Origin of the sequence: Bradyrhizobium sp. 139 (assembly GCF_023074175.1) — a bacterium.
Lineage (GTDB): Bacteria > Pseudomonadota > Alphaproteobacteria > Rhizobiales > Xanthobacteraceae > Bradyrhizobium.
Genome location: NZ_JADPKS010000080.1, coordinates 1 through 50,808, shown reverse-complemented (window position 1 = coordinate 50,808; position 50,808 = coordinate 1). Strand labels below are relative to the sequence as shown.

The window sequence follows — 50,808 nt, the reverse complement described above, 5'->3', positions numbered from 1 at the left end:
GCAGAAAGCTCGGCTGATCCCGGCTGACACCGGTCTTGAAGGTACGATTCGTCATGCCGAATCGTACCTTCCTTCGCTATAAGAATCTTGCCCAGTCTCTGCGCTCCATCCGGGCTACGACATCGAAAAATGCCGCGGGAGGAGTTTCATGCCGGACACCAAGCTGACGATCTGGGGCCGTGCCAACTCGGTCAACGTGCAGAAGGTGCTGTGGTGCCTCACCGAGCTCGACCTGCGCTATGAGCGCATCGACGCCGGCATGAGTTTTGGCAAGACCCGCGAGGCCGACTATCTCGCGATGAATCCCAATGCGCGAATCCCGACGCTGGTCGAGGGCGATTTCGTGCTGTGGGAATCCAATTCGATCATGCGCTATCTCAGCCTCGCGCACGGCCGCGGCACGCCGATCTACCCCGAGGCGCCGAAGCTGCGCACGAGCGTCGACCGCTGGCTCGACTGGACGCTGTCGACGGTGCAGCCGGTCGACCGTCCGGTGTTCTGGGGCATCGTGCGCACGCCGCCCGCCGAGCGCGACATGATCCAGGTGCAGCGGGATGCCGATGCCGCCGCCGAGGTCTGGGCGATCGCCAACCGCCTGCTCTCGTCGCGCCGCTTCATGGATGGCGACCAGTTCACGCTGGCCGACATCGCGATCGGCGCCTATGCGCGGCGCTGGCTCGGCGTCGAAGGCATCACCCGCCCGGCCCAGCCGCACCTGACGCGCTGGCTCGCCGAACTCGGCCAGCGGCCCGGATTTGCACAACATGTCGCACCGCCAATGTCGTGAGGCGGTGGCGCAGCTTAAGTTGCGATGAGAGCGCGATGAATCGGCGTTTTGCCGCGCGCGTCAGGCGCCGCGGCCGCACTTGACGGCTACTGTGCATGGGGTTGTTTTCGCAGTTTTTGTTGTGGGGCGGTGCCTAGCCCCAGCCGCGCTCGACCAGCAGCACGCAGACGATCAGCACCAGCGTCACGGCCGCCGTGGCCAGCCGTGCCGTCCAGCTCAGGCCGCGGCCGACCCACCACAGCAGCGCGCAGTACATCACGACGGGAACGATGATGTCGGGCCGCAGCAGATCCGCCGGCATGGGCATCAGCGCCTGACCGTGGTCTCGACGCTGATCGAGCCGCCGATCTTCACGCAGGTGCCGGTGCCCTCGACCATGAAGAAGCGCGGGCCATAGGAGGCACAGGAGCCCGCTCTTGCCGTTCCGCCCGCGCCCTTCAGCGGCAGAGCCTTGCCGGCCTGCGGCCGCTCGGCAGGCGGCAGGCGCAGGGCCTCCGCGGCGGACGCTGACGTGGCTGCCAACGAGATGAGGATGAGAAGCGGCGCACGCATGCCGCCGTTCTAGCCCGGACCGGCGCCAGGCGCCATCCGGTCGCTTCGCCCGGGATCAGACGAACTTGATGCCGGCCGATTTGCCGCGGCGCCAGATCACCTGGCAGCGCCGCCCGGTGCGGGCATCACGAGAGAACGCCATCCGGACCACGCCCGGCAGCTGGCTCGCGTCCTCGTCCAGCGTGATCTTCGCGCCCGTCGTCGAGATGTCCTGGACCAGGCAATGCCGCGCCGCGAACCCGCCGTCGAGCGTAATCCAGGCGTGCTGCGACAGCGATTTGCGGGCTGTGCGCTTCTTGGGCGGTGGCATGGACAAAATTCTCCGGTTCCAGCGCTATCTCAGGGAGCCCTAAGAAACCGTTGAAATCGCCCCCGAATGATCCCGGGGTGGATGCTATCCACCGGTGCCGAAAGACCGTTCCCGAACGGCTTGCCCACGGCCCCAAAGGCCATTATACGTTCGCGCGCTGCAAGCCGCCGGGCACTGTTCGGGCGGCCCGCGGCCGTGCCGCCAAAAGCGGCGGGGCCTTGCGTTTGCTCCCTTCGTCTATCGGTTAGGACGCCACCCTTTCACGGTGGAGAGAGCGGTTCGATTCCGCTAGGGAGCGCCAACATCCGGGCCATCGGGTGACGCGGCGAAATCCGCCGTCCCCGCGCATGAACCTCCCGGCCCCTCGGACATCCTCGGCGACGCCGTCGGCTACATGGTCCTGTTCGGCATCGTCGCCCTGCTCTTCCAGTCGCGCGTTCCGCTCTACCTCAACGCCTTCCTCTTCTTCACCGACGGCGCGCGTATCGAATCCGCGCTCGCAAACATCGGCATCCGGTTCAAGCCCGATACGATCGGCCCCGACATCGTCAAGGGCTTCGCATCGCTGTTCGGATGGTTGGCGCTGCTGGCGTCGTTGCGAACCTCCGTCCGGGCCTGGCTCGCGGCATGGATGCCGTCGGACACATCATGGTCCTCCATTGCCGGCATCGCCGTCGTGTTCGCCATCGTCGAAGCATTCGCAGCGCTCGCGATGCGGCACGCATTGCGCGGTTCGGATTGCAGATCAGGTCGAACAGCCTGACCGCGACGGCGATCAAGCTCCTCATTGCCGTTGGCCTGCTGGCTTTACCGGCTCTGCTCGGCTCGCGCTGAGCGGCGCGCAATGACGATGTTGTGAGATGGCGAGCGCATTTACCGGAAATTTACCCCTGCTCATGAGCGCCGGTATCATTTGCTTAGAATTTGATCGCTACCGTGGAATTACGGGAATAGTCCGCAACACGATTGGCGCTCATGTCCGTCTCAGAGTTCCTCAGGCAGCGCGCGGTGGACGTCACCGTGAACGGCAGCTACTCGCTGCCTCGCTGGTACGATTGCGAGGGCAAGCTGCGCACCTTCGCCTGCCGCACCAAGCGTGTCTCCCCGTTCCGCATGATCGTGGACGTGCCGGTCGTCGGCAAGATCGGCGAGCGCGTGACCTCGTATTTCCAGGATTTTGGCGAATTCCAGTGCACCATCAGCGCGACGCTGAAGGCGGGCTTCCTGATGGAGCTCGACATGACGCGGGCGCGGCGCGCCTGGATGTCGGAAAAGCTGACCTGGCTGGAGAAGAAGCAGAAGGACGCCAGCGTCCAGGAGCTGCGCAACGACGCGCGCTTCGTTCCCCAGGTCTCGCACACCTTCCTGACGCTCGCCGACGGCAGCGCCCATCCCTGCTTCATCATCGACGTCTCCACGGCCGGCGTCGCGATATCCTGCGAATACGACCCGCCGGTCGGGACCCCGCTTGCGGTCGGCGCCTGCGTCGGACGGGTCATTCGCAAATTCGACAACGGCTTTGCGGTCAAGTTCGCCGAGAAGCAGCAGCGGGACGATCTCGTCCGCCTGATCGTCCGAACGCCCTTGCTCCAATCGGCCTGAAGCCGGCCGGGGCGATCTTAACTCTTTTTTAACTAAAGGCTGGAGGCGGAGGCCCCTGCGCGATAGGGTGTGACCCAGTACGTCCGCAATCACTGCGGGCCCTGAGTTATTGGAAGTCCTGGAATGTCCATCGCTGACGCCGAGCTCGCCCCGGCAGAGATCGCCCAGAGCACCACCGCCCCCGCCAAGCCGCAGCTTCCACCCGGTGTCGTTACCGAGGGCCCGCTGGTCCAGGCCAAGCTGCGCGAGAGCTATCTCCTCCTCGGCATTCTCTATGTCGGCGCTGTCGCGGGCATCGTTTGGGCCGTCACGCAAGGCCTCGGGAAGGTCGAGCTGTTTGCGTTTGCCTGGATGTTCGCGCTGACGACGTTCGGCATCGGCGCCGGGATGCACCGCCTGTTCGTTCATCGCAGCTTCCGCTGCGGCCCGATCATGCGCGTATTCTTCTGCGCCATTGCCCAGATGGCGGTGCAAGGCTCGATCGCCAAATGGGTCGCCAACCACCGCCGCCACCACCTCTATGCCGATGATGTCGGCGATCCCCACAGCCCGCAATTCGACGGCTTCGGCAATCGCTATGTCAGCGCGCTCAAGGGCTTCCTGCACGCCCAAGGCAGCTGGGTGTTCGACCAGGCGACCACCGACAACGAGTATTACGCCAAGGACATTCTCGCCGATCCGATCGCGATGTTCTTCGTGCGCACGCGTTGGGTCTGGTACGGCATGTCGGCCGTCTTCATCCCCGGCGTCATCGGTTACGCCTTCGGCGGCGTGCACACCATGATCGGCTGCGTGCTGTTCTCCGGCCTGTTCCGCGCTTATCTGCTGATCCTCGTCAGCCAGCTCACCGGCTCGGTCTGCCACGCCTACGGCTATCGCCGCTTCGAGGTCGAGGACGCCTCGACCAACGAGTTCGTGACCACGATCCTCACCTTCGGCGAGGGTCTGCACAACAACCATCACCGCTTCCCGCGGGACGCCTATATCTCGCATGCCTGGTGGGAGATTGATCTCAACGGCCTGATCATCCTGGGCCTCGAAAAGATCGGCCTCGTCCACGACGTCTTCCACGCCTCACACCGTCAGCTGGAGCGGGCGGCCGAAGCGCAGGCGGCCTCGACGGCGCGCTGACCGGCAGGCGGCGACCGCGCTGCGGCCGTCTTGCCTCCGCACCGCTGCCCTATCGCGGCCCCATTGCGGGATCAGCTTTTGACGGTCTGTGCCTCGCGCCGGACGTCATTTGCAGACTTGCGATCGGGGGACCGAATGGCAGTCGACAAGATCACAGTTGATAAGATCACTTGGGACAGGGTTGGCCGGGTCACCGCGCCCGGACGCTACATGTACACGTTCGGCTGGCTGACGATTACGGCCGGCGATCTCGACATCTGGAAGCAATACCCGCAGGCCGCGTTCACGCTGCTCGCGCAACATCCAGAGCCGGACCAGGCCGTCGGCGAGGAATTCCATCTCGGCGCCTTCGACATCGCGCCCGACGCACCGCCGCCATCCACTACGCATTGAAAACGCGCGGCAAACGCCGGGCCCCAAATCGCCTGGCCGGGGCCGGCGATTCGAGCTAGCGCAGGCAGCGCTTCGCGAAAGGCGCGGCTGCGCACCGCGCAGGCGACGGCGCGAACGCATGGCATGCAGGTTGCTTGATCAAGGTCATGATCCACATCCCTGCCGTCGACCAGGCCTTCCTGCTGCTGCTCATCGTCTTCTGCCTTGGCACGTGCCTCGTGCGCGCCTTCTGGGAGCTGGAACAGGTGCGGGCACGCCGGATCGCTGTACCGCCCCGTCGGCGCAGAACGCAGCGTGACTAGGTCAATCCGCACTGCCGCGCGCTGTCCGGACGGGGCAGTCCCGCCGCTGGACTCGCCGCTTGCATACGTGCATCCTAAACCGAAGAAACCTGCGCATTGCCTTGATCTAACTGACCAATCGCGATCCGACGCCCGGGCGCGAGATCGCTGCCATTGCTGACGAAGTGGCTCTGTCATGCAATTGATTGCGCTCGTCTTCTAGGTTTGGCGGCGGTGATGAACGCCAGCTGTCGCACTTGTTAAGCGACGCGACAGCAAGCGCATGACAGATGGTCGCACCGACGGACGTAGATAAGCGGACCAGGGGAACCTATTTTCGGCGCCGATGTACCTGATTGAAGCGTTACCCACCGTCATCGGAACTGCCGCTATCGCCCCGGCGCTGCTGATGCTGTGGCTTGTCATTGCCGCCGAAGAGCGCCCGGGACCGCCGGCCCAGGTCTGGACTGCGTTCCTGCTCGGCGCGGCCAGCATCTCGCTGCTGGGACTTGCCCGCGCTCCCTTTGCCAAGATGGTTGCAGCCCCCGACGATCCCTGGGCGGCGCTCGCCATGCATTCGGTCTTTGGGGTCGCGCTGCCCGAGGAAGCCGTCAAGGTGATCGCCATTGTGCTGGTGTCCTCGACCAAGCGGCGGACCTTCGCCAATCCGATGGACACCGTGGTCTATGGCGCCGCCGTCGGCCTCGGCTTCGCCGCTTACGAGAACCTCGCCTATCTCGTCCAGCACGCCGAGATGTGGCGCTCGCTGGCTGCCTTGCGCAGCGTGCTGACCGTGCCGTTCCACGGCGCGCTCGGCATCATCGCCGGCGCTTATCTGACGATCGCGCGCGCCGGCACGGCGCTGGGCGCCAACCGCCACCATCGCGACTGGGCCCGCCTGTCCAGCCGCCTGCTGATCTTCGCAGGCCCGCTCGCGCTGCATTCGGCCTTCGACTTTCCGCTGCTGACCTTGCAGCAAATGCCCGGTCTCGATCCGACGCTGCGGATGTGGCTGGGCGCAGCGAGCCTGCTGATCGGCTTCAGCTCGATCGCCTTCGCCATCCGCCTGGTGCGACGGGTCGCGCGCCACCACGCGCCGCGGACCGATATCGCGCGGGAGCGGCTGAGCCAGCTGCGCCGGATGTGGGCGCTGCTGCTCGCCGGGGGCGGCGTCGGCTTTCTCGGCCTCGCCTTCGTGCTGACCTCGATCCATCACTGGCTGATCAATCCCGAACGCAATCTGACGCTGGCCCTGATCCCGATCGGCTTCGTCTCGATCCTGCTCGGACTCGCGCTTCTGATCGTCACGACCGCGATCTACATTCTCGGCCGCAACCGCATCCGCACCAGTGGCGAAGGTTTTTCGTCGGCGCACGGCGGCGGCTGAGCCGCGGGATGACAAGCGCGGTGTGCGCATACTAGATTGAGCACACGCCTTTTCGATCTGGAGCCTGCCTATGACATCGCCCGAGGATTTTTCCCGGCTGCAATCCGCCATGAGCCAGACGGTCAAGGCGCATTGGAAGGCCTTCCTGTTCGAAGGCATCCTGCTCGCCGTTCTCGGCATCGCCGCGCTGATCCTGCCGCCGCTCGCAAGCCTCGCGATCGCGATTGTCCTCGGCTGGATGTTCCTGATCAGCGGCATCGGCGGACTGATCGTGACCTATTGGGCGCGCAGTACGCCGGGCTTCTGGTGGTCGCTGATCTCGGCCGCGCTCGCCGTGCTCGCCGGCATGCTGCTGCTGGCCCGGCCGATGCAGGCCGTGCTGACGCTGACCATCGTGCTCGGCGCTTATTTCCTCGCCGAGGGCGTTGCCACCATCATGTATGCGCTGGAGCACCGCCGCGAGCTGAGCGGCCGCTGGTCCTGGCTCCTGATCTCGGGCCTCGTCGATATCGCGATCTCGTTCATGGTGATCACGGGACTGCCGAGCTCGGCGGAATGGGCGATCGGCATCCTCGTCGGTATCAACCTGCTGTTCGGCGGCGCCACCCTGATCGGAATGGCGATGGCGGCACGCAATAGCAACAGTTGAGGCGCCTCGTGGCCCCTCAGGCCGTTTGGGGGTGACAACCCGCCAATCGCGCGCTATATGACGAGCCATGATCACCCTCGTCACCAGCTATTTTTGGTACTTTAGCTACGACAGCTCGCTGGCGGCAGGAGGATCGCGCTCAATCTGAAACATTGCAGCAAACGTCCGAACAAGCCGCCAGACCTGGCGGCTTTTTTATTGGCCGGCAGGTTCTCACAAAGACAGGAGCCCGCCGTGCTGAGCACGACCGACGATCTTCGTATCCGCGAACTGAAAGAGCTGAACACGCCGGAAGAGGTGATGCGGGAAGTCCCGCGCACGCTCACCGCAACGCGTGTGGTGATGGCGGCGCGCAACGCCATTCATGCCATCCTGGGCGGCCAGGACGACCGGCTTCTGGTCGTGGTCGGCCCCTGCTCGGTGCATGATCCCAAGGCCGCGCTCGACTACGCCGAGCGCCTCGCGGGCTTGCGCGAAGACCTCGCCGACCAACTCGAAATCGTGATGCGGGTCTATTTCGAGAAGCCGCGCACCACGGTTGGCTGGAAGGGGCTCATCAACGATCCCGACCTAGACGGCAGCTTCGACATCAACAAGGGCCTGCGGCTGGCGCGCAACGTGCTGTCGGCGGTGAACAATCTCGGCCTGCCCGCCGGCACCGAATTCCTCGACATGACGACGCCGCAATACATCGCGGATCTCGTGTCCTGGGCCGCGATCGGCGCGCGCACGACCGAGAGCCAGATCCATCGCGAGCTGGCCTCGGGGCTGTCCTGCCCGGTCGGGTTCAAGAACGGCACCGACGGCAACGTGCGGATCGCGGCGGACGCGGTGAAGTCGGCCTCGCATCCGCATCATTTCATGGCGGTGACGAAGCTTGGCCGCTCCGCCATCGCCTCGACCGCGGGCAACGAGGACTGCCACATCATCCTGCGCGGCGGCAGCAAGCCGAACTACGATGCGGCAAGCGTCGCGGCGGCCTGCAACGATTTGGCCAAATCCGGCGTTGCGCCGCTCGTGATGGTGGATGCAAGCCACGCTAATTCGAGCAAGAAGCCGGAAAACCAGCCGCTGGTCACCGCCGACATCGCCGGCCAGATCGCCGGCGGCGAGAACCGCATCATGGGCGTGATGATCGAGAGCAATCTCGTCGCCGGCCGCCAGGACGTGGCGCCGGACAAGCCGCTCACCTACGGCCAGAGCATCACCGACGGCTGCATCGACTGGGCGACCACGGCCACCGTGCTCGAGCAGCTCGCCGACGCAGTCGAGATCCGGCGCAACACCAAGCGCGCGGGGCTGCACGAGCGCACAGCGTAAGCCTGGCAAACGCGGGCGGGCGAGCTGTCGCGCCCTCCCCGCCGCCTAGCAACCGCGGCAGATGCTTTTGATCTTCTTGTCGAGCGCCTGATTTTCCTTGCTGAGGGGATCATTCGGGTCGCTCAGGTTCTTCTCGCTCGGCACATCGGCGAGGCGCGGTTGGCGATGGCCCACCGGGGCCTGCGGCGTAGATCCAGAGGTCGCGCCTCCCGAAGTCGATCCCTTGGTGCCGCCCGTCTGCGCGACCGCCGCGCTGCCGAGCAAGACCACGAGCGACACTGCCACGATGATCTTCTTCATTTCCGTTCCTCCATTTTCAAACCGGCGTTCTCTGCATCACCGCTCATGTCTCGGGCGGATAGAGATGAACGTCGCCGCAATAATCCACGATACGATAGCGCATTTCCGTTTCCGCTTCACGCGCATCAGCTGCGGTATTTTGCACCGCCAACACATAATTCGGCCCGACCGGCGATTTCCCGGCGCCGCCGGGAATGTCGATGACATAATCGGGCTGACACAGTCCTGACACCCGTCCGCGCAACTGCCGCATCAAATCCTGCCCCTGAGCCAGCGTCGTTCGCAGATGCGCCGTGCCCGGCGCGAGATCGCCGTGATGCAGATAGTAGGGCTTGATCCGGCATTCGACGAAAGCTCGCATCAAATCGGACAAAACGGCAATGGTGTCGTTGACGCCGCGCAGAAGCACGGACTGGCTCACAATGGGAATCCCGGCATCAACGAGCCGCGCACAGGCCGTGCGCGCCGGCCCCGTCAGCTCGCGCGCATGGTTGGCATGCACCGCGACCCAGGTGGTCGCGCCCTCGACCTTGAGCGCCGCGACCATCTCGTCGCTGATGCGCGCGGGATCGGCCACGGGCACGCGGGTGTGAAGGCGGATGATCTTGACGTGATCGATCGCGGCGAGGTCGGCCATGATCTCGCTCATCCGCCGCGACGACAGCATCAGGGGATCGCCGCCGGTCAGGATCACCTCCCAGATCTCGCCATGCGAACGGATGTAGTCGATCGCCGCGCGATAGGCGCCGTCGGAGAGCGCGTTCTCCTTGCCGGGCCCGACCATTTCGCGGCGGAAGCAAAAGCGGCAATAGACCGCGCAGACGTGAACGAGCTTGAACAGTACGCGATCGGGATAGCGATGCACGATACCGGGAACCGGCGAGTGTGGATGATCGCCGATCGGATCGGCGCTCTCGCCTGGCCGCATCTCCAGCTCAGCGACGGTCGGAACGAATTGCCGCGCGATCGGATCGTCGGGATCGGACGTATCGATCAGATCGACCAGTGCCGGCGTGATCGCCACCGCATAGCGCGCGGCGACACGTTCGAGCGCGGGCAGCGCTTCGGCAGATGCAAGCTGCTCGGCCACAAGTTCGGCCGGCTCACGCAGGGTGCGTGCAAGGTTGGTCTTCGTCATGTCTCACTTAACGTTTCATTTGCAGGCGGTGTCCACACCACCTGATCTATGCGCGATGCACCGCTCGCCAGCATCACCAGCCGATCGAAGCCGAGCGCGACGCCGCTCGCCTCCGGCATTTCGGCGACGGCGGACAGAAAATCCTCGTCCAGCGGATAGGCCTCGCCATAGCGGCGCTGCTTCTCCGCCATCGACGCCGTGAAGCGCTTGCGCTGTTCCTCGGCGTCGGTCAACTCGCCAAAACCGTTGGCGAGCTCGACACCGCAGGCATAGACCTCGAACCGCTCGGCAACGCGCGCATCGTCCGCCTTCACGCGCGCCAACGCCGCTTCTGGAGATGGGTATTCGAACAGCATGGTCAAACGCCCCTGCCCCAGATGCGGCTCGACATGCTCGACCAGGACCTTGCTGAAGATGTCGGACCAGGTGTCGTCCTCCGCCACGCGGACTTTGCCGCCGGCCGCCCGCGCCAGCGCGGCACGGTTACCCTCGCTGCCCGAGATTGTCGACAGCAGGTCAATGCCCGCGAACCGCTCGAAGGCGCCCGCGACCGTCAGAAGCTCCGGCTCGGCGAAGGGATCGGCGATCCGGCCGCGGAAGGAGAACGTCCCGATCCCGGTCGCCTGCGCGGCGCGGGCGATGACGACCACGGTATCCGCCATGATGGCATCATAGGGGGCACCGGCCCGGTACCATTCCAGCATAGTGAATTCGGGCAGATGCAGGTCGCCGCGTTCGCGGTCGCGGAACACCCGGGCAAACTCGAAAATCCGCTTCTCTCCTGCCGCCAGCAGCTTCTTGCAGGCGAATTCCGGCGAGGTCCGCAAGTAACGGCTGGCACGGCTGCCATCGGGCCGCATGATCTCGGTCCGGGGGGCGTGCAGATGGGTCTCGTTGCCGGGGGAGACCTGGAGGACGGAGGTTTCGACCTCGACGAAGCCCTGCTCGGCGAAAAAGCCCCGTAGAGCGCCGGTAATGGCCGCCCGCGCCTGCAGGAACGGCCGCCGGTCGATGTGGCGGTCGGGCGACCAGAATGGTGAGATAGGCTTGTCCCCAGCCATTAACCGACCGCCCCGCAGGCCAGCAAAACGCTGGCATCCAACGGCAAAATCAGTATGTTGCGGCCCGAAACAGGCGCCGAGGTCCGATTTGAGACCCCGAGTCCCCCCGAGATTTGACCACGTCCTGGCCGGAGCCGGGCCAAGCAAGCAGGAAATATAGCTTTGAGAGTCATCGCCAGTTCTATTCGCAAGGGCAACGTGATCGAGCAAGACGGCAAGCTTTACGTCGTCGTGACCGCCGAGAACATCCATCCCGGCAAGGGCACCCCGGTCAGCCAGATCGAAATGCGCCGAATCTCGGACGGGGTAAAGATCTCCGAGCGCTACAAGACCACCGACCAGGTCGAGAAGGCCACCATCGAAGAGCGCAACTACACCTTCCTGTATGAAGATGGCGACGGCTTCCACTTCATGAACCCGGAGACCTATGACCAGGTCCAGGTGTCCAAGGACGTCATCGGCGATTCGGCTGCGTATCTTCAGGAGAGCATGACGGTCAAGCTGTCGCTGCACGGCGCCAACCCGGTCTCGATCGCGCTGCCGCAGCGCGTGACGCTGGAAGTCGTCGAGACCGAACCGGTGACCAAGGGCCAGACCGCCTCGTCGTCCTACAAGCCGGCGGTGCTCTCCAACGGCATCCGCACCACCGTGCCACCGCATATCGCGGTCGGCACCCGCATCGTGGTGATGACCGAAGACGGCTCCTACTCCGAGCGCGCCAAGGACTAATAGAGAGCGGGACGATCGGAAACGGTGCCGCCGGGGGGCGAGACAGTGGTTGGGAAGAGTTTCCGCTTCGTCTCGCTGCTTCTGGCGTCGCTTTCGCCCCTCGTTGCCACGTCGCTTGCTGCGGATGAAATTCGCAGTCCTTCGCTTACGGCCCTGCGCGTCGATTGGCGCGCAGCGCTCGACCAGTTCCGCACCGAGATCAACAGCCGTCCCCAGATCGCGGGCGACTTCATCTTCGCACCCCGCCGTTCGGTGCCACGCGACGATCCGCGCGCGATGCCTGCGCTGGTGCAGCTCAACGCGGTCTCATCACAATTCTTCACCGGTATCGCCCGCAGCCCCGTGCCCGTGCTGCTGCCGTTCGATGCTGCCGCGTACCTCGAGGCGCAGCGCAATGGCGCCCCGGGGACACTCGCGCTCTCGCGCTACCAGGCTGATTTCAATCCCGCCGACATGTTCGATGCCGGCCCCGCCGGTTACAGTGCCAGCTTCTCACTCGAGCCCGGCGCCGGCGACGGCATGCCGAGCCGCGTGTACGCACGGCCGGTCGAGGTGCAGATCACGGGCTCGGCGCTCGTTTACGACGTCGCCGATCCCGCCGGCGGTAAGGGCGAGCAGGTCAAGCCGCTCGCGGCAACCTATCCGGACCTGCGCAAGTTCATCCGGGAGGGCTATGTGCGCTACGCCTTCACCCGCTTCGGCGTTGCCTATGTCGTCTCCATCCAGTGCCTGGACAGCGTCGCAAAGCCACGGCGCCTCGCCTGCAAGGAAGCCCATCCGGTTGCCGAGCGCTTCCTGAAAGGGCTCCGCATCGCAGGCGGCCAGCGCTTGCGGCCGCTCACGGACACGACCTCCAGCATCATCGATCGTCCGTCAGCACGTTCGCCCGATTTCACCTACCGACCGAGCGGTGACATCATCCCGAACACCGGCTATCGCAGCAAGGCCGGCCACCCGGATGTGATCGCCTATGCGCAGATCCGCTTTCCCCTCGACAAGGCGCCCGCCTTCGTGCGTTCGCAATCCTACGGCAAGCGCGACAAGAGCGACGGCCCGACGGCCTATCCCTGGCGCGACAATTTCTGCGAGTCCCGCAGTTTCGAGGTCTGGCAATGCGGCGGCGGTTATGGCCACCAGGGCGAGGACATCCGCGCCGCCGAGTGCCCACCGCCCGGCGAAGGCCGCGAACCCTGCGATCCCAAGCAGCGCAGCGTCGTTGCGGTGCGCGACGCCATCGTGATCCGCGGCGCCAAGGACCAGGCCGCGACGCTTCAAGTCAACAGCCGCACCGAGCACATGCGCTTCCGCTACATGCACATGAACCCGCAGGCGCTGACCGCGGACGGCGTGCTCAATGGCCGCATCGTCACTGAAGGCGAGAAGATCGGCGTGGTCTCCAACTATCTGGACCATCCCGCCGGCACATCGATGCATTTGCATTTTGACGTGCAGGTGTTCACCCGCGACGGCTGGATCTGGGTCAGTCCTTACGTTACGCTGGTCTCGGCCTACGAACGCCTGATCCGCGCCCGCGGCCGCGAGGTCGGCCCGGAGATCGCCGGCACGCCGCAGCCGGTGGCGCATGCGCTGCCGGAGGACGTGATCAAGCCGGACCTGCGCGAGGGATCGAGCGGCGAGGAGAATTGAGCGACGCGACATGCGGGATTCCAGCGAAGGGTTCCCGGGTATGCTGCGTTCACCCGTGATACGAGTTCCCGCTGACTACTCCAGATAAGTCGTGAGCTGCGCACCCTCGTCCGCGACGAACACCGCGATCAATTCCGCGGGCTCCGTGGTGCTGGCATTGGCCGAGACCAGATGCGTCGCGCCCGGGGGCTCGAAGAAGGACCGGCCGACGCCGAACGTCTCGACCGGGCCGCCGCCGAGTTGGGAGCGGACCTCGCCTTTGGTGATGTAGGCGGTCACCGAGCCAGCGTGGCGATGCGGTCGCGAGAATCCGCTGGGACCGTAGAACACTCGCACGATCGTCACGCGCTTGCCCGGCACGTTCGGCAATGCGTAGGAACCGATCGGCTCGACCTTGTCGAGCGGCGAACTCTCTGCGGCTGTCGCGCAGAGCGGCGCCAACGCGCCGGATACGGTGTCCATCGTCACCGGCGCCACTTTGCCGATCGCAAGCGCGCAGGCAAGCCCGACAACGGCCAGCGCCATCGAGCGCGATGGCACCGGCTGCTGCGTGGTGGCCATACTCATTGCAGTCATGACAATCTCCCCTAGTTGCAATCAGTTTCAATCAGGACGCCGCGGCATTCGCTGCGGCCGGCCGCTTCGCCGGAGTCCAGCGATACGCGGCGCCAAAACGGTTCCAGACATTGATCGAGGCGACCGCCGAGGTCAGGTACATCAGCTCGGTCTCGGAGAATTCGCGGGAAGCCTCCGCATAGACCTCCTCACTGACGCCATCGGGCAGAAACGTCAGCGCCTCGGCCCAAGCCAGCGCGGCACGCTCGCGCGCGGAAAAGACCGGCGCCTCGCGCCAGACCGCGACCAAATTCAGCTTGTCCACGGGAACGCCGATGCGCTCCGAGAGCAGGATGTGATGCTGAACGCAGAAGGCGCAGCCGTTGATCTGCGAGACGCGCAGCTTGATCAGCTCGAGGAGCTGCTTGTCGAGGCCCGCCTTGGCCGCCACCTGGCCGAGCGCCAGCACCAGCTCGTAGGCATCGGGCGCGATCTTCTTGAAATCCTCGTATTCGCTGCGGGCGTGTGACATTGCCGTTTCACCTCGTGTATTGTAAGACAACTTATATCTTATAAGAGCTCTTACATGACGCGCAAGACCACTGCCATCACGAAATCGAAGGCCTCACGGCAGACGACCGCGCCTGCCGAAGACGTTGCCGTTCGAGTGCCCGCGCCGGGAGAAGGCAAGCGCGGCGAGCAAGGTTATCTCGGCTATCTGCTGCGACAGGCCCATGCCGCGGTCCGCCTAACGATGGAACGGACGCTCGCCGACCTCCGCGTAACGTCGCCGCAATTTGCCGTGCTGACCATGCTGAACGCCTATCCGGGTCTGTCGGGCGCGGACGTCGCCCGGCTCACCTTCCTGACCCCGCAGACGGTCGGCGTGATCATTCGCAACCTCGATCGCGACGGTGCGATCGTGATGACGCCTCATCCGGTCCATGGCCGGATCCAGCAATGGACGCTGACGCCGCGGGGAACGACGCTGTTGAGGGCATGCCGGGAGCGCGTGATCGCGCTGGAGAAGCGCCTTGCCGCAGGTCTGGACGCTAAGACAGAAACCGCGATCCGGCGCTGGCTCGCCGGCATCGCCGCTGATTTGCAGGGGGACTAACCTCTAGTCGCCGCCGCCTCCGTCACCACCGCAGCCGCCGTCGCCTCCATCGGCATCCGTCGCTGACGGCACAGTCGCCCTGAATGCCGCGGCCAAAGTTCTCGACGATGATCATCAGGATCACGACAAACAGCCCGGCGCCGAACGGCCAGGGATTGGTACAGATGATGTCGAACAGCTCCCGCATGCGCGCATTCTGCGCAGACGGACACGAACCGACCGTAAAGCGACAGCCTTCAAATTGGGATATCCGGGCAAGCGCAAAGACGCTTAGCCGTCCTTCAACGCTTTCTTAACCTCGCCGTCGGGCCAAGCTTCGCCCGCCGCGATCACGCGCACGCGGCTCTGATCGGCGGCATTCACCAGCACATGCGAACTCATCCGATCAGCACTCCGCTCGAGACGCAAATCGGTTTCGGGCTTCCAGCTCAACGTGGTTGCGAGATCGCCCGGATAGATCTGCCATTGCGATCCGTCGTCGAGTTCGACGACATGGCTCTCCGCATGTGCGCGTATCTTCATTCCACCCCGAATTCTCGATGAACAGGCTTGGTGCGGAAGGCGGGCCCCGGCCAGCCGGGACCCGCTCCGTCAGTCGTTATCGTGATGAATTTCGGTCTTGCTGCGGTTGCCGAATTCATCTTCCTTCTTGATCACCGTCGTGCGGTCGGCAGGCTCGCGCTCCTTGATGACCGTGGTGCGGTCGCGATCGCGGTCCCGCTCACGATAGTCGTGGGACTGTCCGACCGTCACGCCGGCGCCGCCCGGGCCGACGTGAACACCGACTTCGTCGGCGAATGCAGGAGCCACGATGGCGGCGACCGTGGCAGCGGCAAACAGATATTTTTTCATCTTCTCATCCTCCAACGTGGTGCGAGGGGAATGCCGGAGCGCGACAGTTTGTTCCGGGGAATGCGGGGCCGATGGGCCTGTTCCTCCTGTTTCAGGAACCGACTCGCAGGGACCATGTTTCCCGCTAGAATGGGTCCATGAAACAAGCTGATTCCTCTGCCGATCACAGCCGCCGCGCCCTGCTTCGATCCACGCTTGGCGCAGCCGCGCTCATCACATTCCCGACGCACCTCCTCGCCGCGCCACCGGGCTTCGACAAATGGCGCGAGGGTTTTCGCGCACGCGCAATGGCGAAAGGCATTTCGGCCGCGACATGGCAGCGCGCGATGGCGCGGGTCGAGCCCGACATGAGCGTGTTCAAGCAGATGCGCAACCAGCCCGAATTCCACGAGCAGGTCTGGCAATACATCAACCGCCGCGTCTCGGACTGGCGTATCATCAACGGCAAGATCGCGCTCAAGAACAACGAGGCGCTGCTTGCGCGCATCGAGCGCGATTTCGGCGTCGAGCGCGGCACGCTGCTGGCGCTGTGGGGCGTGGAGTCCGCCTATGGCGATCCGCTGGTGCAGCAGAACCACATGACGCCGGTATTCCCCTCGCTCGCCGCGCTCGCCTGGAACGAGCCGCGCCGAAAAGCCTATTGGGAGACCGAACTGATCAACGCGCTGCGCATCGTCGACAAGGGCTGGAGCACGCCGGAGCAGATGCAGGGATCCTGGGCCGGCGCAATGGGGCATTCGCAATGGATGCCGGAGGTCTGGCTCAATGTCGGCATCGACTATGACGGCGACGGCAAGGTCTCCCCGTTCGGCAAGCCCGACGATGCCCTGGGCTCGACGGCAAAGTACCTGGTCAATCGCGGCAAGTGGCATCGCGGCGAGCACTGGGGCTATGAGGTGCGCGCGTCCGGCGACATAAACGGCAGCCGCACCTACGCCGCCTGGGCATCAGCGGGCGTCATCCGCGCCGACGGCCAGCCATTTCCGCAACCGAATGCATCCGCGCAGATGTGGACGCCGGTCGCGGGCGGACCGACATTCCTGCTGGGACCGAATTTTTACTCGGTCAAGAGCTACAATCCCTCGATGAACTATGCGCTGGCGATCTGCCATCTCGGCGACCGCTGCCTCGGCGCGCCGCCCTTCATCCAGCCCTTCCCCGGCTCCGAACGCGCGCTCACGCTCGCCGAGGTGCAGGAGATGCAGACGCGGCTGACCAAGGCCGGTTTCGACACCGGCGGCACCGACGGCCGTGTCGGCAACGATACGATGAAGGCGATCAAGGATTTTCAGCAGAAGGCCGGGATCACCCCTGCGGACGGCTATGGCGGGCTGAAGGTGCTGGCCAAGCTGCGGCAGGGATCGTAAGGCAGGCTCAGTGCCGGTACTGCGGCTCCTCGGCATCCAGCTGACGCCGGATCGCTGCGAGATGCAGCCGCGCGGATTCGGAATCGCCGTCGCGCATCTGCTTGTAGGTTTCGGCCGCAATGGCGGCATCGACCGGCAGCACCTTGCGTCCAGTCGACATTGCCAGCACCTGCACCTCGGCGGCACGCTCGAGGTAGTAAAGATCGTCCCAGGCCTCTGCAATGGTCGGGGCCAGCACCATGACGCCATGGTGCTTCATGAAGACGATGTCCGCATCGCCCACAGCGGAGGCGATGCGCGCGCCTTCGCGGTCGTCGAGCGCGAGGCCGTTGTAGTCGCGATCGACCGCCGTACGACCATAAAACTTCAGGGCGGTCTGGCCGGCCCAGATCAGGGGATCGCCCTCGGTCATCGACAGCGCCGTGGCATAGGGCATGTGGGTGTGGAAGGCGACCTTCGCGCGCGGCAGGCGCTTGTGCATCTCGGCATGGATGTAGAATGCAGTCGCCTCGGGCACGCCCTCGCCGTCGAGCACGTTGCCGTGGAAATCGCAGATCAGGAGCTTCGAGGCCGTCAGCTCGCGGAAGGCGTAGCCATAAGGGTTGACCAGGAAGAGATCGTCATGGCCCGGCACCACGGCCGAGAAGTGGTTGCAGATGCCCTCTTCAAAACCGTTGCGCGCGGCCATGCGGAAACAGGCTGCAAGGTCCTCGCGCGCGGTGCGGATCGCATCGCTGGCGAGATCCGGACGGTTCGAGCGGACGGGCTCAGGCGCGCAAGAAGACGAATGAAGGCTGTGCGCCATGGCAAAGAAAACCTCTGTCGGTCGGAATTCCTCGCGTTGTACAGGGGCAGTGCCGGCGCGTCAGCCCCTGCAAGCGCCGCCCTGCCCTGCGCGCCTTAGGCTCGCCGCGGCACGCCGCCGGCGTTCATGCCGCCATCGATGACGAGCTCGCTGCCGGTGACGTAGCGCGAAGCATCCGAGGCCAGATACAGGACGCCGCTGGCGATCTCTGCAGCGTGGCCGGCACGGCCAAGCGGGGTAACGATCCGGGCGCGTTCCTCCGGATCAATCGGCGCGTTGCCCTGGTTTCCGGTCGCGCCCGTCGGGATCTTGCCCCAGATCGGCGTGTCGATGATGCCGGGATGAACGGAGTTGACGCGGATACCGTCAGCAGCAGCCGCGCATTCCATCGCGATCGACTTTGCGAACAGCCGCACGCCGCCCTTGGTCGCCGAATAGGCCGACAGCCCCGGCGAGCCACGCAGGCCCGCGAGCGAGGACATCATGACGATCGAACCGCCCCCGGACTTGCGCATTAAAGGCAGGCAGTGCTTGACGGAAAGAAACACGCCGTCAAGGTTGATCGCGCTCTGCCTGCGCCAGTCACCGAGCGTCATGTCGACGATCGAGGGCACGGCGATGCCGATGCCGGCATTGGAGACGAGAATGTCGAGCCGGCCATGGCGCTTCGCGATGTCGGCTGCGATCTCGATCCAGCGTTCCTCGCTGGTGACATCCTGTTCCAGGAAGATCGCCTTGCCGCCGGCCCCGGTGATGCGCTTTGCGAGTTCGGGACCTCTGAGCTCGTCGATGTCGGTGGCAACGACAGTCGCGCCCTCGCGCGCGAACAGCTCGACGATCGCTTCGCCGATGCCCGAGGCGCCGCCTGTCACCAGCGCGACCTTGCCCTGAACCTGTCCTGCCATGTTTCACTCCTTTTTTTGTTGTTTGCGGCGATCTATTTTTGCGCATGGTCTTGTCGGAAAACCGCTTCGCATTTTGCGCTAGCGCGGCCCTTCGGGTCCGGATCATGCGTTACCTAATCATGGATGGCCCCCTGTCCGGTAGCGCGACGTCGACGACGCGGAATTGCACGCGTTCGGCGCCCTGGTAGCGGTCGACCGACAATGATCCCGCGACATGCAATTGCTGGCCGCGATTGGCGAGGAGCGCGTTGCCGAGCTTCTGGCCGACCGAACGGAACGCAATGCCGTTGACGATGGCGCCGTCGCCCGACTTGAAACGCAGGCGCAGATGCGCCTGGCCGACCTCGTCGGCATAGACGAGCTGGTGCGCCGGCAACGCCAGCATGGCTTCCGGATTGCCGCTCCCGAAGGGGCCTGCGCGGTTGAGCGTGGACGCAAGCTCCGGCGTCACCGCGCGCGCGGAGACGGCGCCGTCGATATAAAGCTCGTTGACGTGGCGCGCCTCGGCAACATCGCGCGCCAGCGCATTTTCGAGATAGGCGCGGAATTCGGCGAGCTTCTCCTTCCGCAAGGTCACGCCAGCGGCCATCGCGTGGCCACCGCCTTTCAGCAAAATGCCGTCGGTCACGGCCTGCCGCACCGCCTTGCCGAGATCGACGCCGGCGATGGAGCGACCCGAGCCGGTGCCGATGCCGCCGGGCTCCAGCGCGATCGCAAAGGCGGGCCGCGAAAACTTCTCCTTCAGCCGGGATGCGACGAGGCCGACCACGCCGGGATGCCAGCCTTCGGAGGCCGTGACGATGACGCCGAGCTTGTCCTCCAGCCCGATCGAGGCGAGCGCTTCGGCTTCGGCCTGCGCTTCGGCTGCCTGCTCGATGACGCGGCGCTCGCTGTTGAGGCGATCGAGCTCGGCGGCGATCCGCGCCGCCTCGACACTGTCGCCTTCCAGCAGCAGCCGCACGCCGAGATCGGCGCGGCCGATGCGGCCGCCGGCATTGACGCGCGGCCCCAGCATGAATCCGAGATGCCAGGCCTCCGGCGGGCCATTGAGCCGCGCCACGTCCATCAGGGCGGTATGGCCGACATGGTCACGGCGCCGCAACGCGATCAGCCCTTTTGCGACGAAAGCGCGATTGAGACCGATCAACGGCGCGACATCCGCAACCGTGCCGAGCGCGACGTGATGCAGCATGCCGAGTAGATCGGGCTCGGGCATCTCGCTGGTCCAGAAGCCGCGCTGGCGCAGTTCGCGGTTGACCGCGACCAGCGTCACCAGCACGAGGCCGACAGCGGCGAGATGGCCGAGGCCGGAGAGATCGTCGAGCCGGTTCGGATTGACCAGCGCATCGACCTCCGGCAGCTCCGTGCTGGCCTGATGATGATCGATCACGACGACGGACATGCCGAGGCGCTTGGCTTCGGCGAGCGGCTCGATGCTGGTGGTGCCGCAATCGACGGTGACGAGCAGCGTCGCCCCCTTTGCCACCAACCCGCGAACCGCTTCGACGTTGGGGCCGTAACCTTCAAAGATGCGATCGGGAATGTGGATCAGCGGGTCGAGCCCGCAATGGCGCAGGTGCCAGGCGAGCAGCGCGGACGAGGTGGCGCCGTCGACGTCGTAATCACCGAAGATCGCGACCTTCTCTCCCTTCGCTGCCGCATCAGCGATTCGCCTTGCGGCGGCCTCCATCTCCGTCACCGTGAACGGATCCGGCAGCAGCTTGCGGATGGTCGGATCGAGGAAGTCGGTGACCCCATCGATGTCAACGCCCCGGCCTGCCAGCACCCGCGCCAGCAGCTCCGGCAATTGGTGCCGCTGCACGATGGCAAGCGCCTTGGCCGCCCCGCGCGCGTCCAGCCGGTCGCGCCAGAGCTTGTCGGTGAGCGAGCGCGCCACGCCCAGGAACGCCTGGGGCACTTCGACGGGCAAGGCGGTGGCGGGCGGCGTCATGATTCGAGGGACTGCTGTTGGAACTCGGGGCCCGGACCGTCACGCAGGCATCCGGCTGCCCACTTAAGGGGATTGGCCGGGAATCCCTCGGGATTTGCAACGGCAAGCGGACACAAAGCGGTGGATGGCCGCTCTACAGGCCGGATTGACTATCATTTAGGCATTCCGCGAAACGGCAAATTAAGCAGGCGTTAGGCGGAATCTTCGAAAAATACTCGTATTCGATCTGCGATCTGTTGTTCGGGCCGGTTGCAGATCAGACCTCATTGCCAAGGGAAGTCCCCGATGTCTGCTGCGCTGGGTCTGAAGGCCAAGCCGATCGCGAACGGAACCACCGAGCCCGACGATGATTCCGATATCTCCGCGCTGATCAATCGCCTGACCGCGGAGGTCAACCAGATCGCGGTCGACAAGACCAAGGCGATCCAGCAGATCACCAATCAGATGAAGATGCTGGCGCTGAACGCGCTGATCGAGAGTTCGCGCGCCGGCGCCCAAGGCGCGGGCTTCGCCGTGGTGGCGCAGGAAGTGCGCGGCGTCGGCCAGCAGGTCGAGACCATCGCCCGCGAGCTCGAAACCCAGCTGACGAAACGCACCGGCGATCTGGTCTCCTCGATCGACCGCATGAGCCAGCGCTCGCGCGGCGAGCGCATGGTCGATTTGTCGCTCAATGCGGTCGAGCTGATCGACCGCAACCTCTATGAGCGCACCTGCGACGTGCGCTGGTGGGCAACCGATTCCGCCGTGGTCGATTGCGCGGCCTCCCCTGCATCGGCGACAGTCAATTATGCCTCGCAGCGGCTCGGCGTGATTCTCGGAGCCTACACCGTCTATCTCGACCTCTGGCTCTGCGACCTCGACGGCAACGTCATCGCCAGCGGTCGCGCCGACCGCTTTCGGGTGATCGGCCAGAACGTCGCCCACACAAAGTGGTTTCGAGAGGCGAAGGGGCTGCGCTCCGGCGACGACTATGTCGCCGGCGACGTCGAGAACCAGCCGCTGCTCGGCAACGCGCAGGTCGCGACCTATTGCGCCAGCGTCCGCGCCGGCGGCCAGGCCAACGGCGCGCCGATCGGCGTACTCGCCATCCATTTCGACTGGGAGGCGCAGGCCCGCGCCATCGTGCAAGGCGTGCGCGTCGGCGACAGCGACAAGGCTCGCGTGCTGCTGGTCGACTCGAATCTCCGCGTTATCGCGGCTTCCGACGGCCAGGGCATCCTCAGCGAGCGCATCTCGCTCGCGCTGAACGGCCAGCGCTCCGGCTTCTATCACGACCGCACCGGCGCGCTGGTCGCCTTCCATGCGACGCCGGGCTACGAGACCTATCGGGGGCTCGGCTGGTACGGTGTGATCGTCTGCGGGGTATAGGCCCGGACCGGAAGGCGCGCCTCGCAGCTCTGGCTCAAAAATTCTGGAAAACAACCCCATGCAAAGTAGCCTGAGGTTGCCGGCATGATGCGTGCTCGCGCTACGTAAGCGATTGACACATCGGGCAAAACAGCGGCAACGGAGCATCGTTCACGAAGTCGGACGATCATGGCGCCTTTATCGGCTCAAGCGGCCGAAGAATGGATCACGACACCATGCTGCCCGGCGATCGTTGCAATGGCCAGGACGGAGGGCATGCCTTCGCTGCGTCGTCCAAGCTCGTCGAAGGCAGCAAACATGTGATCGAGACCGGCGCCCGGCATCGCGAACACCAGGAGGCGCGCCGTATCCGTGCCGACGTTACGATAGCCGTGACGCCGATGGCGTGGAGCGAAAAGAAATGCACCGGTACCGAGACGCAGCGGACCGGCAGCACCTTCGACGTCCATCACCACCTCGCCGCTGAGCACATAGAATGCCTCGTCTTCGCGGCTGTGCGTGTGCGCCGGCGCACCGCGGCCCGGCGGCACGATCGATTCCCACACGGAGAATTGTTGGCCGGTATCGCTCGCCATCGCCTTGTAGCTATGCGTCACACCGAGCACGTCGAGCGTGGGTCCGCTCCCCGGCGCCCGGAACAGCGCGCTCAATGACGGACCATTGCGGCCTGCATCGCTGCTCATGGCGGTTCCCTCCAAGGATCGGTTGCGATGCGCTTGTCTCCCAGCGAAACCGAACCCTCCCGGCGCCATAACGTTCCACGCCCGAAACGGGCTTCGCTGACCCAGGGGTCGCGCAGCGGTGGAACCGGTGTGCCACCTGCTGGAACAGCACTTGTCGCACCTCCAGCGCTTCCCAAATGAACGGAATGGTCGCACCGCTTGGTTTTCCGGAAAGCGGGAGGCCGTCTTAGGATCTCCTCCGCGGAGACCAACATGCCGTCACCGGCGCCCACAAACGAAACAGAACGGCTCGCCGCCCTACGCGCGCTCGACATCATCGACAGTGCGCCTGAAGCCGCTTACGACGAAATTGCCGAGCTTGCGGCGCAACTTTGCGGCTGCCCGGTTTCCTATATCAGCTTTATCGATGACGACCGGCGCTGGCTCAAGGCGAGATATGGTCTGCCGGCCGACGTCACCGACGCGCCACGCGAGAGCGCTGTCTGCGCGACGACGATTTGCGGCGCCGAACTGCTCGTCATTCCCGACCTGAAACAGGATCCGCGATTTCGGAACAGTCCGATGGTCGCGCTCAGGCCATCCTGCCGGTTCTATTGCGGCATGCCGCTGATTACCGATGAAGGCTATGCGCTCGGAACGCTCTGTGTGATGGACTTCGAGCCGCGGGAGCTTTCCTTCCAGCAGACGGAAGCGCTGCGAATGCTGTCGCATCAGATCCTGGCGCAACTGGAGCTCCGCCGCAGACTGCTCGAGTACGGCCGGACCATCAGGGAGCTCGAGCAGGCACGACTGGATGCCGCTGCCGAGCGCGCGCGCGCCGAAGCCCTGCTGCGCAATGTCCTGCCGGCGCCGATCGCCGACGAACTCAGGCGCAGCGGCAGGGTCCAGCCCAGATATACGCGGTCGGCAACCATCCTGTTCGCGGATATCCAAGGCTTTACGCAGCTCGCCGAACGAACCGAGCCGGCCCGGCTCATCAATCTCCTCGATAAGTATTTCTCGGCGCTGGACGAAATCGGCGCCCGGTATGGTCTGGAGAAGGTCAAGACCATTGGCGACGCCTACATGGCGGTGGCCGGCGTGCTATCGCCCGACCGGCGACATTCAATCGATGTTTGCCTGGCGGCGCTGGAGATGCGCGCCCGGCTCGATCGCCTGAAGGCACAATACGAAACGGTTGGCGAACATGGCCCGGAACTGCGCATCGGCATCCATACCGGGCCCGTCATTTCGGGCGTCGTCGGCCTCCGCAGGATGACCTTCGACATCTGGGGCGATGCGGTCAACACCGCATGGTTCATGGAAGCGTACGGAGTTGCAGGACGGATCAACGTGTCTGAAACCGTGGCCGGACATGTCCACGGGCTGTTCGCGCTGGAGCCACGCGGCCCGATCGAAGCCAAGCACGAACGCGCGCATGAAATGTTCTTCCTCAATGGCTTGAAAACGGAGTATTCGCGCGACGGCGACAGCCATTTGCCGAACGACCAGTTTCTTGCCGAGTATCACCGTATCGGCGGTTCTCGGATGGCCCGGATTGACGCACGGCAATAGTCACACCGCGGCGGCTCTCTATCGAGCATTTTTCGGCAAGGCAGGCCGGTTACAGGCAAGAGCTTGCCCCGTGATCCGGGTAAGACTCGCAATGCTTTCGTGGACGTGAGAGTGCGAGTAGCGGTTGGTCTTGATCATCTCGCGTTCGCAGAATGCCAAGGAGACATGCCATGAAGATCGTCGTGATCGGCGGGACCGGATTGATTGGATCCAAGCTCGTGACGAAGCTGAGACAATACGGCCACGAGATAATGGCGGCCTCGCCGAAATCAGGCGTGAACGCCGTGACCGGGGAAGGCCTCGCTGCCGCGCTTGCGGGCGCGGACGTCGTCGTCGACGTTGCCAACGCGCCGTCCTGGGAGCCCGCCGCCGTGCTCGACTTCTTCCAGCGTTCGAGCAATAATCTCGTCGCGACAGAGGCCGCAGCAGCCGTGAAGCATCACGTGGCGCTGTCGATCGTCGGGACCGAACGGTCGCCCGACAACGCCTATTTTCGTGCCAAGCTCGCCCAGGAGACCATCATCAAGTCCGCCTCGGTCTCCTACTCGATCGTGCGCGCCACCCAGTTCTTCGAATTCCTCAGCGCCATTGCCGAAGCGGCTGCAACCGAAGGGAAGATCGTCGTTCCCTCGGCATTGTTTCAACCGATCGCGGCCGACGACGTGGTCGATCGCCTCGCGGAGATCGCAATGGGTCAGCCGCTGAACGGCACGATCGATATCGCAGGACCTGAGAAGGCCCCCTTCAATGAGTTCATCGCACGACGTCTGAGGGCGTCCGGCGACACCCGTCCGGTGACGGCAGACCCAACGGCGCCCTATTACGGCGCCCCCATCGACGACACGACGCTGAACCCGCTGGGCGAGGCGCGGCTTGGAAAAACGACGCTTGCAAAATGGCTCGCGACGGTCTGAAGGCCCGCCGGTCCTGCAATCACGATAGCCACGGCAATGAAGGAAATCCCATGCGCAGATTGTTGATCGCGACGGCGGTTTACGCCGCGTCGTTTCTGACGGCCCATGCAGCCGAGACGGCAACACCATTAGCCAAGGTGACGGTCGTGTTCGACCAGGCCCTGCCCAACGTCCCCGGCAAGAGCATGAAAGGCGTGCTGGTCGAGTACGGTCCCGCAGGATCCTCACCGGCCCACATCCACGCGCCCTCCGCCTTCATCTATGCCACGGTCCTGGAAGGAGCGATCCGCAGTCAGGTCAATGACGGCCCCGCCAGGGTCTTTCACAAGGGAGAGAATTTCTCTGAAAAGCCCGGCGACCGCCATGCCGTTAGCGCCAATGCCAGCGACACCGAGCCTGCGAAGCTGCTTGCCGTGTTCGTGGTGGATACCGCCGACAAGGAGCTGACGTCGCCTCTCCCGAAATAGCGCCAGATCACGTGAGGCGACGCCCGGCCATCTCGGCAGCGAGCAACACCGCGGCGCGGCTCGCGCCGATGGACGCGATGCCCTGCCCTGCGATGTCGTAGGCGGTGCCGTGCGCGGGGGTGCAGATCGGGAACGGGAAGCCGCCGAGCAAGGTCACACCGCGATCGAAGCCCATCAGCTTCATCGCGATCTGGCCTTGGTCGTGGTACATCGTCAGCACCGCATCGAAGGCGCCGCCTTTGGCGCGCAGGAACACGGTGTCGGCGGGAAACGGCCCCTCCGCGGCAATCCCGTCACGCTGACCGGCGGCGACCGCCGGCGCAATGACGTCGATCTCCTCGCGACCAAAATTGCCGCCATCGCCGGCGTGCGGATTGAGGCCTGCGACCGCGATGCGCGGCCGTGCAAAGCCGGCATTGCGCATGCAGGCGTCTGTCAGCTTGAGCGCGCGCAGGATACGGTCGCTGGACAATCGTCCGGCGACGTCCTTCAGCGGGATGTGCGAAGTCACGCGCGCATTCCAGAGCTCGCCGAGCACGTTGAATTCGCTGGCCGGAGTCTTGAGAGCGACGACCTCCGCGGAAAACGCGATCTCGTCGTCATAGTCGGCGCGGGCCAGCCGCATCGCCTGCTTGTTGAACGGCGTGAAGCAGACGGCAGCGACGCGGCGGTCGCGCGCGAGTTCGAGCGCGTGCCGGTAGTTGGCCAGCGCGAACCTGCCGCCGGCAAGGCTCGCAGTGCCCCGCTCGACCTCGGCGGGATCGAGATGGCCGAGATCGACGAACAGCGCCTCTCCGTCCGCCGCGCGAAGGTCGGTTTCGGGCTTCACCATCTTCAACTCCGGCGTCACGCCGGCAACGCGCGCGCCTTCGTCGAAGATGCGGCGGTCACCGATCACGACGATCCGGCCGCGGGTGCCGATGTCGTCCTGCGCCACGAGTTTCGCCGTCAGTTCCGGGCTGATTCCGGCGGGATCTCCCATCGCCAATGCAATGAGGGGCTTTGCGGTCATATGATCACCTTTTCCTGGGCCGTCGTCTCGGACGTTGGGGATGCGGGCTTGCGCCCGAGGCGCGCGAGTTGCAGCACAAGCGGAAGCAGCACCAGCGCGATGCCGGCCACGATCAGGCACGTCACCAGCTTGTTCGCAAAGAAGATCCCGAGCGATCCCTTGGACATCAGCATCGATTGTCGGAACGCATCCTCGGCCTTGTCGCCGATGACGATCGCGAGCACGAGCGGCGCCAGCGGATAGAACAGCTTCTTGAAGAGATAGCCGACGATGCCGAAGCCGAGCATCATGACCACGTCGAGATAGGAATTCGACACCGAATAGGCGCCGACGACGCAGATGATCACAATCAGCGGCGCGATGATCACGAACGGAATTCGCATCAGGGCGGCAAACACCGGCACGGTCAGCAGCACCAGCACGACGGCGACGATGTTGCCGACATACATCGAGGCGATCAGGCCCCACACAAAGTCCTTCTGGTCGACGAACAGCATCGGCCCGGGATTGAGGCCCCAGATCATCAGCCCGCCCATCATGACGGCCGCGGTGGCCGAGCCGGGAATGCCGAGGGAGAGCATCGGCAGCAAAGCGCTGGTGCCGGCGGCGTGATCGGCGGTCTCCGGGGAGATGATGCCCTCGACCTCCCCGGTGCCGAAGTATCGGCCGCGGCGCGAGAAGCGCCGGGCGATGCCATAGCTCATGAAGGATGCCGCTGTCGGGCCGCCCGGCGTGATCCCCATCCAGCACCCGATCGCGGCGCTCCGCAGCAGCGCAACGCTATGCCGCGGCAGGCGGCCGACCGCGCGAAACACCTCGCGCCAGTCGATCTTCGATGATACAGCGCGGGCGTGAAACTCCTCCTCGACCGCAACCAGGAGCTCGCCGATACCGAACAGGCCCATCACCGCGACCACGAAATTGACGCCCTTGACCAGTTCGTCGACGCCCATGGTGAGGCGAACACTGCCAGACACCGTGTCGATGCCGATGGCGGCGATCGCAAAGCCGATCGCCAACGCCACGACCGTCTTGATCGGCGCCGCGCCGCCCATGCCGACGAAGCTCGCAAAGGCCAGGAAATAGACCGCAAAATATTCCGCCGGCCCGAAGGCGAGCGCGACCTGCGCCACCCACGACGCCAGGAAGGTGATCAGGATGACGCCGATCAGCGCGCCGAACGCCGCCGAGCCAAAGGCGGTGGCGAGCGCCGTCGTCGGCCGGCCGTCGCGCGCCATCGGATAACCGTCGAAGGTGGTCGCGACCGACGACGGCTCGCCCGGAATGTTGAACAGGATCGAGGTCACGGAGCCGCCGAACAGCGCCCCCCAATACATGCTGGAGAGCAGGATGATCGCCGACACCGGCTGCATACCGAACGTCAACGGCAACAGCAGCGACACCCCATTCGGCGCGCCCAGCCCCGGCAGCACGCCGACGAGGATACCGAGCAGCACGCCCACCACCATCAGCGCCAGATGCGGCACCGTGATCGCGATGGTGAAGCCGTGCAGCAGTTCCTGGAAATTGTCCATCGGCCTCTCCTCAGAACCCGAACGCGGCGGCGAGCGCGCCGTGTGGCAGCGACACCTGGAACATGCGCTCGAAAACGAAATAGAGCGCGAGCGCTGTTGCAGCCGCCGTAGCGAGCGAACGAAGCACGGATTGATGCATCGGGATCGCGAGCACGGCGAAAATGTAGAGGGCCGCGGCGAGATACATCCCGAGCAGCGGGATTGCGGCCACGAAAATCACGGCCGGCACGAACAGACCGGCGAGCCGGCGCATCTCGGTGGGCGTAACTGCGACAGGAATGTTTGCCAGCGTCGCGACCGGCAGGATGCCCCGCACCAGATTGTAGAGGCTGCCGAGAACGATGATGATTCCGGTCAGGAACGGGAACGTCCCGGAATCCACGCCCGCACTCGACCACCCAATACCGTTGTCGAGGCTCGAGACGACAACAGCGACACCGAAGCTGCCGGTGAGAACGGCGGTCGCTAGTTCGAGAGCGCGGCGCGATATCATCAGCGGCTCCAGCCTGGCGCGAGATAACAGGAAGTCATGGCCTGGCAGCGCCGGCTCACTTGACCAGCCAGCCCTGCTCGCTCGCAACCTGCTTGAGGTGCTCGAGATCCTCCTTGATGAACTTGTCGAACTCGGCGCCGGTCAGGAATGTGTCGATCTGCGAGGACTTCTCGATGTAATCCTTCCATTCGGGCGTCGCCTGCACCTTCTTCATGAGGTCGACGTAGAACGCAGCCTGGTCCGGCGTGACCTTGCCGGGCAGCCATACCGTGCGCGGCTGCTCATATTGCGCGATATCGAGCCCCTGCTCGACACAGGTCGGAACGTCGCTCCAGCCTTCGGTCGCGGTGACCTTGGCGCCCTGCGGCAGCCGCTTCGGGCTGAAAACACACAGCGGGCGCTGCGTTCCACCGCGCCATTGCCCGAGACTTTCGCTGGGATTGTTGACGTGGGAGTCGAGGTGTCCGCCGGCGAGCTGCACGGCGGTCTCGGCGCCGCTCTTGAAGGGGATATAGGTCAGCTTGATGTGACCGGCCTTCTCGATCATGCGGGTCAGCACCTCGTCGGTGTCCTTGGACTGCGCCCCACCCATCTTGAACTCGCCCGATGCGGCCGCCTTCAGATAGTCGCCCGCCGTCTTGTAAGGCGAGTCCTGCTTGACCCAGAGCAGGAATTCATCCTGCGCCAACGCCGCGATCGGGGTGAGGTCGGTGTAGTTGAAGGCGACTTTGGAGACGAGCGGCTGCTGCCAGGCATTCGAGGTGCCGAAGATCACCTTGTAGGGATCGCCCGCGGAGGCCTTGCCATAGACATAGCCCTCCGCGCCGCTGCCGCCGGCCTTGTTAACGACGACGATCGGCTGGTCCGTCAGCTTGTACTTGGTGATGATGTTCTGCACCGCGCGGGCAATATTGTCGGTGCCGCCGCCCGGCCCGGCCGTTGCCACGAACTCGATCGGTTTTTGCGGTTGCCAGGCCGCAAGCGCCGGCATCGTGCCGGCGACCACAACCGCGGCTGCGGACAGCAGAAATGTTGACGTGCGACCCATAGTTCCCTCCAGATGATTTTGATTGTTTTGTTGGGCTTGTGTCTGTCGTGTGTCTGTCGTGGCCACGTCAGGCGACGCGTTCCTCGCGCCTCCCTGATGCCGAAACGATTGCGCCCTGCTTCTCGAAGGCCTCGATTTCCTGCTCGTTGAACCCGTGCTCGCTGAGCACCTCGCGGGTGTGCTCACCGTAGACCGGCGCGCCGGTGCGCACTTTGCCTGGGGTCTCCGAAAACTTGACGGGAAGGCCGATCGTCTTCACGGGACCGAGTGTGGAGTGCTCGACCTCGACGACCATCTCGCGTGCCAGCGTCTGTGGATCGCTCAGCGCCTCCAGCATGTCGTGCACGGGTCCGCACGGCACGCCCTTGTCGTCCAGCGCCGCGAGCCAATGCGCCCGTGACTGGGTGCGGAAGCGCGTGCTCAGGACCGCTTCGAGCTCCTTCAGGTAGGCCATGCGGTCGGCGCCGGTAACGAAGCGGGGATCGGCGGCAAGCTCGGTTGCACCGAGCGCCTCCAGCATCAACAGCCAATGCTTCTTGTTGGCGCCGCCGACCACCAGCCAGCCGTCCGAGGCCTCGAATGCCTGATAGGGCGCGTTGAGCGGATGGGCCGAGCCCATCGCGCGCGGTGCGGTACCCGCGGCCAGCGCGATCGTCGATTGCCAATAGGTCTGCACGAGGGCCGCCTCATAGAGCGAGGTCTCGACCCACTGGCCTTCACCGGTCTTGAGGCGGTGCGTATAGGCCGCGAGAATGCCCATGCTCGCGAGCAGGCCGGCCGTGATGTCGGACAGCGGCGGACCGCATTTCACAGGCGGACCATCGGGGCGTTCGCCGGTGAAGCTCATGATGCCGCTCATCGCCTGCGCGACGAGGTCAAAACCGCGGCGGTGCTTGTACGGGCCGGTGCGGCCGAAGCCCGACAGCGAGCAGTAGATCAGCATTGGATGCTGCTGGTGCAGCTCTTCATAGCCGAAGCCGAGGCGCTCCATGGCGCCCGGCGCAAAATTCTCGACCAGCACGTCGGCGTCCGCGATCAGCCGCCGCAACACCTGCTTGCCGCCGTCGGTCTTCAGATCGAGCACGATGCCGCGCTTGTTGCGGTTCATCATCAGGAAGGAGGCTGCCTCGTCACCGATCTTCGGCGGCACCGAATGGCGGGTGTCGTCGCCGTTCGGCGACTTCTCGATCTTGATGACGTCGGCGCCCATGTCGGCGAGCATCAGGGTGCAGGTCGGCCCCGCCATGACATGGGTGAGATCGACGACCTTGAGACCGGCGAGCGGTCCCAAATGGCGGGAGGTGGGTTGCGATCGATCGCTTTGCATCGGCCTGTCCTATTGACCGCGCCATTGCGGCGCGCGCTTGTTGAGGAAAGCATCGAGCCCTTCGCGAAAATCCTGGCTCGTGTAGCACATCAGAACGAGGTCTTCGCCCTCGTCCCGCGTCAGCCGCTTCTGCAGGCGGGCGACCGCCTGCTTGGTTGCGGTCAGTGTCAGCGGCGCGTGACCGGCCAGCAGCCGGGCGAGTTCGTCGGCGCGCAGGTCAAGTGCTGGGAGATCCTCGACGACCTCGCCGAGCAGTCCGACGCTCGCGGCCTCGGTGGCATCAATGAGACGCGCGGTGAAGATCAAGTCCTTGACGCGGGCGGCGCCGATCAGTGCGGTGAGGCGGCTGACATTGGACATCGACAGGCAGTTGCCGAGCGTCCGGGCGATGGGGAATCCGATTTTGGCGCTCTTCGTGCCGATGCGCAGATCGCAGGCCGCGGCAATGCCCGCCCCGCCCCCGGTGCAGAACCCGTTGATCGCCGCGATGGTCGGCACCCGGCACTGCTCGAGTGTGGTGAGCACCCGATCGATCCGGTTCTCGTAGTCGATCGCATCCTGCGGCGTCTTGAATTCGCGGAACTGGTTGATGTCGGTGCCTGAGGCGAACGCCTTGTCGCCAGCCCCGCGAAGCACCAGCACCTTGAGCGAAGGATCGTCGTTGGCCTCCGTGCAAATCGCGGCGAGCCGCTCGTACATGGCGAAGGTGAAGGCATTGCGGGCCTGCGGGCGGTTGAAGGTGATCCGCCCGATGCCGTCCTCAATCTCGAAAACGAGGTCTTCCGCCGTTACGGCCTGGTCCATTTCCTCACATCCTCTGTTTTTTGCATTTTTGAATGCAAAAATTTAAATTTTCAAGCTATAACTTGCTTTCACACGTCTATTAATTTACTTTTTGCATGCAAAATAGAGCTTGATCCATGCTTCATGAGGAGGTCGTCGGCCGCATCCGAACCATCCTGCTCGACGGTGAGATCCCGCCGGGCGCGCGGATTCCCGAGCGCGAGCTGTGCGACCGGCTCCAGATCTCGCGCACCCCGCTGCGCGAAGCGCTCAAGGTGCTCGCCGCCGAAGGGCTCGTGCAGCTCTTGCCTCATCGCGGCTCGCGCGCCGCAAAACTGACCGACAAGGACATGCGCGACCTGTTCGAGGTCTGCCAGGGTCTCGAGGCACTCGCCGGCGAACTCGCCTGCGAGCGCATCAGCGACGCCGAGATCGACGCGGTCGCCGCAGCGCATGCGGACATGGTGCAGCATTATCGCGAGGGCGACCTGATCCAGTACTACCGCGGCAATCGCGCCATCCACGAGGCCATCGTCACCGCGGCCGGAAATCCCGCGCTTGCGGGGCTCTATGCCTCCGTGACCGCGCGCATCCGGCGCGCGCGCTATGTCACGCCGATGACGCCGCAGCGCTGGGCGTTCGCCGTGAAGGAGCATGAGGCGATTTTGAACGCGCTCCAGCGGCGCGATGGCGCCGGCCTCTCCCACATCCTGCGTGCGCATCTGCGCCATAAGCGCGAAGAGGTCTTGCAGGCGGGCTTTGCCGAAACGGAAGGAAACGACCCCGCGCTGCGGATCGCGTGAGACGGCGTGCCCGGCGAGCATCAGTTCAACCCATTCTGCTTCTGGCCTTCGCGCTGCTTCGCTGCAATAACGGCCTCGAGGATCAATCATAAGGTCAGGCGCAGTCGCAATGAACGAACCGCTGCCCTCGGACCCCGTTGCTCGTGCGGCCTCCGACAGCACGGGAAGCGCGCCGAAAGACGGTTTTGCCGATCTCGTTCCCGAACTCAGCGTTTCCAGCATTCAAGCCAGCCTGTCGTTCTGGCGAGACTTGCTCGGCTTTGAGGTCGCTTATGATCGCCCCGATGCGCGATTTGCGTATCTCGTCAAAGGGCGTTTGCAGGTGATGCTGTGCCAATTGAACGGACGCTGGGAGACGGCCGAGATGCAGCGTCCGTTCGGACGCGGCGTCAATTTTCAGATGGTCGTCGATCGCATCGATCCGATGCTGACCGCTCTCGGCGACGCCAATTGGCCGCTCTACGAGCTGCCGCATGAAGCCTGGTACCGGGTCGGCGAGCTCGAATGCGGCCAGCGTGAATTCCTCGTCCAGGATCCGGACGGCTACCTCGTGCGCTTCGTCGAACGGCTGGGCGTGCGCACGCCATCCTGACATCGAGATTCCTGCGTCGAGATTCCTGCGTCTCGTATCGAGCGGTCAGCAGACACAATGGTGACACAATCATTGGCGTGCACTCGGAATTGCGCGCCGACTTCGACACGCCGCGATCAGCACCAAACCAATTCCACTTGCTAGCTTGTCTGAACCGGCGCAGCATCTTGCTGTCGGCCTCAGGCCGAACATAACGCGCGAACAATCGCGCAGGTCACAAGACAAGAAACGGAGGAAACGCATGACAATCGATGTCTCACGTCGGTCCCTGTTCGCTCTCGGGGCCGGCCTTGGCGCCAGCGCGATGCTCGGCAGCAGCGCGATGGCAAGGGCTCCCAAACTAGGCACCCAGACGCCCTACTGGCACCGCTTCATCTTGGGCGATGCCGAGGTCACCGTCGTGTCCGACGGGCCGCTGCCGCTCGGCGATCCCTCCGGGACGTTCACCGGCGTCCCCAAGGAAGAGGTAAAGAAGATGCTCGCCGACAATTTCCTGTCGCCGGACAACGTCGTGCTTGAGCAGAACTCGCCGATCGTGAACACAGGCGACAAGCTCATCCTGTTCGATACCGGCATGGGCAGCTCCAAAATGTTCGGCGCCACCACCGGCCGGCAGCAGAAGAGCATGACCGAGGCCGGCATCAAGCCGGCAGACATCGATGCCGTGGTGTGCTCGCATGCCCATATCGACCACATCGGGGGCATCGTGGACGACGGCGGCAAGCCGCTGTTTCCGAACGCGCAGATCTACATCTCCCAGACCGATTTCGACTTCTGGACCGATGAAGGCAAGCTCGGCAGCGCAGCCAAGGACTTCGTGGTCCACGCCCGCAAGAACCTGCTGCCGGTGCGGGACCGGATCGTGTTCTTCAAGGATGGCCAGGAATTCCTGCCGGGCGTGCAGGCGATCGCGGCGCCCGGTCATACCGTCGGCCATACCATCTTCATGGTCTCGTCGGCGGGCAAGTCGTTTGCCTTCCTCGGCGATCTCTCGCACCATTCCGTGCTGCTGCTGGAACGGCCGCGGATGGAATTCTCCTACGACACCGACCCGAAACAGGCGGCCGAGTCGCGCGTGAAGCTGCTCACGATGCTTGCGGCCAACAAGACGCCGGTGATGTCCTATCACTTTGCCTGGCCGGGCTACGGCCATGTCGCCAAAGCCGGCGAGGGCTTTCATTACTATGCCGAACCGATGCAGATGAATTTGTAGTTTGTCGGAACAGGTCCGGGTGGCACTCGTGCCGCCCGGGCCGAATGATGCCCGCTCTTCGGCTCCGCGACAGGGGTTTGCACGTGACTGCGCCGGTCCTGGCGCCGGGAAATATCCTGGAAGCGCGCTTCATGGCGATCGAGCTGCATGGTTACCGATACAGCGTCTATTCCTGGATCGCCCGACTGGCCCTCCACGAGAAGGGCAAGGCGTACGATTGGATCGAGGTAAACCCCTTCGGTGAGAATATCCCTGCAAGCTACCTTGCAACGCATCCCTTCAGGCGCGTGCCCGCGCTGGTTCACACCGGGTTCGTCGTCTACGAAACAGGCGCCATCACGCGCTACGTGGATGAAGCGTTTGAAGGTCTCAAGCTTCAGCCGGCGGAGCCGAGAGAGCGGGCGCGTTGCAATCAGATCATATCAATCGTGGACAGCTACGCTTACTGGCCACTGGTGAGGCAAGTCTTCTCTCACGGAGTTTTCAGGCCGCGCATGGGATTGCCGGCAGACGAGAGCGAGTTTCGAAAAGGTCTCGAAGCGGCGCCGAGGATCCTCTCAGCATTGGAGCAGGTCGCCGGCGAGGGCCAATACCTCTGCGGCAACCAACCATCACTCGCCGATATCCATCTGGCGCCGATGATTGGCTACTTCGTACTGGCCCCTGAAGGAAACACGCTTCTTCAGGAGCACCGCAGGCTCAGCGACTGGTGGGCGGATTTCTCGAGGAGATCCGCTGTTGTGGACACCACGCCGCAATTGCCGTCGGCATTGCCGTGAGAGCGATTAGCACCCCAGCCTGTCGGCGATCCCGCCAAAATCCTTGGCGACGATGTCCCAGTTGCCGGTGGCTTCGAAATCCACCTTCTGCAACGGCCCGTACTCCGTCGGCCGCGCCACGAACGCCGTCTTCAGCCCGTTCTTCTGCGCGGCCGCGAGATCGCCGTTGTGGGCGGCGACCATCATCACCTGCTCCGGCTTGAGGCCAAGCAACCGCGCGGCGCCGAGATAGGTCTCGGGATCGGGCTTGTAATGCTCGAACAATTCGGCCGACATGATGAGGTCCCACGGCAGCCCAGCGAACTTCGCCATGTTGGTGAGCAGCGCGACGTTGCCGTTCGACAGCGGCGAGATCACGAATTTCGACTTCAGCCGTGTGAGGCCCGCGACACTGTCGGGCCAGGGATGCAGGCGGTGCCAGCCCCTGGTGAGGTGATCGAGATCGGCTTCGGTCAGGCCCTTGATCGAAAATTGCGCGACCAGCTTGTCCAGGGAGCGGCGGTGCAGATCATCGAGCATGACATAGCCGCGCTCGGGATGTTTGCGCACGTCGTCCATCGAGGCCATGTACATGCCGCGCCAGCCGTCGACCAAAGCGGTCCAATCGGCGGTGATGCCGCGCTGCCTGCTCCACCACATGAAATCGGTGATCAGGCTGGTGCGCCAGTCGACGACCGTGCCGAACACGTCGAAGACGAGCGCTTTGACGGTGGAGAGATCGGACATGTGCGACTCCTCTCTTCGTCATTCCGGGATGGCCCGAAGGGCCAGGCCGGAATCCATACTCCCGACCGGTGGTTATGGATTCCGGGCTCGCGACTTTGTCGCGCCCCGAAATGACGGCTGTGCGTTGGTTGCCTAGTCCAAATGGAACTTCGCCAGTTCGCGATGCTCGGCCTTGATGTAGCGCACGGTGCCGGTGACCGAACGCATCACGACCGTCTCGGTCTCGATTACGCCGTCCTTGCGGAACTTGACGCCCGAGAGCAGCGAGCCCGTGGTGACGCCGGTGGCGGCGAACAGACAGTCGCCGCGCGCCATGTCCTCGATGCCATAGATCATATTGGGATCGTTGACGCCCATCTTGGCGGCGCGCTCGCGCTTCTCGTCGGAATCGAGGATCAGGCGGCACTGCATCTGGCCGCCGATGCAGCGCAACGCCACGGCGGCGAGCACGCCCTCCGGCGCGCCGCCGGTGCCGATATACATGTCGACGCCGGTATTGTCAGGATCGGCGCAGTGGATCACGCCGGCGACGTCGCCGTCGGTGATCAGGCGCACGGCCGCGCCGGTCGAGCGCACGCTATCGATGATGCTGGCATGGCGCGGACGGTCGAGCACGAGCACGGTGATGCCGTCAGGCTGAACACCCTTGGCCTTGGCGAGACGGCGGACGTTTTCCGCCGGCGTGGCATCCAGTTCGACGACGCCCTTGGCGTAGCCGGGGCCGATCGCGAGCTTCTGCATGTAGACGTCGGGCGCATGCAGCAGCGTGCCGCCGTCGGCCATCGCCATGGTGGCGATCGAGCCCGGCATGTTCTTGGCGCACAGCGTGGTGCCTTCGAGCGGATCGACCGCGATGTCGACCTGCGGGCCGGCGTTCATGCCGACCTTCTCGCCGATGAACAGCATCGGCGCCTCGTCGCGCTCGCCCTCGCCGATCACGATGGTGCCCTCGATCGGCAGCTTGTTCAGCTCGCGCCGCATCGCGTCCACTGCGGCCTGGTCGGCCGCCTTCTCATTGCCGTGCCCGCGCAGCCGCGCTGACGACACCGCCGCCCGCTCCGTCACCCGCACAATCTCCAGCGTAAGGATGCGCTCGAGCAACGCGTGCGGCGGGACTGAAATATGGGTCGACATCGGCTCACTCCTTCAAACAGTTCGGGACAGAAGTCTCTGCCCGCAACAACTCGCAACGCCCTCGGTTCGTTCGAACGAACAACCGCCTCAGTTCTTCTCGATCCGGATCACCTGCGGCCGTCCGCTGATCACTTTGTCGCGCTGCACGGCGGCGAGCGCGCGGCGCACGGCGTCCTCATGCGTGGCATAGGTGATCAGGATGACGGGCACGGGCACCGCCTTGCCGTTCGCCGGCGCAGCGCCGCCATTGGGATGACGCTGCACGATCGACTCGATCGAAATCTTCTGTTCCGCAAGCCGGGTCGCGATTGCCGCCGCAGTGCCTGGAAAATCGCGCGCCAGCAGACGGATGTAATAGCCGCCCTCGTGCCGCTCCATCGGCGCCTTCTTGGTGTCGCGCAGATGCGAGATCGGCCGGCCGAACGGATTGGCGCGGATGCCGCGCGCGACGTCGGCGATGTCGGCGACCACGGCGGATGCGGTCGCAGCTCCGCCCGCGCCGGGGCCGACCAGCGTGATCGGAGGGATGCCCTCGCCATCAATCGTGACCGCATTGGTGACACCCATCACCTGCGCGATCGAGGAGGATTTTGGAACCATGGTCGGATGCACGCGCTGCTCGATGCCCGTGGCGGTGCGAACCGCAACACCGAGCAGCTTGAGCCGGTAACCGAGATCGTCAGCGGCACGGAGATCTTCCGGCGCAATGGAGGAGATGCCTTCGACATACACAGCGCTTTGAGCAACTTTTGTGCCGAAAGCGAGGCTGGCGAGAATGGCAAGTTTTTGCGCGGTGTCGTGGCCATCGACGTCGAAGGACGGATTGGCCTCGGCATAGCCGAGCCGCTGCGCATCCTTGAGGCATTCGGCAAACGACAGACCCTCCTGCTCCATTCGGGTCAGGATGTAATTGCAGGTGCCGTTGAGGATACCGTAGACGCGGTTGATACCGGTTCCGGCAAGACCCTCGCGTAACGTTTTGATGACGGGGATCGCGGCGCCGACGGCTGCCTCGAAATTCAGCGCACCGCCGTGCTTTTCAGCGGCTTTGCCAAGCTTCAGGCCGTGCTTGGCGAGCAGTGCCTTGTTGGCAGTGACGACGGATTTACCGGCATTCAGCGCCGCCTCGACCGCAGAGAGTGCGGGATCACCGGCGCCGCCCATCAGCTCGACGAAGCAGTCGATGCCGGGATGCGTGGCCAGTGCCATGGGATCCCTGGCCCATTCGACGCCGCGCAGATCGACGCCGCGCTTCTTTGCCTTCGAGCGCGCGGTGACGGCGACGACGCGAATGCCGCGGCCGCTGCGGCCCGAGAGCACGCGGGCCTGGGTCTCGATCAAACGGACAACTTCGGCGCCCACGGTGCCGAGCCCCGCTATGCCCACTTTCAGGGGTGCAACCATGATGCTTTGGAAAACCTGCCGAAGAGAAACTTAGCGCCGATTGGCGAGCGGAACGACGTTGTGCAACGTTTCGATGCCGCTTTCAAGGAAGCGGCGCACGCCCCGCGCGGCCTGCCTGATCCGTTGCTCGTTTTCCACCATGGCGATGCGGACATATCCTTCACCGTGCTCGCCGAAGCCGACGCCGGGCGAGACCGCGACGCCGGATTTCTCCACCATCAGGGTTGCGAACTGCATGCTGCCGACGCTGCGGAAGGCCTCCGGCAGCGGCACCCAGGCGAACATCGAGGCTTCCGGCGGCGGGATCTCCCAGCCGGCGCGGCCGAACGACTCCACCAGCGCATCACGGCGCTTGCGGTAGGTGTCGCGCATCTCCTTGATGCAATCGTCGGGGCCATTCAGCGCGGCGGTCGCGGCGACCTGCACCGGCGTGAAGGCGCCGTAGTCGAGATAGGATTTGACGCGGGCAAGCGCCGCGATCACGCGCTCATTGCCGACCGCAAAGCCCATGCGCCAGCCGGCCATCGAATAGGTCTTCGACATCGAGGTGAACTCGACGGCGACGTCGATCGCGCCGGGCACCTGGAGCACCGAGGGCGGAGGATTGCTCTCGTCGAAATAGACCTCGGCATAAGCGAGATCGGACAGGATCAGAATCTCGTGCTTTTTCGCGAACGCGACGAGATCTCTGTAGAAGTCGAGGCTCGCGACATAGGCGGTCGGATTCGAGGGATAGCAGACGACCAGCGCGAGCGGCTTCGGAATCGAATGCACGATCGCCCGCTCCACCGCCTCGAAGAACTGCGGCGTCGGCTCCGAGGGCACCGAGCGGATCACGCCGCCCGCCATCAAGAAGCCGAAGGCGTGAATCGGATAGCTCGGGTTCGGGCAGAGGATGACGTCGCCGGGCGCGGTGATCGCCTGCGCCACGTTGGCAAAGCCCTCCTTCGAACCGAGTGTCGCAACCACCTGAGTGTCGGGATTGAGCTTCACGCCGAAGCGGCGGGCGTAATAGCCAGCCTGGGCCCGGCGCAGCCCGGGGATGCCGCGGGAGGCCGAGTAGCGGTCGGTGCGCGGCTTGCCCAGCGTCTCCTTCAGCTTCTCCAGCACATGCGCTGGCGCCGGCAGGTCCGGATTGCCCATGCCGAGGTCGATAATGTCGGCGCCGGCATTCCGCGCGGCCGCCTTGGCCCGGTTGACCTGCTCGAACACGTAAGGCGGAAGGCGGCGGATGCGGTAAAACTCTTCCATGGCTCTCTGGACTCCGGGCAACCGGTCAGGACGGAATCGAAAGGCGATGACGCCAATCGGAAACGGCGGCCGCCCCTTTCGCGAAAACCACTAAAAATCAAATACTTGTAGCGATTTTCGGCGACAGAGGCTGAGCACCTTCGCCCTGACTCTCGGCTGAACCGTGGTCTTTTAGCACGGCAAGACGGGGGCGCCAGCGATTACCTTGCAGCGCCTCATTTCGCGTCCTTGGCGGCAGCGGCCTGGCGGTCGCGCGCGGCGGCAAGCTCGGCCTCGATCTTAGCGCGCTGGTCCGGCGGGATGACCGCTTGATCGCGATCCGGCGGGAGGTCGTGCACGGGCAGGTAGGTCCCTGGCTCCCTGGAATGCGCTTGCGCATCTGCGGGTGTCATATCCGCAAGCTGGCTCGAACAGCCGCTCAGGGCAAGCACCGCCATCAGCAGCGCGCCGCAGATCGGCAGCTTCCTTTGCAGGTCCTTCAACGCCAACACCCGGGGAAATCCCCTACTCGTCCCAATGCAAGCCGCCGGAGACTAGCCCGACAACCTGCCCAAGCTCAAACCATTGCTGCCCACAAATGGTACGAGCGAGAAAACATCCAAGGCCCACTGACCGGAGGGGTGCGCCCTGATTGTGACAAAACCAAGAAGCTTTGTCGCAGTGCAGCACATGTTGGAGCTTGTTTAACGCCAAACATGCGAGCTTCGCGGTGACGAATACAGAATGAATCGTTACTGTTCTGCTCATGAGTATGGCCACTACCGACACGCCCAAATCCGAGACGAAGTTCAATGCGGAAGCCTTCGCGATGAATGTCGCGCGGGCGATGGAGAGCGGCGGCAAGGCGCTGGCCGCGTATCTGAAGCCACGCGAAAGCGGCGAGGTTCAGGATCGCCCGCCGGCCGAGCTTACGGAAGTGATCAAGACCTTCACGTCCGTCGCCGAATACTGGCTGTCGGATACGTCCCGCGCGTCGGATCTGCAGACCAAGCTCGCCAAGGATTATCTCGATCTCTGGGGCTCGGCGGCGCGGCGCATGGCCGGCCAGGACGCCCCGCCCGCGATCGCGCCCTCGCCGCGCGACAAGCGCTTTGCCGATCCGGAATGGAAGTCGAACCAGTTCTTCGATTTCGTGATGCAGCTCTATCTGCTCACGACCAAATGGGCGCAGGAGTTGGTGCGTGACGCCGACGGGCTCGATCCGCAGACCCGCCGCAAGGCCGAGTTCTACATCCAGCAGGTCACCAACGCGCTGTCGCCGTCGAACTTCGTGCTGACCAATCCGGAGGTACTGCGCGAGACCGTCGCCAGCAGCGGCGAGAACCTCGCGCGCGGCCTGAGGATGCTGGCCGAGGACATCGCCGCCGGCAAGGGCATGCTGAAGATCCGCCAGTCCAACCCGGACAATCTCGTCGTCGGCGTCAACATGGCGACGACGCCGGGCAAGGTGATCTACCAGAACGAGATGATGCAGCTGATCCAATATTCGCCGACGACAGAGATGGTGCTGCGCACGCCGCTGCTGATCGTGCCGCCCTGGATCAACAAGTTCTACATCCTCGATCTCAAGCCGGAGAAATCCTACATCAAATGGTGCGTCGACCAGGGCATCACCGTGTTCGTGATCTCATGGGTCAATCCCGACAAGCGGCTCGGCAACAAGAGCTGGGAAGACTACATGAAGGAAGGCCTGCTCACGGCGATGGACGTGATCGAGAAGATCACCGGCGAGATGAAGGTGCACACCGCCGGCTATTGCGTCGGCGGCACGATGCTCGCGACCACGCTGGCCTGGCTCGCCGAGAAGCGCCGCCAGCGCGTGTCGTCGGCGACGTTCTTCGCGGCACAGGTCGACTTTACCCATGCCGGCGATCTGCTGGTGTTCGTCGACGAGGAGCAGATCGCAGCCCTCGAGCAGGAGATGAAGGCCGCCGGCGTTCTCGAAGGCTCCAAGATGGCGATGGCCTTCAACATGCTGCGCTCCAACGATTTGATCTGGTCCTACGTCGTCAGCAATTACCTCAAGGGCCAGCAGCCGAGCGCGTTCGACCTCTTGCACTGGAATTCGGATGCCACGCGCATGACCGCGTCGAACCATTCCTATTATCTGCGCAATTGCTATCTGGAGAACCGCCTGTCGACGGGCACGATGGTGCTCGACAACACGCTGCTCGACCTCTCCAAGGTCATGGTGCCCGTCTACAACCTCGCCACGCGCGAGGACCACATCGCGCCGGCGGAATCGGTGCTGTACGGCTCGCAATTCTTCGGCGGCCCAGTGAAATACGTGTTGTCCGGCTCGGGCCACATCGCCGGCGTCGTCAACCCGCCCGCCTCGAACAAGTACCAGTACTGGACCAACGACAACGTCAAGGACATCAACGTCGTCGAGTGGATGAAGGGCGCGGTGGAGCACAAGGGCTCGTGGTGGCCGGACTGGCGCGAATGGCTGGGTGGGCTCGATCCCGAGGAAGTCCCGGCGCGCAGCGTCGGCAGCGAAGCGTTCCCCCCAATCGAGGACGCGCCGGGCAGCTATGTCAGGATTCGCGCGTAGCGGGACTTCCTTGCGCATGGCGCAATCTTGCGCGCTTGTGTAATCTTTCTTTCAACACAGCGATGACAGAGGGGACCGGGTTATGACGCGTGAATTGTTCTGGCTGACCTTGACGGTGATCCTGACCGGAATCCTCTGGATTCCCTACACTATCAACCGCTGCCAGGTTCGCGGTCTCGGCGGCGCGATGGCCAATCCCTCGCGCGCCGACAAGCCGCAGTCGGAATGGGCGAACCGCCTGATGTTCGCGCATGACAACGCGGTCGAGAACCTCGTGCTCTTCGCGCCACTGGTGCTGATCCTGAACGCGATCGACTATTCCACCAAATGGACCGTGCTCGCCTGCGCCGTCTATTTCTGGTCGCGCGTCGCGCACCTGATCGTCTACGCCATGGGAATCCCGGTATTCCGCACGCTGGCCTTCACCGTCGGCTTCCTCGCGCAAGCCGTGCTGGCGCTGGCGATCTTCAAGGTGGTTTGAGCGCACGCCTCGGACAAGGCACAGCAGGAAAGTGCGGCGCTGCCGATCGGCATCGCTCCTCGACAGATGCCCTCCCGAGTCGTTTCCCTTCCCTGTCCTGCCCGCCGACGTGATGTCACATCCCGCCTGCCAGAGCCGCGCGCGAAAGCCCATCTGCTGCACGTGCAGAACGCCTTGCTCGAATGGATCGTCGCGTAGCTCCTCCGCGACGGAGCGCTGGTGAATTGCAGCCAGGGGTTGAGACACCCGAAAGCTACCTCGCGGATGCTGGTGTTGCCGAAAGATGACGGTACGGCAAAATCCGCCAGCGCACGGCGTGGCTGATACTCTTTGTCATGCATCCAGAGGTATATTCGCACATCGCAATTGATTGATTCGGGGCAAACATGAACTGGAAGATTGCATCCGCGCTCGGCGCGATCTCGTTCGCAGCCGTCGCTAGCCAGGCCAATGCAGCCGATCTCGCCGCCCGCCCCTACACCAAGGCGCCGCCGATGATCGCCGCGATCTATGACTGGAGCGGTTTCTATATTGGCGCCAACGGCGGCTATGGCTCGTCGCACAAGTGCTGGGACCAGACGATCGGCTTCGCACCTGGCGTTGCAGAAGGGTGCCATGATGCGACGGGCGCCGTTGCCGGCGGCCAGATCGGCTATCGCTGGCAGAGCAGCGCCTTCGTATTCGGTCTCGAAGCGCAGGGCGACTGGGCGGACCTTTCCGGCCAGAATGCCAGCACCGTGTTCGGCGTTGCGAACCGCACCCGCGTCGACGCCTTCGGTCTCTTCACCGGCCAGGTCGGCTACGCCTGGAACAACGCACTGCTTTACGTGAAGGGCGGCGCCGCCGTCACCCGCCATCGCTACCGCGGCATCGGTACGGGCGGTCTGGCCGGGGCCGAGTTCGATGGCGCCGACGAGACCCGCTGGGGCGGCACGGTCGGCGTCGGCTTCGAATACGGTTTTGCGCCGAACTGGTCGGTCGGCCTCGAATACGACCATCTGTTCATGGGCCGGCGCGACGTTACCCTGACGGCCAACGGCGTGCTGGCGCCCGTTGGCACGTTCTCACGTACCGACCGCATCGGCCAGGACGTCGACTTGATCACCGCCCGTATCAACTACAGGTTCGGCGGCCCGATCATCGCGAAGTACTGAGGTCTCGTGTCCCGGACGCGCGAAGCGCGAGCCGGGACACAGAAAGCCACAGGCGAAGCAAGAAGAATGGGCCCCGGCTCTGCAGCGCACCGTTGAAGAAGCACCGCGCTGCGTCCGGGGCACGACCGTGCCCTACTACTCCTCCGGCAATCCCGGCATCAGCCGCATGTTCTGCACGGCCGCACCGGACGCGCCCTTGCCGAGGTTGTCGAGGCGCGCGACCAGCACCGCCTGATGGTACTTGTCGCTGGCGAAGACGTAGAGCTCGAGCATGTTGGTCTCGTTGAGCGCTTCCGGCTCGAGCTTGCCGCCCTTGGTCGCCTCGTTCTGGAGCGGCATCACCGAGACGTATTTTGAGCCGGCGTAACGTTTTGCCAGCGGGGTCTTGCGAACATCGAGATGCAGCATGTCGGCGGGAGTCGACCAAGCCGTCGCGACGCGATCTCGGCCCTATCAGGTGAGCCGTCGGTCGCGCGCACCGAAAAACTTTCGGCGAGCATCATCGCCGAATGATGGCCGGCGCCACAGCTCAGTTCGAGGATCGAGCCACCGGGCGGCAGCAGGGTGAGAAAGCCCGGCAGCCGCGTCGAGGGAGCCTTCGCCCAGCCGGGCACAGGGCCTCGGCATGGCCGCGGTAGAATTGCAAGTTCGCTTCGTCCACCGCGGTACCCCGTGTCATGGAAACAGAGCGATCTGCTCCAGCCCCGCCGTCTCGGGCAGCCCGAACATCAGGTTCATGTTCTGGATCGCCTGCCCGGCCGACCCCTTCACCAGATTGTCGAGCGTGGAAATCACGATCGCGCGGTTCTTGATGCGGTCGGCGACGACGCCGATCTGCACATAGTTGGAGCCGCGCACATTCTGGGTCTGCGGCAGCACGCCTTTCCTGGCGACATGCACGAAGGGCTCGTCGGCATAAGCCTGCTCCAGCGCGGTTCGCAGATCGTCGGGCGTCGCGCCGTTGAGCTTGACGTAGGACGTGCAGAGTTCGCCGCGCGCCATCGCAACAAGATGCGGCGTGAAGTTGATCGTCACCGCGGAACCAGCGGCGACGCCGATCTCCTGCTCGATCTCGGGCGCGTGCCGGTGGGTGCCGACCGAATAGGGCGACAACCCCTCGCCCGCCTCGCTGAACAACGTGTTCTGTTTCAGCCCGCGGCCGGCGCCGGTGACGCCCGATTTCGCGTCGATGACGATGTCGTCGACGTGGATCAATTTGGCTTTCGCAAGCGGCACCAACGCGAGCAGCGCCGCCGTGGGATAGCAGCCGGGACAGGCGACCAGCCGGGCCGACGTGATCTTCTCGCGATAGAATTCGGTCAGGCCATAGATCGCTTCGCCCTGGAGTTCGAGCGCCCGGTGCTCATGGCCGTACCATTGCGCATAGGTGTTCTTGTCCCGCAGCCTGAAATCGGCGGACATGTCGAGGACCTTGATTCTGGGATTTGCCTTGATGACCGCGGCGATGATTTCCTGCGTGGTGCCGTGCGGCAATCCGCAGAACACCGCATCGAGCGTGCCCCAGTCGACCTTTTCCCATTCCACGAGTTTCGGTAGGTCCAGCATGAAGAAATGCGGAAACACATCGCCCATCGACTTGCCGGCGTGGGTGTTGGCCGTGAGCGCGATGATCTCGGCATTCGGATGCCGCGCCAACAGGCGCACCGCATCGGCGCCGGTGTAACCGGAGGCGCCGAGAATGGCGATTTTCTTCGAGCTCATCACAGGTTCCTTTCAGACGCCATTTGATTGCCGGGGCAGAAAGTTGCGGCGTCACTTCGTCCACCGGGCTGACCTCGCGAGCAACGCCCGATCAGCTATTTGTCGGCTAGCATCAGCCGCATGTTCTGCACGGCCGCACCCGAGGCGCCCTTGCCGAGATTGTCCAGCCTCGCGACCAGCACCGCCTGGTGATATTTGTCGCTGGCGAACACATAAAGCTCGAGCATATTGGTTTCGTTAAGCGCCTCCGGCTCGATCCGGCCGGCCTTGGTCGCCTCGTTCTGAAGCGGCATCACCGAGACGTATTTCGAGCCGGCATAGCGCTTGGCCAGAGCGGCCTGGAGATCGGCACCGCTGGGCTTGCCCGGCAGCGTGTCGAGCTGGAGCGGCACCGAGACCAGCATGCCTTGCCGGTAGTTGCCGACCGACGGAATGAAGATCGGCCGCCGCGTCAGGTTCGAATAGAGCTGCATCTCCGGCAGGTGCTTGTGCTCGAAGCCGAGTCCATAGAGCTCGAAGGACGGCGCGCTGCCGTCTTCAAAGCTCGCGATCATCGACTTGCCGCCGCCCGAATAGCCGCTCACTGCATTGACCGTGACGGGATAGTCGGGAGGCAACAGACCAGCATCGACGATCGGCCGCAACAGCGCGATCGCGCCGGTCGGATAGCAGCCGGGATTGGAGACCTTCTTTGCGGCCTTGATCTTGGCGGCCTGGTCCGGCGTCAGTTCCGGAAAACCATAGGCCCAGTCGGGCGCGACCCGGTACGCGGTGGAAGCGTCCAGCACTTTCGGCGCCGAAGCACCCATGCTGTCGACCAGCGCCACTGTTTCCTTGGCGGCATCGTCAGGCAGGCAGAGGATGACGAGGTCGACCTCCTCCATCAGCGCCTTCTTGGCCGCGGGATCCTTGCGCTTGTCTTCGGCAATCGTCTTCACCGCGACATCGCTCTGGAGCTTCAGCCGCTCGTTGATGCCGAGCCCGGTGGTGCCGGAGCCGCCGTCGACGAAGACGGTGGCGGGCTTGGTCTTGGCGCCGCTGCTCGGTGCTTGCTTGGTATCAGCGATGCTGGTTTCAGAAAGGCTCATGGCACGCTCCTTTCGAGCTTGTTGCTTTCGTCCGCGAAGGCTTCCGGCCTCACGTCCTGCATCAATTGCGCGATCTCCCTGGCGTCGGCATGGGCTTGCGCACCGAGCGCAGTCGCGATCGCCGCATAGTCGGCATCCGATTTGTGCTGGTTGAGCTTGAAGCTGCCTTCGACGTCTTCAACCGTCATGACCAGGCCCACGATCGCCTTCTTCATCGTCTCGAACCGGCCCGCGGTCATTTTCGCCGAGGTCCACGGCGTCTTCGGCAACAGCCAGCTCTCGAACTTCTCGCTGAGCGTGTCGATCTGCACCGCCAGCTCGTGGTCCGACAGGAGCCGCACCGGCCCGCTCAGATGCACCGACTGGTAGAGCCAGGTCGGCACCTGATCCGGCGAGACGTACCAGTCCGGCGATACATAGGCATCGGGGCCGTTGACCGCGAGCAGCCAGGACGCCGAGCCATCCGCCAGCTTTAGCAGCGGATTGTGACGGGCAACATGAAAGGCGGCCTGCGGCGTGCCATCAGCGGCATAGGTCAGGTAGAACGGCAGCGGCGAGGCGACCGGCTTGTGACCGTCGAACGCGCACATCGTGCCGAAGCCGCGCTCTTCTGCGAATTTCAGGCTCGCGGCGCGGTCCTGCTTGAAAAAAGGTGGCGTGTACATCGTGGTCTCCTGCTGGGCCTCTTTGGTGGCCGCCGGATCAGATCGCGCTGACAGGAGAGAGAATGCCGCGGATCGGATCCAGCGGCAAAGACGATGATCTCAAACGCGATCGACCGCCCAAACCGCTAAAGAGCGGCGGCGGCGACGGGCGAACAGGATGGTCGCGGCGTTGATCATGGCGCGCGGCTATAAGGCCAAGCGCGGTTCCCGTCAAGGTGCGGGCGTCAGATGACGCGCCAGATCCATTCCATGGCCTTCGCGATCACGTCGCCGAACAGAAGCAGCGCCGCGGACCAGACCAGCGCCGAGACGAAATTGGCCGCCTGAAATCTCCAATAGGGCATCTCGAAGATGCCGGCCGCGAGCGGCACCGAGGCACGCAAGGGGCCGAAGAAGCGACCGATGAAGATGCTGGGCACGCCCCAGCTCTGCACGAAAGCCTCGCCCTTGGGCAGCAATTCCGGATAACGCGAAAGCGGCCACATCTGCGCAACCTGTTCCTTATAGCGGTAGCCGAACCAGTAGGAGACCCAGTCGCCGAGCGCAGCGCCGATGCCGCCGGCGATCCACACCGGGTAGAAGCTGATGCCGCTCGCCCCGATCAGCGCGCCGATCGCCACCAGCGCGCCCCAGGCCGGGATCAGCAGCGAGATGAAGGCGAGCGACTCCCCGAAGGCCAGCACGAACACGATCGGGGCCGCCCAGGCCTGGTGAGCACGCACGAAGTCGGCGAGTGCGTGCGCATACTGCTCCATTCCAGATTGCCTTCCCGCCCCGTCACGGTCCCTGTCAGATGAAAAGACTGGTAAGCCAAGGGCTTGTGTGACATCAAGTCACAAAGCCCGGCCCAATCGAGACACCGGCGTCAAATTGCCAGGAATTGATGGGCCCGCGGCGTAAAATCGCCGGCATTGGCTCTCACCCACGCCCGCCCGGCCGACCTGCGGTGACCTTTGCAGGCCAGCCGTGGCATAGTCGGCTTAACCGATTCGCCGCTTGCGCGACCCTCAAAACACATCAAGATACATGTCCAAGCAATTGAAGCCAAAAACAAAAGGCGACTTTTTCGGCGGCGATGAGCCGAAGTCTCGCGCGCCCGCCAAGGCGGCGTCGCGTGGGAGCGGCGCCGAAGCCGACTACACCGCGGCCGATATCGAGGTGCTCGAAGGCCTGGAACCGGTGCGGCGCCGGCCCGGCATGTATATCGGCGGCACCGACGAGAAGGCGCTGCATCACCTCTTCGCCGAAGTCATCGACAATTCGATGGACGAGGCGCTGGCGGGACATGCCACCTTCATCGGCGTCGATTTGAGTGCGGACGGCTTTCTGACCGTCATCGACAACGGCCGCGGCATTCCGATTGATCCGCATCCGAAATTCCCGAAGAAGTCGGCGCTCGAAGTCATCATGTGCACGCTGCATTCGGGCGGCAAGTTCGACTCCAAGGTCTACGAGACCTCCGGCGGTCTGCACGGCGTCGGCATCTCCGTGGTGAACGCCCTCTCCTCGCTGCTTGAGGTCGAAGTCGCGCGCAGCCAGAAACTCTACCGCATGACGTTCGAGCGCGGGCACCCGAAGGGCAAGCTCGAGGATCTCGGCAAGGTCAACAACCGCCGCGGCACCCGCGTGCGGTTCAAGCCCGACACCGACATCTTCGGCGCCAAGGCCGCGTTCAAGCCGCAGCGCCTGTTCAAGATGACGCGCTCGAAGGCCTATCTGTTCGGCGGCGTCGAGATCCGCTGGAATTGCGCGCCCGAGCTGCTCAAGGGCATTGAGGACGTGCCGGCGCAAGCGACGTTCCACTTCCCCGGCGGCCTCAAGGATTATCTGGCCGCTGCGATCCACGCCGACACGCTGGTGCATCCCGACCTCTTCTCCGGCAAATCGGGCCGCAACGGCGCGCATGGCGCCTGCGAATGGGCAGTCGCCTGGACCGCGGATGCCGACGGCTTCCTGTCCTCCTACACCAACACCGTGCCGACGCCCGATGGCGGTACGCACGAAGCCGGCTTGCGCAGCGCCCTGCTGCGCGGGCTGAAGGATCACGCCGAGCGCGTCGGTCAGGGCAAGCGCGCGTCATCCATTACATCGGAAGACGTGATGGTGGGCGCCGCCGTGATGCTCTCGGTGTTCGTGCGCGAGCCGGAATTCCAGGGCCAGACCAAGGATCGGCTCGCCACCGCCGAAGCCCAGCGCATCGTCGAGCAGGCGATGAAGGATCCGTTCGACCACTGGCTCTCCGGCAATCCGAACCAGGCCAACAGGCTGCTCGACTTCGTGATCGACCGCGCCGAGGAGCGGCTGCGCCGTCGCCAGGAAAAGGAGACCGCGCGCAAGACCGCCGGCAAGAAGCTGCGCCTGCCCGGCAAGCTCGCCGACTGCACCGATGCCGGCACCGAAGGCTCCGAGCTCTTCATCGTCGAGGGCGATTCGGCCGGTGGCAGCGCCAAGCAGGCGCGCGACCGCAAGACCCAGGCCGTGCTGCCGCTGCGCGGCAAGATCCTCAACGTCGCTTCCGCCGGCAAGGACAAGCTGACGGCGAACGCCCAGCTCTCCGACCTTGTGCAGGCGATCGGCTGCGGCCAGCTTTTGCACTACCGCGAAGAGGATCTGCGCTATCAGCGCATCATCATCATGACCGACGCCGACGTTGACGGCGCCCACATCGCTTCGCTTCTCATCACCTTCTTCTACCGGCAGATGCCGCGGCTGATCGATGAGGGGCACCTCTTCCTCGCCGTGCCGCCGCTCTACAAGCTGACCAACGGCACCAAATCGGTCTACGCCCGCGACGACGCGCACAAAGAGGCGCTGATCAAGAGCGAGTTCAACGCCAACGCCAAGGTCGAGGTGAATCGCTTCAAAGGCCTCGGTGAGATGATGCCGGCGCAACTCAAGGAGACCACCATGGATCCGGCCAAGCGGACCATGCTGAAGGTGGTCCTGCTCGCCGACGACCGCGACACCACGGCAGATTCGGTAGAGCGGCTGATGGGCACCAAGGCCGAGGCGCGCTTCGCGTTCATCTCGGACAAGGCCGAGTTTGCCAATGATGACCTGCTCGACGTCTGACGCCGCGATCTCCGGTCAAAAAGCCCCGGGCCAGATCCGGGGCTTTTGTTTGGTGCGCCCAGCATGGGTGCACTCTTATGGGTGAAAGTCCCATCGTGAGTTGATCACAACGAGCGAAGTGAAGCGCAACTGCATGAGGGCGACCGA

Annotated in this window: 54 protein-coding genes, 1 tRNA gene and 2 pseudogenes; 26 read left to right on the top strand and 31 right to left on the bottom strand. The window is 64.4% G+C overall.

Annotated elements, in window-relative coordinates; genetic code table 11:
• The first annotated feature begins 148 nt into the window (after nt 1-148).
• Entirely contained in the window at nt 149-787 is a 639-nt protein-coding gene (locus IVA80_RS19745; protein ID WP_247433916.1) for a glutathione S-transferase, read from the top strand.
• 133 nt (nt 788-920) lie between these two features.
• On the opposite strand, the gene IVA80_RS19740 is transcribed toward IVA80_RS19745, so the two are convergent.
• Genes IVA80_RS19740 through IVA80_RS19730 form a run of 3 tightly spaced genes read right to left on the bottom strand, consistent with a single transcriptional unit; the run spans nt 921 to nt 1,649 of the window.
• The gene (locus tag IVA80_RS19740) at nt 921-1,088 is read right to left on the bottom strand and encodes a hypothetical protein (RefSeq protein WP_247433913.1); all 168 of its coding nucleotides are present in this window, start codon (nt 1,086-1,088) and stop codon (nt 921-923) included.
• A gap of 5 nt (nt 1,089-1,093) precedes the next feature.
• The gene (locus tag IVA80_RS19735; RefSeq protein WP_247433910.1) at nt 1,094-1,339 is read right to left on the bottom strand and encodes a porin; all 246 of its coding nucleotides are present in this window, start codon (nt 1,337-1,339) and stop codon (nt 1,094-1,096) included.
• Nucleotides 1,340-1,394: 55 nt separating this feature from the next.
• A complete protein-coding gene (locus IVA80_RS19730; protein WP_247433908.1) occupies nt 1,395-1,649 on the bottom strand; it encodes a PilZ domain-containing protein in 255 nt (84 codons plus the stop codon).
• A 226-nt stretch (nt 1,650-1,875) separates the two neighbouring features.
• Between IVA80_RS19730 and IVA80_RS19725 the strand changes: the two genes are divergently transcribed.
• The 9 genes from IVA80_RS19725 to IVA80_RS19685 all read left to right on the top strand — a co-directional run bounded on the left by IVA80_RS19725 (nt 1,876) and on the right by IVA80_RS19685 (nt 8,412).
• Nucleotides 1,876-1,950: transfer RNA gene (locus IVA80_RS19725), tRNA-Glu, on the top strand.
• Nucleotides 1,951-2,043: 93 nt separating this feature from the next.
• Nucleotides 2,044-2,412 (top strand): hypothetical protein, encoded by a 369-nt coding sequence (locus IVA80_RS19720; RefSeq protein WP_247433905.1) that lies wholly within the window; start codon nt 2,044-2,046, stop codon nt 2,410-2,412.
• A gap of 212 nt (nt 2,413-2,624) precedes the next feature.
• Entirely contained in the window at nt 2,625-3,251 is a 627-nt protein-coding gene (locus IVA80_RS19715) for a PilZ domain-containing protein (RefSeq protein ID WP_247433902.1), read from the top strand.
• A 123-nt stretch (nt 3,252-3,374) separates the two neighbouring features.
• The gene (locus IVA80_RS19710; protein WP_247433899.1) at nt 3,375-4,382 is read left to right on the top strand and encodes an acyl-CoA desaturase; all 1,008 of its coding nucleotides are present in this window, start codon (nt 3,375-3,377) and stop codon (nt 4,380-4,382) included.
• A gap of 135 nt (nt 4,383-4,517) precedes the next feature.
• Nucleotides 4,518-4,775 carry a hypothetical protein gene (locus IVA80_RS19705; RefSeq protein ID WP_247433896.1) on the top strand — a complete coding sequence of 86 codons (258 nt, stop codon included), beginning with the start codon at nt 4,518-4,520 and terminating at the stop codon, nt 4,773-4,775.
• A 134-nt stretch (nt 4,776-4,909) separates the two neighbouring features.
• Complete coding sequence (locus IVA80_RS19700) at nt 4,910-5,077, top strand: hypothetical protein (RefSeq protein WP_247433893.1); 168 nt, start codon at nt 4,910-4,912, stop codon at nt 5,075-5,077.
• Between the two features lie 325 nt (nt 5,078-5,402).
• Nucleotides 5,403-6,443: a PrsW family glutamic-type intramembrane protease gene (locus tag IVA80_RS19695; protein WP_247433890.1), complete on the top strand. Its 1,041-nt coding sequence runs from the start codon at nt 5,403-5,405 to the stop codon at nt 6,441-6,443.
• Between the two features lie 70 nt (nt 6,444-6,513).
• Entirely contained in the window at nt 6,514-7,092 is a 579-nt protein-coding gene (locus IVA80_RS19690; protein WP_247433887.1) for an HdeD family acid-resistance protein, read from the top strand.
• 234 nt (nt 7,093-7,326) lie between these two features.
• Nucleotides 7,327-8,412 (top strand): 3-deoxy-7-phosphoheptulonate synthase, encoded by a 1,086-nt coding sequence (locus tag IVA80_RS19685; RefSeq protein WP_346348006.1) that lies wholly within the window; start codon nt 7,327-7,329, stop codon nt 8,410-8,412.
• A 45-nt stretch (nt 8,413-8,457) separates the two neighbouring features.
• Here IVA80_RS19685 and IVA80_RS19680 read toward each other — a convergent pair whose 3' ends face one another.
• From IVA80_RS19680 to epmA, 3 genes are read right to left on the bottom strand one after another with little or no spacing between them, the layout of a single operon-like run.
• Nucleotides 8,458-8,712 (bottom strand): hypothetical protein, encoded by a 255-nt coding sequence (locus IVA80_RS19680; RefSeq protein ID WP_247433885.1) that lies wholly within the window; start codon nt 8,710-8,712, stop codon nt 8,458-8,460.
• A 43-nt stretch (nt 8,713-8,755) separates the two neighbouring features.
• A complete protein-coding gene (locus IVA80_RS19675) occupies nt 8,756-9,850 on the bottom strand; it encodes a lysine-2,3-aminomutase-like protein (RefSeq protein ID WP_247433883.1) in 1,095 nt (364 codons plus the stop codon).
• Complete coding sequence (gene epmA, locus IVA80_RS19670) at nt 9,847-10,911, bottom strand: EF-P lysine aminoacylase EpmA (RefSeq protein WP_247433880.1); 1,065 nt, start codon at nt 10,909-10,911, stop codon at nt 9,847-9,849. The genes IVA80_RS19675 and epmA overlap by 4 nt, the downstream gene beginning before the upstream one ends.
• A 162-nt stretch (nt 10,912-11,073) precedes the next feature.
• On the opposite strand from epmA, the gene efp reads away from it, so the two are divergent.
• Both efp and IVA80_RS19660 read left to right on the top strand, forming a co-directional pair.
• Complete coding sequence (gene efp / locus IVA80_RS19665) at nt 11,074-11,640, top strand: elongation factor P (protein ID WP_247433877.1); 567 nt, start codon at nt 11,074-11,076, stop codon at nt 11,638-11,640.
• Between the two features lie 24 nt (nt 11,641-11,664).
• Nucleotides 11,665-13,287, top strand: coding sequence for a M23 family peptidase (locus IVA80_RS19660; RefSeq protein ID WP_247433874.1), 1,623 nt, complete (start codon nt 11,665-11,667; stop codon nt 13,285-13,287).
• A 75-nt stretch (nt 13,288-13,362) separates the two neighbouring features.
• Here IVA80_RS19660 and IVA80_RS19655 read toward each other — a convergent pair whose 3' ends face one another.
• Both IVA80_RS19655 and IVA80_RS19650 read right to left on the bottom strand, forming a co-directional pair.
• Nucleotides 13,363-13,863 carry a cupin domain-containing protein gene (locus IVA80_RS19655; RefSeq protein ID WP_247433872.1) on the bottom strand — a complete coding sequence of 167 codons (501 nt, stop codon included), beginning with the start codon at nt 13,861-13,863 and terminating at the stop codon, nt 13,363-13,365.
• 31 nt (nt 13,864-13,894) lie between these two features.
• A complete protein-coding gene (locus IVA80_RS19650; RefSeq protein ID WP_247433867.1) occupies nt 13,895-14,374 on the bottom strand; it encodes a carboxymuconolactone decarboxylase family protein in 480 nt (159 codons plus the stop codon).
• A gap of 54 nt (nt 14,375-14,428) precedes the next feature.
• On the opposite strand from IVA80_RS19650, the gene IVA80_RS19645 reads away from it, so the two are divergent.
• On the top strand, nt 14,429-14,959 hold the full coding sequence (locus tag IVA80_RS19645; RefSeq protein WP_247433864.1) for a MarR family winged helix-turn-helix transcriptional regulator: 531 nt from the start codon (nt 14,429-14,431) through the stop codon (nt 14,957-14,959).
• A gap of 3 nt (nt 14,960-14,962) precedes the next feature.
• On the opposite strand, the pseudogene IVA80_RS19640 reads toward IVA80_RS19645, so the two are convergent.
• The 3 genes and pseudogenes from IVA80_RS19640 to IVA80_RS19630 form a co-directional block, all read right to left on the bottom strand.
• Nucleotides 14,963-15,146, bottom strand: a pseudogene (locus tag IVA80_RS19640) (hypothetical protein).
• Nucleotides 15,147-15,229: 83 nt separating this feature from the next.
• Nucleotides 15,230-15,481, bottom strand: coding sequence for a hypothetical protein (locus IVA80_RS19635; RefSeq protein WP_247433861.1), 252 nt, complete (start codon nt 15,479-15,481; stop codon nt 15,230-15,232).
• A 69-nt stretch (nt 15,482-15,550) separates the two neighbouring features.
• On the bottom strand, nt 15,551-15,811 hold the full coding sequence (locus IVA80_RS19630) for a hypothetical protein (protein ID WP_247433858.1): 261 nt from the start codon (nt 15,809-15,811) through the stop codon (nt 15,551-15,553).
• Between the two features lie 137 nt (nt 15,812-15,948).
• Between IVA80_RS19630 and IVA80_RS19625 the strand changes: the two genes are divergently transcribed.
• Nucleotides 15,949-17,178 (top strand): lytic murein transglycosylase, encoded by a 1,230-nt coding sequence (locus IVA80_RS19625; RefSeq protein WP_247433855.1) that lies wholly within the window; start codon nt 15,949-15,951, stop codon nt 17,176-17,178.
• Between the two features lie 7 nt (nt 17,179-17,185).
• Here the strand turns inward: IVA80_RS19625 and IVA80_RS19620 are convergent, their stop codons facing one another.
• From IVA80_RS19620 to recJ, 3 genes are all read right to left on the bottom strand, one after another.
• Nucleotides 17,186-17,983, bottom strand: coding sequence for an aldolase (locus tag IVA80_RS19620; RefSeq protein ID WP_247433852.1), 798 nt, complete (start codon nt 17,981-17,983; stop codon nt 17,186-17,188).
• Between the two features lie 95 nt (nt 17,984-18,078).
• A complete protein-coding gene (locus tag IVA80_RS19615; RefSeq protein WP_247433849.1) occupies nt 18,079-18,888 on the bottom strand; it encodes a glucose 1-dehydrogenase in 810 nt (269 codons plus the stop codon).
• 109 nt (nt 18,889-18,997) lie between these two features.
• Nucleotides 18,998-20,839 (bottom strand): single-stranded-DNA-specific exonuclease RecJ, encoded by a 1,842-nt coding sequence (gene recJ / locus IVA80_RS19610; protein WP_247433846.1) that lies wholly within the window; start codon nt 20,837-20,839, stop codon nt 18,998-19,000.
• A gap of 285 nt (nt 20,840-21,124) precedes the next feature.
• On the opposite strand from recJ, the gene IVA80_RS19605 reads away from it, so the two are divergent.
• Nucleotides 21,125-22,207: a methyl-accepting chemotaxis protein gene (locus tag IVA80_RS19605; RefSeq protein ID WP_247433843.1), complete on the top strand. Its 1,083-nt coding sequence runs from the start codon at nt 21,125-21,127 to the stop codon at nt 22,205-22,207.
• Between the two features lie 185 nt (nt 22,208-22,392).
• Here the strand turns inward: IVA80_RS19605 and IVA80_RS19600 are convergent, their stop codons facing one another.
• Nucleotides 22,393-22,890 carry a cupin domain-containing protein gene (locus IVA80_RS19600; protein WP_247433840.1) on the bottom strand — a complete coding sequence of 166 codons (498 nt, stop codon included), beginning with the start codon at nt 22,888-22,890 and terminating at the stop codon, nt 22,393-22,395.
• A gap of 252 nt (nt 22,891-23,142) precedes the next feature.
• Between IVA80_RS19600 and IVA80_RS19595 the strand changes: the two genes are divergently transcribed.
• The 3 genes from IVA80_RS19595 (at nt 23,143) to IVA80_RS19585 (ending at nt 25,825) form a co-directional block, all read left to right on the top strand.
• On the top strand, nt 23,143-24,444 hold the full coding sequence (locus tag IVA80_RS19595; protein ID WP_247433837.1) for an adenylate/guanylate cyclase domain-containing protein: 1,302 nt from the start codon (nt 23,143-23,145) through the stop codon (nt 24,442-24,444).
• Between the two features lie 170 nt (nt 24,445-24,614).
• Nucleotides 24,615-25,358, top strand: a complete 744-nt coding sequence (locus IVA80_RS19590) for an SDR family oxidoreductase (protein WP_247433834.1) — start codon at nt 24,615-24,617, stop codon at nt 25,356-25,358.
• Between the two features lie 50 nt (nt 25,359-25,408).
• Entirely contained in the window at nt 25,409-25,825 is a 417-nt protein-coding gene (locus tag IVA80_RS19585) for a cupin domain-containing protein (protein ID WP_247433831.1), read from the top strand.
• A gap of 7 nt (nt 25,826-25,832) precedes the next feature.
• On the opposite strand, the gene IVA80_RS19580 is transcribed toward IVA80_RS19585, so the two are convergent.
• The 6 genes from IVA80_RS19580 to IVA80_RS19555 all read right to left on the bottom strand — a co-directional run bounded on the left by IVA80_RS19580 (nt 25,833) and on the right by IVA80_RS19555 (nt 32,044).
• Nucleotides 25,833-26,837, bottom strand: coding sequence for a 4-hydroxythreonine-4-phosphate dehydrogenase PdxA (locus tag IVA80_RS19580; protein WP_247433829.1), 1,005 nt, complete (start codon nt 26,835-26,837; stop codon nt 25,833-25,835).
• Nucleotides 26,834-28,372, bottom strand: coding sequence for a tripartite tricarboxylate transporter permease (locus IVA80_RS19575; protein WP_247433824.1), 1,539 nt, complete (start codon nt 28,370-28,372; stop codon nt 26,834-26,836). Before IVA80_RS19575 ends, IVA80_RS19580 begins: the two co-directional genes overlap by 4 nt.
• 10 nt (nt 28,373-28,382) lie before the next feature.
• Nucleotides 28,383-28,865, bottom strand: coding sequence for a tripartite tricarboxylate transporter TctB family protein (locus tag IVA80_RS19570; RefSeq protein WP_247433821.1), 483 nt, complete (start codon nt 28,863-28,865; stop codon nt 28,383-28,385).
• A 55-nt stretch (nt 28,866-28,920) separates the two neighbouring features.
• Nucleotides 28,921-29,913, bottom strand: coding sequence for a tripartite tricarboxylate transporter substrate binding protein (locus tag IVA80_RS19565; RefSeq protein WP_247433818.1), 993 nt, complete (start codon nt 29,911-29,913; stop codon nt 28,921-28,923).
• A gap of 67 nt (nt 29,914-29,980) precedes the next feature.
• A complete protein-coding gene (locus IVA80_RS19560) occupies nt 29,981-31,240 on the bottom strand; it encodes a CoA transferase (protein ID WP_247433814.1) in 1,260 nt (419 codons plus the stop codon).
• Nucleotides 31,241-31,249: 9 nt separating this feature from the next.
• Complete coding sequence (locus IVA80_RS19555) at nt 31,250-32,044, bottom strand: enoyl-CoA hydratase/isomerase family protein (protein WP_247433812.1); 795 nt, start codon at nt 32,042-32,044, stop codon at nt 31,250-31,252.
• A gap of 116 nt (nt 32,045-32,160) precedes the next feature.
• On the opposite strand from IVA80_RS19555, the gene IVA80_RS19550 reads away from it, so the two are divergent.
• The 4 genes from IVA80_RS19550 to IVA80_RS19535 all read left to right on the top strand — a co-directional run bounded on the left by IVA80_RS19550 (nt 32,161) and on the right by IVA80_RS19535 (nt 35,410).
• Nucleotides 32,161-32,826 (top strand): GntR family transcriptional regulator, encoded by a 666-nt coding sequence (locus IVA80_RS19550; protein ID WP_247433807.1) that lies wholly within the window; start codon nt 32,161-32,163, stop codon nt 32,824-32,826.
• Between the two features lie 109 nt (nt 32,827-32,935).
• Nucleotides 32,936-33,418 (top strand): VOC family protein, encoded by a 483-nt coding sequence (locus IVA80_RS19545; protein WP_247433804.1) that lies wholly within the window; start codon nt 32,936-32,938, stop codon nt 33,416-33,418.
• A 241-nt stretch (nt 33,419-33,659) separates the two neighbouring features.
• Nucleotides 33,660-34,631: an MBL fold metallo-hydrolase gene (locus IVA80_RS19540; RefSeq protein WP_247433801.1), complete on the top strand. Its 972-nt coding sequence runs from the start codon at nt 33,660-33,662 to the stop codon at nt 34,629-34,631.
• 83 nt (nt 34,632-34,714) lie between these two features.
• Nucleotides 34,715-35,410 (top strand): glutathione S-transferase family protein, encoded by a 696-nt coding sequence (locus IVA80_RS19535; protein WP_247433798.1) that lies wholly within the window; start codon nt 34,715-34,717, stop codon nt 35,408-35,410.
• A 6-nt stretch (nt 35,411-35,416) separates the two neighbouring features.
• Here IVA80_RS19535 and IVA80_RS19530 read toward each other — a convergent pair whose 3' ends face one another.
• From IVA80_RS19530 to IVA80_RS19510, 5 genes are all read right to left on the bottom strand, one after another.
• Nucleotides 35,417-36,136: a haloacid dehalogenase type II gene (locus tag IVA80_RS19530; protein ID WP_247433795.1), complete on the bottom strand. Its 720-nt coding sequence runs from the start codon at nt 36,134-36,136 to the stop codon at nt 35,417-35,419.
• A gap of 132 nt (nt 36,137-36,268) precedes the next feature.
• A complete protein-coding gene (gene glpX, locus IVA80_RS19525; protein ID WP_247433792.1) occupies nt 36,269-37,270 on the bottom strand; it encodes a class II fructose-bisphosphatase in 1,002 nt (333 codons plus the stop codon).
• An 87-nt stretch (nt 37,271-37,357) separates the two neighbouring features.
• Nucleotides 37,358-38,674 carry a homoserine dehydrogenase gene (locus tag IVA80_RS19520; protein ID WP_247433789.1) on the bottom strand — a complete coding sequence of 439 codons (1,317 nt, stop codon included), beginning with the start codon at nt 38,672-38,674 and terminating at the stop codon, nt 37,358-37,360.
• 30 nt (nt 38,675-38,704) lie between these two features.
• Nucleotides 38,705-39,925, bottom strand: a complete 1,221-nt coding sequence (locus IVA80_RS19515; RefSeq protein WP_247433786.1) for an LL-diaminopimelate aminotransferase — start codon at nt 39,923-39,925, stop codon at nt 38,705-38,707.
• Nucleotides 39,926-40,140: 215 nt separating this feature from the next.
• Nucleotides 40,141-40,416, bottom strand: coding sequence for a hypothetical protein (locus IVA80_RS19510; protein WP_247433783.1), 276 nt, complete (start codon nt 40,414-40,416; stop codon nt 40,141-40,143).
• Nucleotides 40,417-40,670: 254 nt separating this feature from the next.
• On the opposite strand from IVA80_RS19510, the gene phaC reads away from it, so the two are divergent.
• From phaC to IVA80_RS19495, 3 genes are all read left to right on the top strand, one after another.
• Nucleotides 40,671-42,479 (top strand): class I poly(R)-hydroxyalkanoic acid synthase, encoded by a 1,809-nt coding sequence (phaC, locus tag IVA80_RS19505; RefSeq protein WP_247433780.1) that lies wholly within the window; start codon nt 40,671-40,673, stop codon nt 42,477-42,479.
• A gap of 82 nt (nt 42,480-42,561) precedes the next feature.
• On the top strand, nt 42,562-42,960 hold the full coding sequence (locus IVA80_RS19500) for an MAPEG family protein (protein WP_247433777.1): 399 nt from the start codon (nt 42,562-42,564) through the stop codon (nt 42,958-42,960).
• A 386-nt stretch (nt 42,961-43,346) separates the two neighbouring features.
• A complete protein-coding gene (locus IVA80_RS19495; protein ID WP_247433774.1) occupies nt 43,347-44,114 on the top strand; it encodes an outer membrane beta-barrel protein in 768 nt (255 codons plus the stop codon).
• Between the two features lie 135 nt (nt 44,115-44,249).
• On the opposite strand, the pseudogene IVA80_RS19490 reads toward IVA80_RS19495, so the two are convergent.
• The 5 genes and pseudogenes from IVA80_RS19490 to IVA80_RS19470 all read right to left on the bottom strand — a co-directional run.
• Nucleotides 44,250-44,492 (bottom strand): annotated as a pseudogene (locus IVA80_RS19490) (N-acetyl-gamma-glutamyl-phosphate reductase); the annotation flags it as partial.
• Nucleotides 44,493-44,789: 297 nt separating this feature from the next.
• Nucleotides 44,790-45,836: an N-acetyl-gamma-glutamyl-phosphate reductase gene (argC, locus tag IVA80_RS19485; RefSeq protein ID WP_247433771.1), complete on the bottom strand. Its 1,047-nt coding sequence runs from the start codon at nt 45,834-45,836 to the stop codon at nt 44,790-44,792.
• A 95-nt stretch (nt 45,837-45,931) separates the two neighbouring features.
• A complete protein-coding gene (argC, locus tag IVA80_RS19480; RefSeq protein ID WP_247433769.1) occupies nt 45,932-46,924 on the bottom strand; it encodes an N-acetyl-gamma-glutamyl-phosphate reductase in 993 nt (330 codons plus the stop codon).
• The gene (locus IVA80_RS19475) at nt 46,921-47,589 is read right to left on the bottom strand and encodes an FMN-binding negative transcriptional regulator (RefSeq protein WP_247433766.1); all 669 of its coding nucleotides are present in this window, start codon (nt 47,587-47,589) and stop codon (nt 46,921-46,923) included. The genes argC (IVA80_RS19480) and IVA80_RS19475 overlap by 4 nt, the downstream gene beginning before the upstream one ends.
• Before the next feature lie 224 nt (nt 47,590-47,813).
• Nucleotides 47,814-48,344, bottom strand: coding sequence for a DedA family protein (locus IVA80_RS19470; protein WP_247433761.1), 531 nt, complete (start codon nt 48,342-48,344; stop codon nt 47,814-47,816).
• 271 nt (nt 48,345-48,615) lie between these two features.
• Between IVA80_RS19470 and parE the strand changes: the two genes are divergently transcribed.
• Complete coding sequence (gene parE, locus IVA80_RS19465; protein ID WP_247433758.1) at nt 48,616-50,661, top strand: DNA topoisomerase IV subunit B; 2,046 nt, start codon at nt 48,616-48,618, stop codon at nt 50,659-50,661.
• Nucleotides 50,662-50,808: the final 147 nt, after the last annotated feature.

Excerpts from the sequence above, each read along its gene's own strand:
- IVA80_RS19745 (WP_247433916.1), top strand. The coding sequence starts at position 149 with ATGCCGGACACCAAGCTGACGATCTGGGGCCGTGCCAACTCGGTCAAC.
- IVA80_RS19740 (WP_247433913.1), bottom strand. The coding sequence starts at position 1,088 with ATGCCGGCGGATCTGCTGCGGCCCGACATCATCGTTCCCGTCGTGATG.
- IVA80_RS19735 (WP_247433910.1), bottom strand. The coding sequence starts at position 1,339 with ATGCGTGCGCCGCTTCTCATCCTCATCTCGTTGGCAGCCACGTCAGCG.
- IVA80_RS19730 (WP_247433908.1), bottom strand. The coding sequence starts at position 1,649 with ATGCCACCGCCCAAGAAGCGCACAGCCCGCAAATCGCTGTCGCAGCAC.
- IVA80_RS19720 (WP_247433905.1), top strand. The coding sequence starts at position 2,044 with ATGGTCCTGTTCGGCATCGTCGCCCTGCTCTTCCAGTCGCGCGTTCCG.
- IVA80_RS19715 (WP_247433902.1), top strand. The coding sequence starts at position 2,625 with ATGTCCGTCTCAGAGTTCCTCAGGCAGCGCGCGGTGGACGTCACCGTG.
- IVA80_RS19710 (WP_247433899.1), top strand. The coding sequence starts at position 3,375 with ATGTCCATCGCTGACGCCGAGCTCGCCCCGGCAGAGATCGCCCAGAGC.
- IVA80_RS19705 (WP_247433896.1), top strand. The coding sequence starts at position 4,518 with ATGGCAGTCGACAAGATCACAGTTGATAAGATCACTTGGGACAGGGTT.
- IVA80_RS19695 (WP_247433890.1), top strand. The coding sequence starts at position 5,403 with ATGTACCTGATTGAAGCGTTACCCACCGTCATCGGAACTGCCGCTATC.
- IVA80_RS19690 (WP_247433887.1), top strand. The coding sequence starts at position 6,514 with ATGACATCGCCCGAGGATTTTTCCCGGCTGCAATCCGCCATGAGCCAG.
- IVA80_RS19680 (WP_247433885.1), bottom strand. The coding sequence starts at position 8,712 with ATGAAGAAGATCATCGTGGCAGTGTCGCTCGTGGTCTTGCTCGGCAGC.
- IVA80_RS19675 (WP_247433883.1), bottom strand. The coding sequence starts at position 9,850 with ATGACGAAGACCAACCTTGCACGCACCCTGCGTGAGCCGGCCGAACTT.
- epmA (WP_247433880.1), bottom strand. The coding sequence starts at position 10,911 with ATGGCTGGGGACAAGCCTATCTCACCATTCTGGTCGCCCGACCGCCAC.
- IVA80_RS19655 (WP_247433872.1), bottom strand. The coding sequence starts at position 13,863 with ATGACTGCAATGAGTATGGCCACCACGCAGCAGCCGGTGCCATCGCGC.
- IVA80_RS19650 (WP_247433867.1), bottom strand. The coding sequence starts at position 14,374 with ATGTCACACGCCCGCAGCGAATACGAGGATTTCAAGAAGATCGCGCCC.
- IVA80_RS19645 (WP_247433864.1), top strand. The coding sequence starts at position 14,429 with ATGACGCGCAAGACCACTGCCATCACGAAATCGAAGGCCTCACGGCAG.
- IVA80_RS19635 (WP_247433861.1), bottom strand. The coding sequence starts at position 15,481 with ATGAAGATACGCGCACATGCGGAGAGCCATGTCGTCGAACTCGACGAC.
- IVA80_RS19630 (WP_247433858.1), bottom strand. The coding sequence starts at position 15,811 with ATGAAAAAATATCTGTTTGCCGCTGCCACGGTCGCCGCCATCGTGGCT.
- IVA80_RS19625 (WP_247433855.1), top strand. The coding sequence starts at position 15,949 with ATGAAACAAGCTGATTCCTCTGCCGATCACAGCCGCCGCGCCCTGCTT.
- IVA80_RS19620 (WP_247433852.1), bottom strand. The coding sequence starts at position 17,983 with ATGGCGCACAGCCTTCATTCGTCTTCTTGCGCGCCTGAGCCCGTCCGC.
- IVA80_RS19615 (WP_247433849.1), bottom strand. The coding sequence starts at position 18,888 with ATGGCAGGACAGGTTCAGGGCAAGGTCGCGCTGGTGACAGGCGGCGCC.
- recJ (WP_247433846.1), bottom strand. The coding sequence starts at position 20,839 with ATGACGCCGCCCGCCACCGCCTTGCCCGTCGAAGTGCCCCAGGCGTTC.
- IVA80_RS19605 (WP_247433843.1), top strand. The coding sequence starts at position 21,125 with ATGTCTGCTGCGCTGGGTCTGAAGGCCAAGCCGATCGCGAACGGAACC.
- IVA80_RS19600 (WP_247433840.1), bottom strand. The coding sequence starts at position 22,890 with ATGAGCAGCGATGCAGGCCGCAATGGTCCGTCATTGAGCGCGCTGTTC.
- IVA80_RS19595 (WP_247433837.1), top strand. The coding sequence starts at position 23,143 with ATGCCGTCACCGGCGCCCACAAACGAAACAGAACGGCTCGCCGCCCTA.
- IVA80_RS19590 (WP_247433834.1), top strand. The coding sequence starts at position 24,615 with ATGAAGATCGTCGTGATCGGCGGGACCGGATTGATTGGATCCAAGCTC.
- IVA80_RS19585 (WP_247433831.1), top strand. The coding sequence starts at position 25,409 with ATGCGCAGATTGTTGATCGCGACGGCGGTTTACGCCGCGTCGTTTCTG.
- IVA80_RS19580 (WP_247433829.1), bottom strand. The coding sequence starts at position 26,837 with ATGACCGCAAAGCCCCTCATTGCATTGGCGATGGGAGATCCCGCCGGA.
- IVA80_RS19575 (WP_247433824.1), bottom strand. The coding sequence starts at position 28,372 with ATGGACAATTTCCAGGAACTGCTGCACGGCTTCACCATCGCGATCACG.
- IVA80_RS19570 (WP_247433821.1), bottom strand. The coding sequence starts at position 28,865 with ATGATATCGCGCCGCGCTCTCGAACTAGCGACCGCCGTTCTCACCGGC.
- IVA80_RS19565 (WP_247433818.1), bottom strand. The coding sequence starts at position 29,913 with ATGGGTCGCACGTCAACATTTCTGCTGTCCGCAGCCGCGGTTGTGGTC.
- IVA80_RS19560 (WP_247433814.1), bottom strand. The coding sequence starts at position 31,240 with ATGCAAAGCGATCGATCGCAACCCACCTCCCGCCATTTGGGACCGCTC.
- IVA80_RS19555 (WP_247433812.1), bottom strand. The coding sequence starts at position 32,044 with ATGGACCAGGCCGTAACGGCGGAAGACCTCGTTTTCGAGATTGAGGAC.
- IVA80_RS19550 (WP_247433807.1), top strand. The coding sequence starts at position 32,161 with ATGCTTCATGAGGAGGTCGTCGGCCGCATCCGAACCATCCTGCTCGAC.
- IVA80_RS19545 (WP_247433804.1), top strand. The coding sequence starts at position 32,936 with ATGAACGAACCGCTGCCCTCGGACCCCGTTGCTCGTGCGGCCTCCGAC.
- IVA80_RS19540 (WP_247433801.1), top strand. The coding sequence starts at position 33,660 with ATGACAATCGATGTCTCACGTCGGTCCCTGTTCGCTCTCGGGGCCGGC.
- IVA80_RS19530 (WP_247433795.1), bottom strand. The coding sequence starts at position 36,136 with ATGTCCGATCTCTCCACCGTCAAAGCGCTCGTCTTCGACGTGTTCGGC.
- glpX (WP_247433792.1), bottom strand. The coding sequence starts at position 37,270 with ATGTCGACCCATATTTCAGTCCCGCCGCACGCGTTGCTCGAGCGCATC.
- IVA80_RS19520 (WP_247433789.1), bottom strand. The coding sequence starts at position 38,674 with ATGGTTGCACCCCTGAAAGTGGGCATAGCGGGGCTCGGCACCGTGGGC.
- IVA80_RS19515 (WP_247433786.1), bottom strand. The coding sequence starts at position 39,925 with ATGGAAGAGTTTTACCGCATCCGCCGCCTTCCGCCTTACGTGTTCGAG.
- phaC (WP_247433780.1), top strand. The coding sequence starts at position 40,671 with ATGAGTATGGCCACTACCGACACGCCCAAATCCGAGACGAAGTTCAAT.
- IVA80_RS19500 (WP_247433777.1), top strand. The coding sequence starts at position 42,562 with ATGACGCGTGAATTGTTCTGGCTGACCTTGACGGTGATCCTGACCGGA.
- IVA80_RS19495 (WP_247433774.1), top strand. The coding sequence starts at position 43,347 with ATGAACTGGAAGATTGCATCCGCGCTCGGCGCGATCTCGTTCGCAGCC.
- argC (WP_247433771.1), bottom strand. The coding sequence starts at position 45,836 with ATGAGCTCGAAGAAAATCGCCATTCTCGGCGCCTCCGGTTACACCGGC.
- argC (WP_247433769.1), bottom strand. The coding sequence starts at position 46,924 with ATGAGCCTTTCTGAAACCAGCATCGCTGATACCAAGCAAGCACCGAGC.
- IVA80_RS19475 (WP_247433766.1), bottom strand. The coding sequence starts at position 47,589 with ATGTACACGCCACCTTTTTTCAAGCAGGACCGCGCCGCGAGCCTGAAA.
- IVA80_RS19470 (WP_247433761.1), bottom strand. The coding sequence starts at position 48,344 with ATGGAGCAGTATGCGCACGCACTCGCCGACTTCGTGCGTGCTCACCAG.
- parE (WP_247433758.1), top strand. The coding sequence starts at position 48,616 with ATGTCCAAGCAATTGAAGCCAAAAACAAAAGGCGACTTTTTCGGCGGC.